The organism is Ruminococcus sp. NATIVEDY161 (assembly GCF_045819895.1).
In the GTDB taxonomy this organism is placed as follows: domain Bacteria; phylum Bacillota; class Clostridia; order Oscillospirales; family Acutalibacteraceae; genus Ruminococcoides.
This window is the reverse complement of record NZ_CP162392.1, coordinates 2,363,235-2,420,905: the sequence shown is the minus strand read 5'-3', so window position 1 is coordinate 2,420,905 and position 57,671 is coordinate 2,363,235. Positions and strand designations below refer to the sequence as shown.

The window sequence follows — 57,671 nt, the reverse complement described above, 5'->3', positions numbered from 1 at the left end:
TTAAGCACCGGAAAGCCCGACGAAGGCTATGAAAATGTTTTTCTTAACCTGCTGCTGATTAATGACGACTACGGCTTGCAGAGCTGTGATGTTTTTGTTCCGTATGAGGATCATATCACCTATATAGCGTCAACCGAGGACAAGACCTTAGGCGAATCTCTTAATAAAAATGCCGAATATTTCGGAAACGAAAAGGAATATGTTACAAGAGCATTGAAGGCTGAGACTGATACCGAGCTGAATCCCGAGAAATCAAAGAGAGAGAACATCTACACCGAAAACGAAAAGAACGGCGTTAAGACCGTGACCTACTACACTCCGGTGCTTGACAGCAAAGGAAACGCCGTTGCAGTTTTTGCGGCGAGCTACTCCACCGACAAGGTGCTCGGTACTATTTTCGGATATATCGGCGGACTTATCGGAGTAGCGCTCGGCGTTATGCTGCTGTCTGTGATTATCTTCTACTTCTCTATCCGCAGGCATATTATCAAGCCTGTTGTTAAGCTGACAAAGGCTGTGCGCACGGTTAAAGAGAGCGTTAAGAACAAAGAGGTTGTTAAAACAGATATCCGCACCGGCGACGAGATTGAGGAGCTTGCTGTTTCCTTTGAGGATATGAACAGGGATTTAATCGGTTATATTGACGAAAACACAAGAATTACCGCTGAAAAGCAGAGGCTTGATACCGAGCTGCGCCTTGCGACTAATATTCAGGCAGGTATGCTGCCCGACAAGTTCCCTGCCTTCCCCGAAAGAAATGATTTTGATATTTACGCCTCTATGACGCCCGCAAAGGAGGTCGGCGGAGACTTCTACGACTTCTTTATGATTGACGAAAACAGACTGGGTATCGTAATGGCTGACGTTTCGGGCAAGGGCGTCCCTGCCGCGCTGTTTATGATGCACTCCAAAATTTTGCTGAAAAGCTACACTATGGTGAAGCAGACTCCCAAAGCCGCGCTTGAGGAGGTTAACCGTCAGATTTGCGAGAACAACCCCGAGGAAATGTTCGTTACGGTTTGGCTGGGCGTGCTCGATTTGAGAACAGGAATGTTTACCGCCGCCAACGCGGGTCACGAAAAGCCTGCCGTTAAGCAGGCGGACGGCCACTTTGAGCTGTTGAAGGATAAGCACGGAATTATGGTAGGCTATATGGACGGCATTCGCTTTAAGGAGTATGAGTTACAGCTTACCAAAGGTGCGAAGCTGTTCCTTTATACCGACGGCGTTGCCGAGGCTACAGACTCCAACGAAAAGCTGTTCGGTACTGACAGAATGATTGAGGCGCTGCGCACCGCCGAGGACAAATCTCCCAAGGAGATTCTCGCGGCTGTGGACGCGGCTGTCGATAAATTTGTCGGCGAGGCTCCGCAGTTTGATGATTTGACTATGCTGTGCATAGAGTACAAGGGAGAAACTGAGGAATAATATATCTTAAATTACAAAGCTGCCGCAGGTGATTTACCCGCGGCAGCCTTTAATTATGCCTTAATAATTTTCAAGATGATATACATAAACCTCAGCCCAGCTGTACTGCTTGATAAATTCTCCTCTGTACAGTTTTTCCGCACCGGGCTTTCTGTCCAAATAGTCGTAGTAATCACAGCTGATTAGGTTTGTGTTGACGGAATACGCGTTGCGTCTGTGCACAAGCACGTCCTCGGCATAATATTTTGAGAGGTCTTTTTTGAGCGACTGAACGGCTTTTTTAAGATGCTCATAGCTTTTACTCTCGTTGATTTCCTCAAAAAGATTGGCGCATATCTCCCCTCTTGTTGCCGATGTTCCCCTAAGGCAGACGAGGTACGCAAACAGCTCCTTTGCCTTTTGACGGGAGAATTTTATCGCCCTGTCATTTACCAATACTTCAAAATTACCAAAGCACTGTACAAACAGCTTTTTTGTATCGTTTCGCGTGTCACCGACGGGCTTGCGGAGATTTAAGAGAGCCTCTCTGAGCTCGTTGTCGTCAACCGGCTTGAGCAGGTAGGCGCTGACATACAGCCGCAGGGCGTCAAGAGCGTATTCCCTGTACGCCGTGACCATGATGATATTGATGTCGGAATCGTAGCTTTTTATCGCCTGCGCAAGCTCCAGCCCGGTTTTGCCGGGCATATTAATATCGAGAAAGGCGATGTTTATTTTGTTGCTTTTTATCTGCTCGACGGCGCTGTCGTAGTCCTGAGCAAAAAAGAATACGTTATCATCAAACGGCGCTACCCTTTCAACCGCGAATTTCAAATCGTAGCGCATACTCATTTCGTCGTCTGCAATTAGTATGTTCATATTTATCAACTCCGCAATTTATTCGGGAATAATAATGACTGCCTTTGTGCCTTTTCCGGGCTCGCTTTCAATTTTAAGCTCGCCCCCACACATAATTTCTACCCTGTTTTGTGTATTTGTGATGCCGACAGAGCCTTTGTCCTTCTTTTTAAGCTTTTTAGTATCAAAGCCCGCGCCGTTATCCTCAACAACAACCAAGCGGTTTTTTCCGTCTTTTTTTGTGGTTATTCTGATTACGCCGTTTTTCTTTTGACCGCTCTTAAAGCCGTGCTGAACGGCGTTTTCTACCAAGGTCTGAACGGAAAACGGCGGAACGTCAAAATCGGTTTCCTGAATGTCGTACTCACAGTTTATTCCGTCGCCGAAGCGCTTTGACTGAATTTGCAAATAGTTTTTTACGATATCAAGCTCCGCCTCAACCGAAATACAGTCCTCCTCGGTCAGATAGTCGGTTATACTTCTGAGGTATCCCGAGAACTCGGACACCGTTTCTGCTGCTTTTTGGGGCTCTGTAAGGCACTGATATCTAATGAGCGTAAGCGTGTTAAAAATAAAATGCGGTTTCATCTGCTGATTGACAAGCTTTAGCTTTTCCTCGCTTAATTTCTTTTCCTTTTCAACAAGGAACTGAACGTAGCTTGCCTCATAGGATACAAACAATATGATAACCGAGATAACAATCGCGATTGTTACAAAGGGGGTCTCGGGCTTAAACAGCTTGATTACGATACCGATAAGCGGCAGTGTCAAAAACGAGACAAAGTGCCTTGTAAGCAGTATTGTCAAAGCGGCTATAAGGCTGAACAATGCGCCCCATATTTCGATTGAAAAATATATATTTTGGATATTATTCATTGCACATTACCCTTTCCGCTTAGCGTGCACGGAGTTGCCGCGGTTTTATATTTATTTCAAAAATTCCTTTGTATTCATCGCGTTTAGGCAATATTCATATATATTGTACTATATTTATCATTTTTTAACTACAGGGTGTTCCATTATGGAACAGCAAAATTTCATTGATTATACAGTTTAGCAAGTTTACAATATAGCACCATAAAAACCGCCGGCTCTTTTGAAAAAGAACCGGCGGTTTAATTATATACTATTCTTTGTATTACGGAGCAGATGAAACGGTTTACCTCAGCGCAGCCTTGATAAACGCCGAAAAAAGCGGATGGGGTTTGTTGGGGCGGCTCTTAAATTCGGGGTGATACTGCACGCCGATGTAAAAATCGCGGTCGCTCAGCTCGACCGTCTCGACAAGTCTGCCGTCCGGGGAAAGTCCCGACAGCGTTAAGCCTGCCGACTGTAACGCATCGCGGTAGTCGTTGTTAAACTCGTAGCGGTGGCGGTGACGTTCGCTTATTTTGGTCTTTCCGTAGGCGCGGTGCATTGAAGTTTTCTCCTTTATCACGCACGGATAAGCGCCTAACCTTAACGTTCCGCCCTTGTCAATTTCATCGTTTTGACCGGGCATATAGTCGATAACCTTCGGCACATTCTGGGCGAATTCGCCTGAATTTGCGTTCTCGATTTCCGCAACGTTTCTCGCGAATTCGATTACGGCAATCTGCATACCAAGACAAATTCCGAAGTACGGAACGCGGTTCTCCCTGGCGTATTTTGCCGACAAAATCATACCCTCTATTCCCCTTTGACCGAAGCCGCCCGGGACGATAATTCCGTCAAGTCCGGAAAGGGTTGAATTTACATTTTCCTCCGTGATATTTTCGGAGTCAATCCACTTGATTTCTACGCTTGAATTCAGGTAATAGCCGGCGTGGCGGAGCGCCTCGGCTACAGACAAATAAGCGTCGTGAAGCTCTACATACTTGCCGACCAAACCGATTGTAACGGTCTTTTCGCGGCACTTGATGCACTCGACCATATGCTCCCAATCGGCAAGGTCGGGCTTGCGCGATTTAAGGTTCAGCTCGCGGCATACAATGTCGGAAATATGCGCTTTTTCGAGCATAAGCGGCGCTTCATAAAGAACCGGAAGCGTAATATTTTCGATTACGCAGTCGGGCCAGACGTTGCAAAAATGCGCAATTTTTTCAAAAATCGCCCTGTCCTTAATCGGCTCGTCTGTTCGGAGAATTATGATGTCGGGCGATACTCCCAAGCCCTGAAGCTCCTTAACGCTGTGCTGAGTGGGCTTGCTTTTATGCTCGCCCGAAGCCTTTAGATATGGCACAAGCGTCACGTGGATGTACAGCCTGTTGTCCTGTCCGACCTCATGGCCGACCTGGCGGATTGCCTCGATAAACGGCTGGCTTTCGATATCGCCTATTGTGCCGCCGATTTCTGTAATTACAACGTCGGCGTCGGTCTTTTTGCCGACGGAATAGATAAAGCGCTTAATCTCATCGGTGATGTGCGGAATAACCTGAACCGTTTTTCCGAGGTATTCTCCGCGGCGTTCCTTTGCGAGAACGTTTGAATACACCTTGCCGGTGGTTAGGTTTGAGTATTTGTTCAAGTCCTCGTCGATAAAGCGCTCGTAGTGGCCGAGGTCAAGGTCGGTTTCGGCTCCGTCCTCAGTAACGTAAACCTCGCCGTGCTGGTACGGGCTCATTGTGCCCGGGTCTACGTTGATGTACGGGTCGAGCTTTTGAGCGGCAACCTTCAGTCCCCTTGCCTTCAGCAGTCTGCCGAGCGAGGCGGCGGTTATTCCCTTGCCGAGTCCCGAGACAACTCCGCCTGTTACAAAAATATACTTTGTCATTTTGTCTCCTTATAAATTCGTATAGCCCATCAGACTGAGGTCAACTTCTCTTGCGCAGTCGCGGCCGTCTCGTATTGCGCGTACTACAAGCGACTGACCGCTGCGGCAATCGCCTGCGGCGTAGACGTTTTCGGCGCTTGTGAGGTGAGAGTCATTCTTGCAGGCAATATTTGTTCTGCCGTCAACATTTGTGCCGAACGCCTTTGTAACATAGCTCTCGCTGCCGAGGAAGCCTGCCGCGATAAGCACAAGCTCAGCCTTGACCTCGTACTCTGAGCCCTTAACTTCCTTCATATTCATCCGTCCGGTCTTTTTGTCCTTTTCAAAGCTCAGCTTTACAAGCACAGCGCCCTTTAATTTGCCATTTTTATCCTTAATGAACTCCTTGACGGTTGTCTGATACACCCTCGGGTCGCTGCCGAATACCTCGGCGGCTTCCTCCTGACCGTAGTCGGTCTTGCAAACCCTCGGCCACTGCGGCCATGGGTTATTTTCGGCTCTGGTATCGGGGAGCTTGGGCATCATCTCAAGCTGCAAAATGCTCTTTGCACCGTGGCGGACGCAGGTTCCCACGCAGTCGTTGCCTGTGTCGCCGCCGCCGATTACAATTACATTTTTGCCCTTTGCCGAAATGAATGTACCGTCCTTTAAGCCGTTGTCGAGCAGAGCCTTTGTGGTGGATTTGAGAAAATCCACCGCAAAGTAAATTCCGTCCGCTTCACGTCCTTTTGCGTTTATATCGCGCGGATTTGACGCTCCGCAGCAGAGGATTATTCTGTCGAACTGTTCTTTTAGTTCTTTTACAGAAATATCCTTGCCGACGTTGACGTTTGTTTTGAACTCAACGCCTTCTTCCTTCATAATGTTTATTCTGCGCTCGATTATCTGCTTTTCGAGCTTCATATTCGGAATTCCGTACATCAGCAGTCCGCCGACACGGTCGCTGCGCTCGAACACAGTTACGTTGTGGCCGCGGCGGTTTAGCTGGTCTGCCGCGGCAAGTCCCGAAGGGCCTGAGCCGATTACGGCAATTTTTTTGCCTGTTCTCACCTTGGGCGGATTCGGCTTTGCAAAGCCCTCGGCGTATGCGGTTTCGACAATCATATACTCGTTATTTCTGACCGTAACCGCGTCGCCGTTCGCGCCGCAGGTGCAGGCTTTTTCGCACAGTGCAGGGCATACGCGAGAGGTAAACTCGGGGAAATTATTTGTAAGTCTGAGCCGCTGATACGCCTGCTCAAATGAACCGCGGAAAAGCAAATCGTTCCACTCGGGAATCAGGTTATTGAGCGGACAGCCGCTAATCATTCCGCCGATGTTAAGCCCCGACTGGCAAAACGGCACTCCGCACTCCATACACCTTGCGCCCTGCTTTTTCTGCTCATCAAGGCTCAGCGGTTCGTGAAACTCGTTGTAATTATTTATTCTCTCTTTAACGGAGAAGGCACGGGCTTCCTCGCGCTCATATTCCATAAATCCTGTAGGCTTTCCCATTAGTGCTCCTCCTTTATGATAGTGTAAAACGCTTCGATTCCGGCTTGCTCGGCGTTCATACCGCGAGCCTCGTTCTCGGCAATTTCCTGAATAATACGCTTGTAATCATACGGAATAATCTTTTTGAAAAGCGGCAGATATTCGCTGAAATTATCAAGTATTCTCTTGCCCTTCTGCGAGCCGGTCGCCTTTACGTGCTCTGCAATCAGCGCCTTTACCTTTTCAACATCGACCTCGTCGCTGAGCTCCGTACACTCGACAAGCTCCTTGTTAAGTCTGCGGTAGAGGTGGTGGTGTTCGTCAAAAACATAGGCTACGCCGCCTGACATTCCTGCGGCGAAGTTCTTGCCTGTTCTTCCCAATACGAGCACACAGCCGCCTGTCATATACTCACAGCCGTGGTCGCCTACTCCCTCGACAACAGCCGTTGCGCCTGAGTTGCGGACGCAGAAGCGCTCGCCTGCAACGCCGTTGATGTACGCATTACCGCTTGTTGCTCCGTAAAGCGCTACGTTGCCGATGATTATATTTTCCTCCGCGCTGAATTTTGAATTTTCAGGCGGATATACGACGAGCTTACCGCCCGAAAGGCCTTTACCGAAGTAGTCGTTGCTGTCGCCCGAAAGCTCAAGCGTTAAGCCCTTTGGAATGAACGCGCCGAAGCTCTGACCGCCTGAACCGCTGCACTTTACGGTGTAGGTGTCGTCTTTCAGAGCCGAGCCAAAGCGCTTTGTGAGCTCTGAGCCAAAGGCTGTTCCGAGCGAACGGTCGGTGTTCTTTATCTGAATTTCAAGCTGCTGTTTTACAGGCTTTGTAAGGTCAAATTCCTTTTCCAAAACGCTTTCGTCAAGAGTTTCGGCAAGCTTGAAGTCGTAAAGGCTTTTTGTTTTATACTCTATTTTTTCACTGCAATTCGAGCTGAAAATTGCCGATAAGTCGAGCTTGCTTTCGCTGTCGGTTAGGTTAGTCTTTTGCTTTAACAAATCGGTTCTTCCAACGAGCTCGTCGAGAGTTCGCACGCCGAGCCTTGACATATATTCCCTGAGCTCCTGAGCGATAAAGCGCATAAAGTTCACTACATATTCGGGCTTGCCTGCAAAGCGCTTTCTCAGCTCGGGATTCTGAGTTGCCACGCCAAACGGGCAGGTGTCGAGGTTGCACACACGCATCATGGCGCAGCCCATTGTTACGAGCGGAGCGGTTGCGAAGCCAAACTCCTCCGCACCGAGAATTGCGGCGATTGCGACGTCACGTCCTGTCATCAGCTTGCCGTCGGTTTCGATTACAACTTTATTTCTTAGGTTATTCATAATCAGGGTTTGATGGGCCTCGGCAAGTCCGAGCTCCCACGGCAGACCTGCATTATAAATTGAGCTTCTCGGAGCCGCGCCTGTTCCGCCGTCATAGCCCGAAATCAGAATTACCCCTGCGCCTGCCTTGGCAACGCCTGCGGCTACCGTTCCCACTCCGCATTCCGACACGAGCTTAACAGAAATACGCGCGTTTTTGTTGGCGTTTTTGAGGTCGTAAATTAGCTGTGCCAAGTCCTCAATTGAGTAAATATCGTGGTGCGGTGGCGGTGAAATAAGCGACACGCCGGGTGTGGAGTGCCTTGTCTTTGCAATCCACGGATATACCTTGCTGCCGGGCAGATGACCGCCCTCGCCGGGCTTTGCACCCTGCGCCATTTTAATCTGGATTTCATCGGCTGAGTTGAGGTATTCGCTCGTAACACCGAAACGTCCCGAGGCTACCTGCTTAATCGCGGAACAGCGGTTTTCCTTTGTTCCCTTTGTGGCAAGGCGTTCGGGGCTTTCGCCGCCCTCGCCTGAGTTTGACTTACCATGGAGCATATTCATTGCGAGTGCCAAGGTCTCGTGCGCTTCCTGAGAGATTGAGCCGTAGCTCATCGCGCCTGTCTTAAAGCGCTTTACAATCTCGTCAACGCTTTCAACCTCGTCAATCGGCACGGGATTTTCTGCAAAGTTGAAGTCGAGCAGACCGCGAAGGCTTACCGCGCTCATCTCTTCATTCAAAAGCTTTGTATACTGCTTGAATAAATCGTAGCTTCCTGTTCGCGTTGCCGCCTGCAGAGCGTGAATTGTCTGCGGATTGTAAAGGTGCTCCTCCTTGCCGCTGCGGTATTTATGAGTTCCGTTTGAGGGAAGCTCAGCACTTGTTTCCAAGTCGAGCGGATCGAAGGCGGCGGTGTGGAGCTTTTCGACATTATCCTCGATATCCTTTATCGTAATGCCGCCTACTCTGCTGACCGTGCCTGTGAAGTATTTGTCAATGACCTCGCCGCTAAGTCCGATTGCCTCGAAAATCTGCGAGCCCATATAGGACTGGATTGTGGAAATTCCCATTTTTGAGGCGATTTTGACAATGCCGTGGATAACCGCGTTGTTGTAGTCGTCAACAGCCGCGTAGTAGTCCTTGTCGAGCAAATCGTCGTGGATAAGCTCGTGGATTGTCTCCTGCGCGAGGTACGGATTTACCGCCGTAGCGCCGTAGCCGAGGAGAGTAGCAAAGTGATGAACCTCGCGCGGCTCGCCGCTTTCGAGTACAATTGAAAGCGATGTTCTGCGCTTGGTAACGACAAGGTGCTGATGAAGCGCCGAAACCGCCAAAAGTGACGGAATGGCGAGGTGGTTTTCGTCAACTCCCCTGTCGGATAGAATCAGGATATTCGCTCCCTCACGGTACGCCTTGTCGGCGTTTAAGAACATCTTTTCAACCGCTTTTTTGAGCGAGGTGTTTTTATAGTACAGTATCGGGATAACCGCGGATTTAAAGCCGCGTTCCCTGATGTTTTTTAGCTTTAAAATGTCTGTCGATGACAAAATCGGATTGTGAACCTTCAAAACCTTGCAGTTTTCGGGCTTTTCTTCAAGGATATTACCCGATTCACCGAGGTATACTGTGGTCGAGGTCACAACCTCCTCCCTGAGCGCGTCAATCGGCGGATTTGTTACCTGGGCAAAGAGCTGTTTGAAGTAGTTAAACAGCGGTTGATTTACCTTTGAAAGCGGCGGAATCGGGCTGTCTGTACCCATTGATGCAATCTGCTCAGAGCCGTCGCGTGCCATCGGCAAAATTGAGGTCATAATGTCCTCGTATGTATAGCCGAACGCCTTTTGAAGCTTTTTTCGCTCCGCGCGGCGGTGCTCGTCAACCTTTAAATTCGGGATTTTCAAGTCCTTAAGCCTTAAAAGATTGCTGTCGAGCCACTCGCCGTAGGGCTGCTTTGAAGCGTAGCGTTCCTTAATCTCGTCGTCGCTGATAAGCTCGCCCTTGGCGGTATCGACAAGGAGCATTTTTCCCGGGCGGAGTCTGTCCTTTGCGACTACCTTTTCCGCAGGAATTTCGAGCGCACCTACCTCTGAGGAAAGGATTAAATTTTCATCATCCGTGATGTAATATCTTGAAGGGCGCAAGCCGTTGCGGTCGAGCACTGCGCCCATAATATCGCCGTCCGAGAAAAGTATTGAGGCAGGGCCGTCCCACGGCTCCATCATTGTCGCGTAATACTGATAAAAATCCTTCTTTTTGCGCGAGATTGTGTTGTTTCTGTCCCACGGCTCGGGAATCGTTATCATCACCGCGAGGGGTAAATCCATACCGCTCATCACGAGGAATTCGAGCGTGTTGTCGAGCATTGCGGAGTCGGAGCCCTCGGCGTTGACCACGGGAATTACCTTATCCAAATCGCCCTTTAGGTGCTCAGAACGCATATTTTCCTCACGCGCGAGCATTTTGTCGGCGTTGCCGCGGATTGTGTTAATCTCGCCGTTGTGGACTATCATTCTGTTGGGATGCGCCCTCTCCCAGCTCGGATTTGTATTGGTTGAAAATCGCGAGTGAACAAGCGCGATTGCGCTCTCAAAATCCTTATCCTGCAAATCGGGAAAGAAATTTCGTAGGTCGCCTACAAGGAACATTCCCTTGTATACTATTGTACGCGAGGAAAGCGAAACAACGTAGGTATCCTCGCTGCTCTGTTCAAAAATTCTGCGTGCGACGTAGAGCCTGCGGTCAAAGTCAAGCCCTTTTCTCACGCCCTCGGGACGTTCGATAAAGCACTGCTGAATATTAGGCATACAGTCAACGGCACGCTGACCGATTGCGTTTGTGTTATGGGGAACCTCACGCCAGCCGAGGATATTGAGCCCTTCCTTGGCGGCGATAATTTCAAACATCTTTTTTGCCTGATTGCGCCTGAGCTCGTTTTGCGGAAAGAAAAACATACCCACAGCGTAATCGCGCTCGTTTTTCAGCTTAATGCCGAGTTTTTCTGCCGCCTTCTTAAAAAAGGTGTGGCTGATTTGGAGCAGAATTCCTACTCCGTCTCCTGTTTTGCCCTCGGCATCCTTGCCTGCGCGGTGTTCAAGAGTTTCTACAATTGTAAGGGCGTTCTCGACTGTACCGTGCGATTTTTTACCCTTGATGTTTACTACCGCTCCGATACCGCAGTTGTCGTGCTCAAAGCGCGGAGAATACAGCGCCGGTTTGAGCTGAGTGTTCTTTTGCTGAAACATATGACTTCTTCCTCTCTGCAATTTTTACGTGTTTATTATAATACCGAATTTTTTGAATTGTCAATACCATTTTGCAAGTTTTTAAATAATTTATTTCATTTTACGATGTATATTTCTGCTATTTGTTCATTATATGAAATATTTTTGCAAGTTTTTTTAAAAATGTTTCATTTTTCTCTTGACAAAATGAATTAATCGGAGTATACTTGCATCAATGACACAGCAAGGGCGCTGACGGAACATTACCGTTAGTGCCCTCTTTTTTATGTCAAATGTATATTGGGGGTAATCTTATGACAAACGTACCGCAGATTTTCGGCAGTATGGTTTTTAACGACAAAGTTATGCAGGAAAGACTGCCTAAGACCACCTATAAGGGGCTGAAAAAGACCGTTGAAAACGGCGAACAGCTCGACATCAGCGTTGCAAACGTTGTGGCGAACGCCATGAAGGACTGGGCGGTTGAGCTTGGATGTACACATTACACTCATTGGTTCCAGCCGATGACGGGCGTTACAGCCGAAAAGCACGACAGCTTTATTCAGCCGGGCGGCGACGGCGTTATTATGGAATTTTCGGGCAAGGAGCTTATTAAGGGCGAGCCCGACGCGTCGAGTTTCCCAAGCGGCGGAATCCGCGCGACCTTTGAAGCGAGAGGATATACGACATGGGATCCTACTTCTCCGGCGTTTGTAAGGGATTCAACCCTTTATATTCCGACGGCGTTTTGCTCGTACACGGGAGAAGTGCTCGATAAGAAAACTCCGCTGCTCCGCTCAATGGAAAAGCTCAGTCAAGAGGCTGTAAAGGTGTTAAAGCTATTGGGCAAGGACGTTAAGCGCGTTACCACGACAGTTGGCCCTGAGCAGGAGTACTTTTTAATTGATAAAGAGATGTACGACAAACGCCCTGACCTAATTTACACAGGCAGAACGCTTTTCGGTGCGATGGCGCCTAAAGGTCAGGAGCTTGAGGATCATTACTTCGGCTCAATCAAGACAAGGGTTGCCGCGTATATGCGAGATTTGGACGAGGAGCTTTGGAAGCTCGGCGTACTGGCTAAGACAAAGCACAACGAGGTTGCGCCGTCGCAGCACGAGCTTGCGCCGATTTTCTCGACCTCGAACATCGCGACCGACCACAACGAGCTTACAATGGAGCTTATGAAGAAGGTTGCCGAACGTCACGGACTTGTATGTTTGCTTCATGAAAAGCCATTTAAGGGCGTTAACGGCTCGGGCAAGCACAACAACTGGTCAATCTCGACCGATACAGGCGAAAACCTGCTCGATCCGGGCAAAGCTCCCGAGGATAATATTCAGTTCCAGCTGTTCCTTGCCGCGATCATCAAGGCGGTTGACGAGTATCAGGATTTGCTGAGGATTACTGTCGCTTCGGCAGGAAACGACCACCGTTTGGGCGCGAACGAAGCTCCGCCTGCGATTATCTCGATGTACCTCGGTGACGATTTGGGCGCTTTGGTTGAGAGCATTATCAACGGCACGGAGTACCGCAGCCACGCCAAGCTTAAAATGGAAACAGGCGTTGACGCTCTGCCGACCTTCCGCAAGGATAATTCGGACAGAAACCGCACCTCGCCGTTTGCGTTTACCGGCAATAAGTTTGAGTTCAGAGCGCTCGGTTCTTCGCTGAATATCGCCTGTCCCAACTATATGCTCAATACCATGGTAGCCGAGGAGCTCAGCGGTTTTTATGAAAAGCTGAACGGCGAAACCGATATTTATACAGCGGTTAAGGCGCTTGTTAAGGAAACACTTACCGCCCATCAGCGTATTATATTTAACGGTGACAACTACACCGACGAGTGGGTTGAAGAAGCCGCAAGGCGCGGACTGTGCAACTACAAGTCGCTTCCCGACGCGATGGAGCACTATATTGATAAGAAAAACATTGATTTGTTTGTAAAGCACGGCATTGTATCGGAGCAGGAGATTCACGCGAGGTATGAGATTGAGCTTGAACACTACTCAAAGCAGCTCAACATTGAGGCGCTGTCAATGCTCGAAATGGCTAAAAGGGACATCACGCCTGCGGTTATTACTTTTATTAACGAGCTGGCTCAGACCGTTTCTTTCAAAAAGCAAGCGTCGCCGTTTATGTCCTGTTACGCCGAGGAAAGCTTGTTAAAGAGCCTTTCCGAGGAGCTTGAAGCTTTTGTTAAAAAGACTGACGAGCTCGAAGCGGCGGTTAAAAACGCGGCTGATTACAGCGGAGAAAACCTTGAACACGCCAAGTATTTCAGGAACACCGTCTTTGCGCTTATGGAAGAGCTCAGAGCTGTGGGAGATGAAATGGAGACGGAAATGCCCTCAAAGTACTGGCCGTATCCGTCTTACGGCGAAATCCTTTTCGGAGTATAAACTATTTATTATTTGTCATATATGTTAGCTAAAATCAAATTATCGGAGGTAGATTAATTATGTGTGGTATTGTTGGCTATGTAGGTCCGCGCGACTGTACTGAGGTGCTTGTTTCGGCGCTGAAAAAGCTTGAATACAGGGGCTATGATTCCGCAGGAATCGCAGTATTTGAGAACGGCAAAATTGAAGTTGCCAAAACTAAGGGCAGGCTCTCAGACCTTGAAACTAAAATGGAAAAGGAAGGCAAGCCGAACGGTCACGCCGGAATCGGTCACACACGCTGGGCAACTCACGGCGAGCCGTCAGACGTGAACTCTCATCCCCATTCGGGCAGGCGCGTTACTATTGTACATAACGGCATTATCGAAAATTATAAAGAGCTTAAACAGTTTTTGATTGACAACGAGCGGACTGACTTTTTGTCGGACACCGACACCGAGGTTGTCGCTCAGCTGCTCGACTTTTACTACGACGGCAACCCTGTCCGCTGTATCCGCAAGGTGCTGCACGAAATCAGAGGCTCGTATGCTCTGGGAATTGTGTTTGCAGACCGTCCCGAGACGGTATATGCTGTCAGGTGCGAAAGTCCGCTGATTGTCGGTCAGGGCACGGGCGAAGTATTTGTCGCCTCGGACGTTCCCGCGATTATCAAGTATACAAAGGATTACTACCTTTTGGAGTACGGTGAGATTGCGGTGCTCAAAAACGGCTCGGTTCACTTTTGCAGTTTGCACGGCAGAATGATAGACAAGGAGCTTCACACCGCCGACTGGGACGAGGACAGCGCCGAAAAATGCGGTTATCCGCACTTTATGATTAAGGAGATTAACGAGCAGCCGACGGCGGTTAAGACAACAATTACTCCGCGGATTGAAAACGGCTTGCCGAACCTTGAGGAGTGCGGAATTACGCCCGAAATTTTACGGAGCTTTAACAATATATTTATCGTTGCCTGCGGTACGGCTATGCACGCAGGAATGGTCGGTAAGTATGTGATTGAAAAAATCGCGAGGGTGTCGGTTACGGTTGACATCGCTTCCGAGTTCAGATACCGCGATCCGCTTATCGGTGAAAACGATTTGGTTATTATCATCAGCCAGTCGGGCGAAACAGCCGACTCAAAGGCAGTGCTGAACCTTGTTAAGGGTACAGGCGCAAAATCGCTGGCTATTGTAAATGTTAAGGGCAGTTCGATCGCGCGTGAGGCGGATATGGTTATCTACACTCATGCAGGCCCTGAGATTGCCGTGGCTTCGACAAAGGCGTATATGGTTCAGCTTTCGGTGATGTATTTGCTGGCGTTTGAAATGGCGTTTGCAAAGGGCAAAATCAGCGAGGAACAATGCCGTCAGCTTACCTCGGAGCTTGTATCAATGCCCGCGAAGATTGAGGAGACAATCGGCAAGGTGCTCGACACCTGCCAGTATGTTTCCACAAAGCTGATTACCGCGGACAGCCTACTGTATATCGGCAGAGGACTTGACTATGCGCTGTCGATGGAAGGCTCGCTGAAGCTGAAGGAAATTTCGTATATTCATTCCGAGAGCTACGCGGCAGGTGAGCTTAAGCACGGCACAATCTCGCTTGTAGAGGACGGAATGCCCGTAATCGCCGTAGCAACGCAGAACAGTCTGCTTGAAAAGACGGTTTCTAATATTAAAGAGGTCAAGGCGCGCGGAGCGATGACGATTGTAATTTGCGACGAGCACGCCGACATTGACCGCGACGCGGCGGATTACTTAATCAGAATTCCCAAGCTTAATGAAACGCTAATGCCGATGCTTGCAACGGTTCCGATGCAGCTCTTGGCGTATTACACCTCGGTCAACAAGGGTAATGATGTTGATAAACCGAGGAATTTGGCAAAATCGGTTACTGTAGAGTAACGATTATATAATATATTTTTCGCGTAACGGCGGCAAAAACATTGTATTTTGATAAACAGTGAATACAAACGTTTAATTCAAAACAAACCTTCCCTGCGAAACAGTATTGTAACAATGCGACCGGTGATAAACAGTGATACTAACATTTAATTCACTACAAACCCTTCCCGCGAAACACCGACAAAAGCATTAACGCCGACCTAAAGTACGCGAACTAAAAGACGCTATCTTCCGATAGGCTAACATATGACAACGCAAAGGCGCGTTCTCCAAACGGAGGCGCGCCTTTGTGCTTGTACAACAAATTTTAAGGAGTGATTTAAGTGAGTGAAAGTGTAAGAGAACTTATTACTCAAATGACAAACGAACAGCTTTTTGCCGTGTGGTTTTTAATCGGCGCGGCGCTGGTGTTCTGGATGCAGGCAGGCTTTGCGATGGTTGAGGCAGGCTTTACCAGAGCGAAAAACACAGGCAACATCATTATGAAAAACCTGATGGATTTTTGTATCGGTACGGTTACATTTATCCTAATCGGCTTTAGTCTTTTGATGGGCGAGGATTTGCTCGGCTTTATCGGTCAGCCAGGATTTGACCTGTTCAGCTCGTACGCGAATTTTGATTTTTCGAGCTTTGTGTTTAACCTTGTTTTCTGCGCAACTACCGCGACGATTGTGTCCGGCGCTATGGCTGAAAGGACAAAGTTTTTGTCCTACTGCGTATACTCAGGCATTATTTCCGCTGTGATTTATCCGATTGAAGCGCACTGGATTTGGGGCGGCGGATGGCTGAGCACGCTCGGCTTCCACGACTTTGCAGGCTCCTGCGCAATTCATATGGTAGGCGGTATCTCGGCGCTTATCGGCGCGAAGATTTTGGGAGCGCGTATCGGCAAATTCAAGAGGGACGAAAACGGCAAGGTCGTAAAGGTCGGCGCTTTTCCGGGTCACAACATTGCGCTCGGTGCGCTCGGCGTATTTATCCTTTGGCTCGGCTGGTACGGCTTTAACGGCGCGGCGGCGACTTCTGTTGAACAGCTCGGTTCTATCTTTTTAACAACTACCGTCTCCCCTGCCCTGGCCACGGTTGTGTGTATGATTTTCACTTGGATTAAGTACGGCAAGCCTGACGTCAGTATGTGCCTTAACGCCTCTCTTGCAGGCTTGGTGGCGATTACCGCAGGCTGTGACGTTACCGACGCTTTCGGCGCGATTGTTATCGGCGTTGTGTCGGGACTGCTCGTTGTATTCGGCGTGTGGCTGCTCGACTACAAGCTGCATATCGACGACCCTGTAGGCGCTGTGGCTGTTCATATGTTGAACGGTATTTGGGGTACTCTGGCTGTCGGATTATTCGCAACGGATTCCGCACCCGGTTACTCGATTGCAAACGCCTCGGGCGTTAAGCTGACAGGTCTTTTCTATGGCGGCGGAGTAGAGCTGCTCGGCTTGCAGCTTTTGGGATTTCTCTCGGTTGCAGCATGGACGGCAGTCACAATGACCTGCGTGTTCTTCCTAATCAAAAAGATTTTCGGACTTCGCGTATCTCGCGAGGAAGAAACCCTCGGTCTGGACATTACCGAGCACGGTATGCCGTCGGCATACGCAGGATTTTCAATGGTTCCCGAGTATATTGAGGAAGGCTCTTCACCGGTGCTTGTCAGCGGAGATATTCCTGTTGCTGAGGCAGTTGAGGTTAAGAAGGTTCCGACATTTGACGAGGGCAAGCCTAAGATTACAAAGGTTGAAATCGTATGCAAGGAATCGCGGCTTGAGGCGCTTAAAAACGCTATGATGGCTATAGGCATTGACGGTATGACAGTCAGTCATGTTCTCGGCTGCGGAACTCAAAAGGGCAAGCCCGAATATTACCGCGGTGTTCAGATTGAAGCCAATCTTCTGCCGAAGGTTCAGGTTGACATTGTGGTCTGCACCGTTCCCGTCAGCAAGGTAATTGACGCCGCAAAGAGGACGCTTTATACAGGTCACATTGGCGACGGAAAAATCTTTGTTTATGACGTCGAGGACGTTGTGAAGGTCAGAACAGGTCAGACAGGACTTGAAGCGATGGAGCATTTTGACTATATGTAAAAATAAATATATATAAATAACCCCGGCAAGTACGAGTTTGTAACCCTCATATTTGCCGGGGATATTGTATATAACGGATTGCCGTTTGTTTTAAATAATCGCGTTCTTCATTTCACGGACATATCTTCCGATATATTCGGGCGCATCCTTGCCGTATTTCTCCAGCAGGCGGACAATCGCAGAACCGACAATCGCGCCGTCAGCAATTCCTGCCATCTTTTTTGCCTGCTCGGGTGTGGAAATGCCAAAGCCGATTGCGCAAGGAACGCTTGTATTTTCGCGGATGACCTTGACAATAGCGCCGAGGTCGGTGGTGATTTCACTGCGTACACCCGTAACGCCGAGACTCGATACCAAATAGATAAAGCCTTCCGCTTCCTTGGCAATCATTCCGATGCGGTTTTCGGACGTCGGCGCAATTAAAGAGATTAAATCCACATCATAACGGCAGCAGACCTCTGAGAATTCTTCCTTTTCCTCAAAGGGAATGTCGGGCAGAATCAAGCCGTCTATGCCGATTTCACTGCAAATGGAAATGAACTTTTCCGCGCCGTAGGAATATACAACGTTTGCGTAGGTCATAAAGACCATCGGCACGGTAACGTCTTTGCGCAAATCGCGCACAAGGTCAAAAATTTTGTCGGTATCTACTCCGCCGCTGAGGGCGCGGATATTTGCCGCCTGAATTACAGGTCCTTCGGCAGTCGGATCGGAAAAAGGTATTCCGAGTTCAATCAAATCAGCGCCGTTTTGCGCCATTTCACGGACTGCCGCCGCTGTTGTTTGCAAGTCGGGATCGCCGCAGGTGATAAACGGAATAAACGCCTTGCCGTTTTGAAAAGCCTTTGCGATATTACTCATAAATATCCTCCCCTCTGTAACGCGCGATAGCCGCGCAGTCCTTGTCTCCCCTGCCTGAAACGGTTATGACGATAATTTTATCCTTACCAAGTGTGGGCGCAAGCTTCATAGCGTAGGCGACCGCGTGCGCGGATTCAATCGCGGGAATAATGCCCTCGGTTTTTGAGAGATACTCAAAGGCGTTAACCGCTTCGTCGTCGGTAATCGCGACATATTCAGCCCTGCCTGTGTCGTGAAGATTAGCGTGCTCGGGACCTACGCCGGGATAGTCGAGCCCTGCCGAAATTGAATAAACAGGCGCGATTTGTCCGTGCTTATCCTGGCAAAAATATGATTTCATACCGTGAAAGATCCCGAGCCTTCCGGTGGAAATAGTCGCGGCGGTTTCAAAGGTATCAATTCCCCTGCCAGCCGCCTCGCATCCGATAAGCCTTACATCCTTATTCTCAATAAAGTGATAAAAGCTGCCGATTGCGTTTGAGCCGCCGCCCACGCAGGCGATTACGGCGTCGGGGAGTCTGCCCTCTTTTTTGAGCATTTGCTCCTTAATCTCTTTGGAAATTACCGCCTGAAAGTCTCGGACAATAGTCGGGAACGGATGCGGCCCCATAACCGAGCCTAAGCAATAGTGGGTGTCGGAAATACGGTTTGTCCACTCGCGCATTGCTTCACTTACCGCGTCCTTTAGTGTCCGCGTTCCGCTTTTTACTGCAACGACCTCTGCACCGAGAAGTCTCATTCTGTATACGTTGAGCGCTTGGCGGATAGTGTCCTCCTCGCCCATAAACACAACACATTCCATATCGAGCAGAGCCGCAGCAGTGGCGGTGGCAACGCCGTGCTGACCGGCGCCTGTTTCGGCAATCAGGCGTGTTTTTCCCATCTTTTTTGCGAGCAGCGCCTGACCGAGAACGTTATTGATTTTATGCGCTCCGGTGTGGTTCAAATCCTCGCGCTTCAAATAGATTTTCGCACCGCCGAGGTTTTCCGTCATCCGCTTGGCATAATAAAGCCTTGACGGGCGGTTGGCGTATTCGTTAAAAAGCTCTGCAAGCTCGCGGTTAAACTCGGGATCGTTTTTATAGTGATTATACGCTTCTTCAAGCTCAATCACGGCGTTCATCAGCGTTTCGGGAATATACTGACCGCCGTGAATTCCGAATCGTCCGTTTGGGTTTGTCATTCTGCTTCTTCCTTTCTTACAGCCGCGGCAAATTCCGCCATTTTCTCCTTATCCTTAAAGCCGTCCTTTTCAATTCCCGTGCTTACGTCAAGCGCGTATGGGTGAAGCTTGTGCATTGCGGCGGTTACATTTTCCGCGTTAAGACCTCCTGCGAGGAAATACGGCTTTTTGAAATTATCAATCAAATTCCAGTCAAAGGTTTTTCCCTCGCCTGTGCCGGCGTCAAGAATTATGTAGTCGGCAATTGTTTCTTCCGCCGCGGCAACGTCAGCCTCGCTGTGAATTTGGAACGCCTTAATAACCGGTTTGCCGGTTTCTTTTTGAATTCGTGTGATGTACTCGGGGCTTTCGTCGCCGTGGAGCTGAGCCGCGTCGATAATGCCGAGATTTAACAGCGAAATAACCTGACTGATGTCCTCGTTCAGAAAAACGCCGACAGCCTTGATGTCCTTGCTCAGAAGATTTTTCAAATCGACCGCCTGTTTATATCCGACTCTGCGTTTGCTGTTTGGGGCGAATACAAAGCCTATGTAATCGGGTTTTATTTCATTGGCGGCTTGTATATCGCACGGACGGGTCAGTCCGCAAAATTTTATTTTAGTCATCATAACCTCTTAATTCATTTAATTTTTGCTTTTTGTCTGCGGCTCTCATCAGCGTTTCACCGATTAACGCCGCGTCAGCGCCTATTTCACGCAGGATTTGCACGTCCCGGGGAGTTTTTACTCCGCTTTCCGAAACAAAAATCACGTCCTTCGGTATCAGCCTTCTGAGACGGCGGCTGTTCTGAGTATCAACGGTGAAATCCTTTAAATTGCGGTTGTTAACGCCGATTATTCTCGCGCCGCAGTCAAGCGCTGTTTTTACTTCATTTTCATCGTGAGCTTCTACAAGTGCAGAAAGTCCGAGAGTATCGCAAATTTCCAAATACTCATTGATTTGCTTTTTGCTCAGAATTGAGCAAATCAGCAGTACCGCCGACGCGCCGAGGCACTTTGCCTCGTAAATCATATATTCGTCCACGGTAAAATCCTTGCGAAGGCAAGGGATATTTACTGCCGCGGCAATCTCCTGCAAATAACTATCGCTGCCCAAAAACCACTTTGGCTCGGTCAGCACGGAAATACAATCTGCTCCTGCGCTTTCGTATTCCTTCGCGATTTGAAGATAAGGAAAATCCGCGGCGATTACGCCCTTTGACGGTGAGGCTTTTTTGCACTCGCAGATGAATGATATTCCGTCCTTTTTCAGCGCTTTTTCAAACTCAAAATTCCCGCGCGGCAGAGCAAAGGCGTGGCGTTTTAATTCTTCAAGAGAAATATTTTTTCTTGCACGTGCGACACGCTGTTTGGCGTATTCAGCGAGTTCGTCGAGAATCGTCATACTTCCACCTCGGGGCGGTTGCTAACTTCAATTACCATTTCGAGTGTTTTAAGCGCCGCGCCTGAGTCAATCAGCTCGGCGGCAAGCGCTATGCCGCTTTTCAGGCTGTCCGCCTTATCGTACAGGTATAGCGCCGCGCCTGCATTCATAAGCACCGCGTTGCGCATATGACCTTGCTTTCCGCTGAGAATATCGCGCGTAATTTGCGCGTTTTCTTCAGGTGTGCCGCCTTTCAAATCCGCTTTTGTGCAACGCTCAAAGCCGAACTGCTCGGGCTTGATGGTGTAGGTTTTGAACCAGCCGTTGTTGATTTCACAAATCTTTGTCGGCGCGCTCATCGAGATTTCATCGAGCTTATCCTGACCGAAAACGACCATACCTCTTTTTACGCCGAGGTTAATCAGTACCTGCGCCAACGGCTCAACAAGGTACTCGTCGTATACACCAAGCAGTTGACGCTTGGGAGATGCAGGATTTGTTAGCGGCCCGAGGATGTTAAACACCGTGCGGAAGCCAAGCTCGCGGCGGATAGCGCCGACATATTTCATAGAGGTGTGGTACTTCTGCGCGAAGAAAAAGCACATTCCTGCTTCACTTAGCATTTCAATACAGCGGTCCGGACTTTGGTTGATGTTAACTCCGAGAGCTTCAAGGCAATCGGCTGTGCCGCTGTTTGATGAAGCCGCGCGGTTGCCGTGCTTTGCAATCTTTACTCCGCCTGCCGCCGCGACTAACGCCGAGGTAGTTGAGATATTAAAGCTCTGCGCGTTGTCGCCGCCTGTGCCGACAATCTCGAGCACGTCCATACCTGTTTCTACCTTTGTCGCGTGGTCGCGCATAGCGGCGGCGCATCCGGCGATTTCGTCGGTTGTCTCAGCCTTTGCGCTTTTGGTTGACAATGCCGCCAAAAACGCCGCATTCTGCGTGGGAGAAGTTTCACCGCTCATAATTTCATTCATAACGGTATACGCTTCGTCGTAGGTTAAATCTTCCTTGTTTACAATTTTTGCAATAGCTTCTTTTATCATAAAATTACCCCCTGATAAAATTTTCTAACATAATTTTTCCGTTCGGCGTCATAATTGACTCAGGATGGAACTGCACGCCGTAAACGGGATATTCACTGTGCTGTACCGCCATAACCTCGCCGTCGTCTGTTTGCGCTGTAACCTGTAAGCAATCGGGTATTGTATCTTCATCAACAGCGAGCGAATGATACCTCGCAACAACATCCTTTTGCGGACAGTTTTGAAACAACAGCGTATCTGTCGCAAGCGTTACAGTTGATTGTTTGCCGTGCATAAGCTCCTTTGCGTAGGTTATTTTCGCGCCGAACGCCGCGCAAATAGCCTGATGACCGAGGCAAACGCCGAGTACCGGAATTTCCCTTCCCAAGCTCTTTACAACTTCAATAATATTTCCTGCGTTCTCAGGTCTGCCGGGACCGGGAGAAAGGATAATCCTGTCCGGGTTTAAGTCGCGGATTTCGTCGATTGTCATTTCATCGTTGCGGATAACCCTGATTTCGGGATCTATACTTCCGACGAGCTGATACAGGTTATACGAAAAGCTGTCGTAGTTATCAATCAATAATGTCATAGCAATTCCCCCTGAGCCTGCTCCAGCGCTTTAAGCGACGCCTTCGCCTTGTTCAAGCATTCCTCATATTCCTTTTCGGGATTGGAGTCAGCGACAATTCCCGCGCCGCTCCTTACAAACACCTTGCCGTTTTTCTTGTAGCAAAGGCGTATGGCAATGCAGGTGTCCATATTTCCGGTAAAATCTATATATCCTATCGCTCCGCCGTAGATACCGCGCTTGTTGTTCTCGAGCTCACCTATAAGCCGGCAGGCACGGATTTTCGGCGCTCCCGAAAGCGTTCCGGCAGGCAGTACGGCTTCAATGGCGTCGAGCGCGTCCTTGTCGGCGCGGATTTCTCCGCGAACGGTTGAGCCGATGTGCATTACGTGCGAGAAGCGCTCGATAGAATGAAGCTTTTCTACCTCAACGGTTCCGAATTTACAGGTTTTTCCGAGGTCGTTCCTGCCCAAATCTACGAGCATATTATGCTCGGCAAGCTCCTTTTCGTCCGCGAGGAGCTCGCGCTCCAAAGCCAAATCCTCTTCCTCTGTTTTTCCGCGCGGTCTTGTACCTGCGAGCGGAAAGGTGTGTAAAACTCCGTCCTCAAGCTTTACGAGCGTTTCGGGAGAAGCTCCTGCGACCTCTACGTCCGTGCCCGAAAAGTAGAACATATACGGCGACGGATTGATGGTTCTGAGCACGCGGTAGGTGTTGAACAGGCTGCCTTCAAACGGTGCGCTCAGGCGGTTTGAAAGCACAATCTGAAATATATCGCCCTCGCGAATATACCGCTTTGCTTTCTCAACCATATTACAGTAGGCTTCCCTGTCAAACAGCGGCGTTACCTCTCCGAGGAGTTTGCCGTTTTTCTCATCTGACTTTTTGCCGTGCTTCAAAAGGTTAACAAGGTTTTTAAGCTCTACCTCCGCGCGGTTGTACTCGGTTTCGATGCTGTCAAGCTTAATGTTGACAATTAAAATAAGCTTTTGCCTGATGTTGTCAAAGGCGATTACCTTGTCGAACAGCATAAGGTCAACATCCTTAAAGCACTCGCTGTCCTCCGCTTCAAAGCGCACGCGCGGCTCGCTGTATCCAAGATAATCATACGAAAAATAGCCGACCAAGCCGCCTGTAAAGGAAGGCAGATAGTTAAGCCGCGGACTGCGGTATTCGCTGAGAATCTGACGGAGAAGCTTTGACGGATTGTCTGTTTTCATCGACAGATTTCCTGCCTTGAGCTCGCCGTTAATGCAGGTGATTTCGAGCTTAGGATCGTAGCCGAGGAAAGTGTACCTTCCCCAACGGTCATTTGCCTGCGCGGATTCGAGCATATAGCAGTGCGTAGACACATTTTTCAAAATCCGCATAGCTTCAATCGGTGTGGTAAAATCCGAGAAAATCTCGCAGCTTACCGGAAAAACACTGTATTTTCCCGAAGCGGCGTACTGCCTGATTTCCTCAATGCTTGGAATAATCTTCATAGTAAACCCCCTATTTATAAACCCAAAATTATACCAAAATAAAAACGCCCCTGACAGAATACAGTTATTCTGTCAAGGACGAATACAATTCTATTCGCGGTGCCACCTTGATTCACGGAATGACCCGTGCGCTTAGCGGGATACCAACATATCCCCGGCAATTAACGTCTGCCTGCAACGTCGCAGAATACTAAGGAGAAGTTCTCCGTTTGACTGCGCCCTCCGCGGTCCATTTGACAACTTGTTTCTCACCTGATTCTCAGCATCGCAGGTTCTCTGTAGAGGCATAATTGCCGTTATCTCCGCTTCAACGGTTTAGTAAGTTAGATTATTAAATTGATTGAATTATAGCATTAAAAAAATTATTTGTCAATGCTTTTTTAATTAAAAAATTACGCAAATTAGCATTAAGTTCCGTTTTAAAAACAAATCCAGTTATATATCAATAGAGAAAATTAAAACACCGATTGTTTTATTATATACATCTGCTACAATTCATTGTGAAAGGAGAATAATGTGATAATCAGAGGCTATGAGGAAAAGGATATAAAAGAAATGACTACGATTTGGAATGAAGTTGTTGAGAGCAATATTCACGCCCGACACCTTTATGAGCGAATTGGTTTTACGCAGCTCGGCGTAATTCCGAATGGGTTTCGTATGAAAGACGGCCATTACGAAAATATTTGCCCGTATTATATTGAACTTTAAATAAGGCTTCGGACGATAAAATTCCGAAGCCATAAATATTCTTACATTATTTCTGAACGTTAAACGCATTCATACCGGGGTACTGCGCGGCACTGCCCAATTCTTCTTCAATTCTGAGAAGCTGGTTGTACTTTGCAACGCGCTCGGAACGGCTCGGCGCGCCGGTTTTGATTTGGCAGGTGTTCAGCGCAACCGCAAGGTCTGCGATTGTAGTGTCCTCTGTCTCGCCGGAACGGTGAGAGGAAATTGCGGTGTAGCCTGCCTTATGCGCCATCTTAATCGCCTCTAAGGTCTCGGAAACCGTGCCGATTTGGTTGAGCTTAATCAAAATAGAGTTAGCACAGCCGCCTGCAATACCCTTTTCAAGGCGCTCGGTGTTGGTAACAAACAAATCGTCACCGACAAGCTGTACCTTTTTACCGAGACGGTCTGTCAGGCGCTTCCAGCCTTCCCAATCCTCCTCGTCAAGCGCGTCCTCGATCGAGATAATCGGGTACTTGTCAACAAGCGCTTCCCAGTGGTCAATAAGCTCATCGGTGGTGAAATCTCTGCCGGACTTCGGCTGATGGTAGAAGCCCTTGCCCTTTTCGCTCTTCCACTCGGATGAGGCCGCGTCCATGGCGATCATAAAGTCCTTTTTGGGCTCGTAGCCTGCGAACTTAACGGCCTCGAGGATAGTCTCAATTGTTTCCTCATCTGATGAAAGGTTGGGAGCAAAGCCGCCTTCATCACCTACGGATGTAGCGAGACCTCTATCTTTCAAAATTTTAGCCAGCGCATGGAAAACCTCGGTGCACCAGCGGAGCGCTTCGCTGAAGGTGGGAGCGCCTACGGGCATAATCATAAATTCCTGCGTATCGACGGTGTTTGTAGCGTGAGCGCCGCCGTTGAGAATATTCATCATCGGAACAGGCAGCTTTGTGCCCTGAACTCCGCCGAGGAACTTGTACAACGGAAGTCCGAGAGAGCCTGCCGCCGCTCTTGAAGCCGCGATAGATACCGCGAGAATGGCGTTAGCGCCGAGCTTGCTCTTGTCCTTTGTACCGTCGAGGTCGAGCATAATTTTATCTACGGCGTAAATATCGGCAGCGTCAGCGCCTGCAAGCGCAGGAGCGATAATATTATTTACATTCTCAACCGCCTTCATCACGCCCTTGCCGCCGTAACGAGCCTTGTCGCCGTCACGAAGCTCGAGAGCCTCAAACTCGCCTGTTGAAGCTCCGCTGGGAGCCGCTCCGCGCGCAACAGTTCCGTCGGAGAGCGTAACCTCAGCCTCTACGGTGGGATTGCCGCGGGAATCTATAATCTGTCTTGCGTAAACCTTTTCAATCGTTGAATAGCACATTTTTGTGACCTCCTGAATTATTATAATATTAGCTTGCCTTTTGAAGCATAAAATATCCGCAAACCGCCCTCCCCTAACGCAGGCATCGCTATTGATGCCTGTTTCGGGAAAGCTATGTATTACGCAGTTAGCGGTTGCTAACCACCTATATTATACTTAGTTTTACGCTCCTTGTCAAGAAAAATATTTTGGCGCATTGTAAAATGAGGTTGCAACAATAAAAAAATAGTCCATAGGGACGATTCTGTAGTAGAATTGAGTTTACGCTCACCAATTCGAAAGGAATCATCACTATGGACAACCCTAATTGTAGCACGGAACACAAGAAATATCAACACCTGTCTTCTGAAGAACGACACATAATTGAAGTGCGCTTCAATGAGGACAAGTGGACGATCTACGCAATCGCCAAAAGTCTTGGCAGACCATACAACACGATCAAAAACGAGATCAACCGTGGTACGGTATATCTCTACAACGGAAAGATAGCCAGATATAAGGCTGACAAAGGCGAGGAAGCATATCGTGAACATCGCAAGAACAGCTGCCGCAATTACCGTTGCCTTGAAACTGCAAAGTTTCTCAGATATGTTGAAGATCAGTTTTTCGATGAAGGATGGTCTTTGGACGCCGCAGTAGGTCATGCAAAAGCCAACGGACTGTTTTCCTCTAAAGAAATGGTGTGTACCAAAACGCTGTATAACTATGTTGATTCAGGTCTGCTTAAAATCAAGAACATCGATTTGCCTGAGAAACTGTCGAGAAAGACTAAAACCAAGAAAGATCGAGAAAACAAGCGAAAACTCGGCAATAGTATTGAGCAGCGTCCCGATATTGTAGATACCAGAGAAGAGTTCGGACACTGGGAAATCGATAGTGTAATCGGCAGGAAGGTCGAAGGCGAATCTCAGGTGATGACAATAGTCGAGCGCAAGCTTAGAAAGTCCATATGGATCAAGGTGAGAAATCACTCTGCCGAAGCGATAGATGAGGCGCTATCCGCTCTGATTGATCAGTTCGGAGATAAATACAATGAAGTATTCAAAAGCATTACCGGTGATAACGGATCCGAATTCGCTAACCTCTCTCAGATTGAATCAAAAGGCATAGCCGTATATTTCACTCATCCGTATTCGTCTTACGAAAAGGGAACTAACGAGTGCCACAACAAAATGCTGCGCAGATTTATACCGAAGGGCAAAAGCATTGACGACTACAGCGCTGATGACATCATCTACTTTGCGGATAAAATCAACAACCTGCCCAGAAAGATTCTGGGCTACAGAACCCCGGAAGAGCTGTTCGAGCAGGAACTCGACCGCATATATGCTGCCGCGTGAGCCGCGTCGCCGCGAGTTTTCCTCGCTCGTCGCTACGCTCCTCCCTCGAAAAACTCGCGGCGATCTACTACAGACTCAAAAAATGTTGCAACTTGCTATTGCAATTTGCGAGAAAAATATTTTAAAATCCAGTGCCTTGCATTTATTTTGATTATGCTCTTTCAAATTCGGGCCGCCATGCCGCAAAGCTGTTGAGTTGTTCGTCGGTGCGGTGGTAGTAGCGCTTATCCTTGTCGAGCGTTGCGATTTCTGCCATTTCTTCATCTGTCAGCGTGAAATCGAGAATATCAAGATTATCCTTGATGTGCGCGACGTTCTTGCTGCCGGGGATAACAACAAAGCCCATCCCCGAAAAGCAAAAAAGAGGCTGCCGTTCGAGGGCTGCGCAAGCGAGCAGTTATTCAGCGTTATAGGAGTGCTGCCGCTGCCGGTCAGAGCAACGCTTCCGAGAGCAGACTCCTGCGTGTGGAAAACGCGCGTTTCCATTTTGTCGGTAAAATTGCGCAGAAAGACATTTTCACTCCTATTGTTTAATCTTCAAACGCTTGTCGGTGGATTTTGCAAGGCGTGTGCCGACGCTTTGGAAAAGCTGCACCAGCAGCACCAAAATCACAACGGCAATCAGCATTACCAGATATTTATAGCGGTAATAGCCGTAGTTAATTGCGATTTTTCCCAAACCGCCTCCGCCGATTATACCGCTCATTGCCGTGTAGCCGAGTACAGTTGTGACGGCTATTGTGACGTTTGAAATCAGCGACGGCACGCTTTCGGGTATCATAACCTTGGCAATAATCTGAAAAGGCGACGCGCCCATGCTCTGCGCAGCTTCAATGATGTTGGGATTTACCTCGCGCAGGCTGCTTTCAACCAATCTTGCTACAAACGGAAACGCAGCGATTACAAGCGGCACAACGGACGCGGTTGTACCGACAATAGTGCCGACTATTAGGCGCGTCAAAGGGAATACCAAAATCATCAATATCAAAAACGGCACCGAGCGAAGCACGTTAATCAGCACGTTCAAAAATCCCATAAGAGGTTTCGGCAAAGGCAAAATGCCGTCCTTTTCACCGACAACAAGCAAAACACCGAGCGGCAGACCGATAACGACCGCAAAAAGGGTGGCGAGAACGGTAACGTAAAAGGTCTCCCACAACGCGAGCGGCATATCGTTCACCACAATATCCCATGTTTCCTGCAACACCTCTTGTGAAAATAAATCTCCCATTACCTTACCTCCTCTACTGTAATACCGTTTAATGTACGCAAATAATCTGCCGCTCTCGCCGCGGTAACGCCGTCATTCGGAAAGCTGAGCAGCATACTGCCGAACGCCCTGTCACCGACGCTCTTTGTAGAGGCGTACAATATGTTTGCGCAAACGCCGATTTCAACCGCCATCTTGGCAATCAGCGGAGTATCGGTGGACGCTGAGCCGTTGAATATCACGCGCAGAACGTCCTGCGAATCCTTGCGGTTTGAAAGCGTTTCCTCGACGCCGGGAAATACCAAATGCTTTGCCGCCTGCGACCTCGGGGCGCTGAAAATACGGCTGACCTCGCCTTGCTCCACCACCTCGCCGTTCTCTAAAATTGCCACATTGCGGCAAATTTCCTCTATGACGCTCATTTGGTGCGTTATAACAACAACCGTGATACCCAGCCTTTCGTTAATCTCCTTAATCAGCGAGAGGATAGATTGCGTTGTTTTCGGATCGAGCGCAGAGGTCGCTTCGTCGCACAACAGTACCTTGGGATTGGTCGCAAGCGCTCTTGCAATGGCGACGCGCTGCTGCTGACCGCCCGAAAGCTGCGAAGGATAGGAATTTGCCTTGTCGCGCAAGCCGACGATCTCAAGCAGCTCCAACGCGCGCTCTTTGGCTTCCTTGGCGTGTTTGCCCTCCAACTCCAGCGGAAAGCATACGTTTTTCAGGCAAGTGCGCTGCATAAGCAGATTAAAGCCCTGAAATATCATGGTTATGTCACGGCGGATGTTTCTGAGTTCCCTGTTGCCGAGTGTTCCCAAATCTACGCCGTCCACCAAAACACTGCCTGAGCTTGGGCGTTCAAGCAAATTGATACACCGCACAAGCGTGCTCTTCCCTGCTCCGCTCATACCTATGATTCCGAAAATATCGCCGTCCTGTATTGTAATGTTGATATTCTTCAGCGCGTCGAGCGTTCCGTCGGTTGTGAAGAAGGTTTTTGAGAGGTTTTTTAATTCTATCATAATAACCGCCTTTCTGTCAGCGTTGTCTGTAACGCTTCTTTGAAAACGCGCCGACCGTAGCAAAACAGTCGGCGCGAAAGAAAAGGGATGTAATACTAATACCTAATAAAAAGTAGCCAATCTTTGCGGTCTATTTTCCGCAATACTGCGTTGTCGTCCTTGCAAGGCGCCTCCGTTGTATGGGTGCGGTGCCCAAAATCAAAGATTTTGACCGCACCTCAAGCCTTGCCGCGTCCTTCGCCTTGTCTTGCGAAAAATATCCTCGCAAAATATAAGTCTACTTTCTATCAGGAATTAATATAAAACTTATTTGAGTGCGTCAACGGTTGTCTGCTTGCCGCCGTAAAGACCGAGGGGTTCCACGTGGATCGTCGCTATGGAAACAAGCTTTGTACCGTTTTCGGCGTTGAAGTCCTCGAGATAAGGGAGATGCTGGAAGTAGTTTGCGTCGAGCTCGCCGCTGTTTACAACGTTGTTCGGCTGAACGTAGTCGGTATATTCCTTGATGTCAAGCGTAATATCCTTCTCCTTGAGTATATCCTTTACAACTGCCAGAATTTCGGCGTGAGGTGTGGGAGAAGCCGCGATAGTGATTTTTTCTCCCTTTATCGCGTTATAGTCGATTGAGGAATTGTAGCCGTCTGTGGGGTTGGCAACAACGCTTACAACAGAGCCGTCGTATTTTTTATTGATGAAATCTACAACCTTCTGACTTTCGAGCGCTGCCTTTAACGCGAGCAGCTTGGGCTCTTTTTCCCTGCCTTCCTTGACGACAAGGATGTTGCCGTAGGCTGACGCCGAGCCCTCAATGCCGAGCGAATCCTTAACGGGGTTTAAGCCTGCCTCGATTGCATAGTTTGAATTGATGACAGCGTAGTCCACATCCTGCTTTGCGTTGGGAACCTGAGCCGCCTCTACCTCCTTGAACTCAATGTTTTTCGGGTTTTCGGCAATATCCTTCGGCGTAGCGGCAATACCGGCGCCGTCCTTGAGCTTGATGTAACCGAGCTGATCTAAAAGCAGAAGTGCTCTTGCTTCGTTTGTGGTATCGTTGGGAATTGCGATTGTGAGTGTTTTTGAGGTTGACGAGCAGCCTGCAAAAGCGATTGCAGAGGTGAGTATCAGTACTGCTGCCAATATAATTGCTGTGATTTTTTTCATGATGATTACTCCTATATAATTATTTATGTTAGTTCACCTTACCGCCTTCGACTACAAGCTTTTCCTCGTAATCAGAGCCGTAAGTGCCTGTGAGGGTTGCTTCATAGTCGGCGTGGAAGAAGTTTTCCTTGCCGAGTGCTTCGATTTCGCTGTTAATCCAATCAAGCAGCGTTTTGTTGCCCTTTGAAACAGCAGGAGCGATGGTGTCCTTGCTGCCGAGCTCGGGAATACCGACGGTGTAGCCCTTATTTTGAAGCGCGTATGCGATAACCTCGGTGTTATCGTTTGCCCACGCGGCAGCCTGACCGTTTTCAAGCGCGGTTTTCGCGTTGGCATAAGTATCGTACTTCTGGAGCTTGATGTTGGGATATTTTTCGGTGAGATAAGTCTCGGCGGTTGTGCCTGTGATAACAATAACCTCGTCGCCGGCTTTGAGCTCGTCGAGGCTCTTGATAACTCTGCTGTCGGGGGAAACAACGCCGAGCGCTACGTTCATATAAGGCAGAGCGAAGTCAACCTTTTCGGCTCTTTCATCGGTTACGGTAAAGTTCGCCAAAACAATATCAACCTTGCCGGTCTCTAAAAACTCCACGCGGCTTGCCGCTTCGGTGGACACAAATTCCACATCAACGCCCAAATCCTTTACAAGGCGGTTTGCAAAGTAAACGTCATAGCCCTGATATTCGCCGTTTTCATCCACATAACCAAAGGGATTTTTGTCGGAGAATACACCGATTTTAATTTTTCCGCTGCTCTTGATTTCGTCGAGTGTGCGGTAAACAACGTCTGCGGATTTGCTTCCCTCTTTATCAGCGGCGCTTGACGAGCTTTTGTCCGAAGCGCTGCTTTCATTACCTGCGCAGCCGGCAAAGGACGCGATTAGCAGGACAGCCGCCGTGAGAATAGCCAATGCCTTTACAAAAATAGATTTTTTCATATAAATCTTCCTTTCAATTGCTTTAGGCAATACCGGATAATTCAGGTGTGCGGTGTTGCCTTTATTTAATATGTTCAAACTCGAACGTATGCAGGAATTTTTGCGCTCGTTCGGTTTTCGGATGGTTAAAGAATGATTGCGGCGCGCCTTCCTCGATAATTTCGCCGTTATCAAGGAATATTACGCGGTCGCTGACAGCCTTCGCAAATTCCATTTCGTGGGTGACAATCAGCATGGTGCTGCCCTGTCGGGCAAGCTCAAGCATTGTGTCGAGCACCTCGCGCACCATTTCGGGATCAAGCGCGGCAGTCACCTCGTCAAAGAGCATTACCTCCGGGTGCATACACAACGCCCGGACAATTGCAACACGCTGTTTTTGTCCGCCTGAAAGCTGTCGCGGATAGCTGTCTATTTTATCTGAAAGTCCGACCTTGTCAAGAAGCTGTTCGGCTTCGGCGGCAGCCTCTTTTTTGTCACGCTTTTGAACAAGCGTCGGAGCGAGAATAATATTCTGTAAAACGGTCTTGTGCGGAAACAGGTCGTAGCTTTGGAACACCATTCCAATACGCTGCCTCAGCTTTGTGATTGTCTTTGACCTGCTGTCGATTATTTCATCATCCAGCTTTATCACACCGCCCTGAACCGGCTCTAAGCCGTTAATACAGCGCAGCAGCGTACTCTTGCCGCAGCCTGACGGTCCGATAATCACGATAACCTCGCCCTTTCGGACGCTGAGGTTAAAGTCCTTTAAAATCACATTGCCGTCATAGCTTTTTGTCAGATGTTCAATTTTCAGAAGTGTGTTCGCCATTAGCTGCTCCACTTCCTTTCCAAGTGCTTTGCCAGTATGCTGAACGGCCAGCAGGCGATAAAATACAAAACAAAAACCGTTAAATAAATTCCAAACGCGGCATTGGGAGAGGTCATTCGGTTGGCTTCAATGATCTGCTGGCTGACCTTAAGCACCTCCACAACGCCGATCATCATGACGAGGCTGGTGGTTTTTATCATTCGGGTAATCAAATTGATTGAGAGCGGAACAAGCTGACGTATCGCCTGTGGAATGATGATAGTAAAATAGGTTTGAGATTTTGTCATACCAAGCGCGAACGCGCTTTCATACTGATGCTTAGGCACGCTGATAACCGCACCGCGCACCAAATCGCCCATTTCTGCCGTGCCCCAAAAGGCAAACACAATGATTGAAGCTGCTTCGGCGTTAAGGTCCCAGCCGAACACCCTTGTCGTACCGAAAAAGACTAAAAACAACAGCACCATCTGCGGCATAATGCGGACAATTTCAAGATAAATCCGCGACAATGCTCTGATTACGGGATTACGGAACGTCATCAGTATTCCGAACAGCACACCGAGAATCAGGCTTAATGCGACTGCAATCAGGCTGATTTCCAGCGCCTTCAATAAGCCGCCCAAAAGCCGCAGAAGGTTGCTTCCCTTAAACAGCACGTCAAGTCCCAAAGCTTGCATAGCGCAGCCTCCTCTCCAGCACTGTGCCGAGAATAGACACCGGCAGCAGAATGATGAGATAAAAAACGACAAGCAGCGCCAAATATTCCGCCGTATTGTAATACAGACCGATTAAATCCTTTGCGCGGAACATCAAATCCATCAGGCTGATTGCGCTAAACACGCTGGTTTCCTTTAGCAAAAAAATTATATTTGCCACGAAAGCAGGTGTGCTGTACGATAAAGCCTGTGGCAATATAACGTGAATCATCACCTGAAAATCTGTCATTCCCAAGCTCAGCGCGCTCTCGCGCTGCACACTGTCAATTGCCTCAATGCCGCTGCGGAAAGCTTCGCTCATATAACTGCCGCCAAGCAATCCCAAGCCAAGCCAGCCGCAAACCTCGGCGGAGATTTTTACGCCGATTTTCGGCAGCGCAAAATACAGAAAAAACAGTTGAATTAAAAGCGGCGTGTTACGAAATATTTCAATGTAGATTTTAAAAACCACGCTCAGCACCGGAATACGAAAGTGAATGACAACCGCCGATACCAAGCCGATAAGCGTTGCAAGCGCTACGCCGATCCAACCGATTTTAAGCGTCAGCAGCATTGCGTCCCAATATAACGGAATACTTTTTGATATTACGTTCCAATCCATTCTGCCGCCCCCTAATTTGAATTAAGTCAACATCGCCGCATTCGCCCGAACCTATAGTTCAAACGAAGCAGGCGTGGAAAATGCAAGTTCATTTTACAACACCTCTTTTATTCCTACTAAGTTAGTAGGTTTGTTGGGTATTATTATATTCTCACTTTCCCCTTTTGTCTAATCTTCAAAAGCTATTGACGGCAATAGGTTTTGCCTATAAGTAAAACATCAACAAAAAACCGGCGGTTATTGAAAATTAACCGTCGGTTTTTTCTGTGTTGAGGGTGTTTTTCAACTCCTCAATATACATTCTGCCCACCTTGCTGAGCAAAAGATTTTTCTTTGTGATATATCCAACCTTCATCGTTTCACCGGGATGATTGTCATCGGGCGCGAAGGGCACAGCGGTAAAATCCGAGCCGTTCAACTCCTCGCAAATGATGCCCGAACAAAGGGTGTATCCGTTTAAGCCCACCATCAAATTAAGCATAGTCGCCCTGTCTGTTGCCCTAATCATACGCGGGTATGGATAGGACGCCAGAATTTCCTCGGCAAAGTACATTGAGCCGTTGCCGCCCTGTTCAAACGACAGGCAGGGATAGTCCTTCAACTCGTCAAAGGAAATACGCTCTTTATTTGCCAGCGGGTGTCCCTTCCATAAATACACATACGCCTCGCAGCTTATAAGCTCGTGAAATTCCAAGTGATTTTGCCTGAGCAGCTTGCCGATAACAGGCATATTAAAGCTGCTGAGGTAAAGTATCCCGATTTCACTGTTCATATTGATTACATCGTCAATAACCTTCTGCGTTTGCTCCTCGCGTATGGCAAACTCAAATTCGGAGGTATCGAGCTTTTTTACCAGCTCGACAAAGCTTTTTACCGCAAAGGTGTAATGCTGTGTTGACACGGAAAACATCTTTTTTCGGTTACCGATTTCTCCGTAGCGTTCCAACACATTTTCAAACTGACCATAGAGCTCACGGGCGTAGGCAAGAAATTCAACGCCCTCGTTCGTAAGAGTAACGCCCTTGCCGCTGCGGTAAAAAATGGTGATACCAAGCTCTTTTTCAAGCTCCTTTATGGATTCCGTCAGCGACGGCTGAGAGATATACAGCACCTCGCTTGCTTTGTTAAATGAGCCTTGACCGGCAATTGTTATTGTATATTTTAATTGTTGTATTGTCATAGTATTAAATCCCTGCTTTGATACGCCTGAACCCGTATTTTCCATTCGTATAATTATATATTTTCCGATATAAGATTGGCCTTAGGAATAAAAATTTATTGTGCGCCTTGCTCGCGCAAGGTACGTGAATAAAAACGAATTTAAAATGCGTAGATTTATAGCCTATTTAACCTATCTGTAAAATAAATTAATTATATAATATCAATGTTGAATCGTCAAGCGGCATAACTGTTTCGGCTTGAAGATACATAACTGTTTCGGCTTGAAGATACATAGCCTTATGTTCCTAAGATTTTGAAATAAATAAATTTATTTTTTAAAGAACCCCTTTACGCCGCCGAGGACGAGCTTGTTGGTGATTTCAATTACCTCGTCCATCGGAATTTTCTTGCCGTCCTGCACCCACTCGCGGTAGGCGTTCAGCACGGCGTTGTTGATAAAGCCCATCAGGACTTTCTTTTCGTAATCACTGAGCTTATGATATTTTTTTTGAATTGCTCCAAGCGGCGTCGTTTACCTTATCCGTCATCTCATCACGGATTGCGTGATAGCTGCCGCCGCAGGTGATTTTTTCATAAGCCAAGCCCTGTTCGGACGCATAGAGAAAAAACTTGCGGTTCACCTTGTCGAGGTCGTCGGGCAGTGCAAAATTCTTTACGCGCTCCAGAAAACCCGCGGACAGCTCCGCCTGCATTTCGGCAAGCAGAAAGTCGAGCGTTTCATAATAATGGTAGAAGGTCTTTTTGTTTATCTTTTCAAAATGCGCGTTGACAGGCAGCGTCCACGAGCCGGACATACCGTAAACCTTTGCGGTGAGAGTGACGTTTGCTGTAAGAGTTGCAGTGTCGCCGTTTACGGTAATCTTACAATCGGTGATTTTGTATTTATAATAATTCAGCGTGCCGTCGGCAATCTCACCGAAGTATTCTTCCTTTGTCTGGGTTTTGCCGGACACATGGGTAAAGGTTGTGCCGTCCTTGACGATACGGCCGAGCTTGTCGATGTCCTTGTCAATCATCGCCTGCTGCATGGCTTCATAGGCGGCGAGGACTTTACTATCTTCATTTACCATAACGGATTTTGCCATCTTTTTAATCAGCGCGTAGTTGTTGGTGATTAGCTCCTGCGATTCAGGATTATCATCCAGCACAATGCAGCGCCCGTTGTCGATGATGATGAAGTGCGCCGAGTCATGTAAGAACCAAACGATAATCTGTGTGTCTATCTCAGCACCATCCCCTGAAGCCTCGATATAGGCTACCATTTCCTCCATACACAAGGCAACGCGGTAGGCGATGCCGGCGGAACAGCCGTTTTCCTTCGCAAAACTCTGAATCATTTGCGACGCCTCTACAGCTTTGTCGGGCGTGACAGTCAAATAAAATGTTTTTTCATCTTTATCCTGTTCGGCAATATCTTTATTCAGCCAATAGGTGTATCTCTTCATATTAAAGGCAAGGATGATAAGCTCGGCAATCAGATTGCCGAGCCACAAAAACGGGCCGGGCAAAAACCTGGTGAGTATAAACGCAAGCAGCGGTATGGCGGCGTGCCCCACAACGGTCAGTGTACTGGAAAAGCCGGTATCCTTTCTGTTGGAATAATACAAACGGAAAATTGTGTTGAATGCCGCAAAAAGAAAGCTGACCGCGAATAATCGAAGCGAGAGCTCTCCGCCGTCCGGTATATCATTGATACCGTGAAAATGATAGAACATTCCCGGGAACAGTTCAATAATGACCACGATAATACTGACAAAAATCGTGACGAAAGATAAACCCTGCCGCAGCAGCAGCCGTGTTCCGTCGTGATCCTTTGAGCCGATCATCAAGCCCATCAGCGGCCTTAGTGAGCCTTGTACGCTCGCGATCATCGCAGAAATTACGCCGATTAACAGCGTTGCCGGAGAAAAGATATTGACAGCCGACAGCGCCTTGCCGCCAACCAAATTACCTACAACAAGACCGTCGACGGATATCAGCAAAAGCGTGGAGAGATTCGTAATCAACATAGCGGGTATGTACTCTATCAGCTTTTTGCGTGTCAATCCTCCCGTTTGCTTGAACCTCTGTTTGATTTGAGCACGCTCATCACGCGTGATATGATACTTCGTTAACGATTCTTTCATCAGGGGTTCCTCCCTATGCTTTTTCGTTTCATATCATTTTCCGGAACTAATACTCGTTAATCATATTAAAATTTTACCAGATATTTCATCATATTTCAACATTATATCAGTTATTTCGCACATAATAATAATTTATTGATTATCTTTTAAAATGCAGGCATAGATATGCTATGCAGAATAATCAACCGCCCTTTGGCAATAATTATTTTAGAATAATTTTGTCAGGGGCGATTTTTTGCAGTATTCAAAGGTAGAGATTTGCGGAGTTAACACCTCTAAGCTAAAGGTGCTCAGCGAGAGCCGAAAGCGCGAGCTTATGGAGACGATTGTAAACGGCAGTGAAGCAGAAAAGAAAAAGGCTCGCGACGAGATGATAAACGGCAATCTGCGCCTTGTGCTGTCGGTCATTCAGCGCTTTACTAACCGCGGCGAAAATCCCGACGATTTGTTTCAGGTCGGCGTAATCGAGCTGATTAAGGCAATCGACAACTTCGACCACACGCTGAACGTCAAGTTTTCAACCTACGGCGTTCCGATGATAATCGGAGAGATACGGCGGTATCTCCGTGACAATTCCGCCGTGAGGGTTTCGCGGTCAATGCGCGACACCGCGTACAGGGCGATGCAGATTAAGGAACAGCTCACCGCGAAAAACAACCGCGAGCCTACGGTTGAGGAAATTGCAAAGCTGATGGACGTGCCCAAGGAGAATGTTGTTTTGGCACTTGAGGCGGTTGTTGAGCCGGTTTCTCTTTACGAGCCGGTGTTCTCCGACGGCAACGACACCGTTTATGTTATGGATCAAATCGGTGACAACAGCGACGATTCGTCGTGGCTTGAGGAGCTTGCGATGAAGGAAGCAATCGCGCGGCTGTCAGACCGCGAAAAGCGGATTTTAACGCTGCGGTTTTTCCGCGGCAAAACCCAGATGGAAACCGCGGCAGAAATCGGAATATCTCAGGCTCAGGTCAGCAGGATTGAAAAGGGCGCTCTCGATTCGATTAAGAAAAGCATTTAAAACAAAAAGGGATGCAAACGCATCCCTTCAGTTTGTCGAAAAACGATATTTTATAAAGAAAATGGCAAATTATTAGGTTATGCTGTAGGGGCGTTCTTAGCACAACGGCAACCCTTTTGTCACTTCGTGACATTTCCCCTGATAGGGGAATCACCCATGTGTCCGCCCGAGCTGCGTTTCCTATCTAACCATATCCGCCACGGAAACGTAGGACTTCCTGTCCCGGGCGCACACGCGGGTGCGCCCCTACGATTATGTCAAATGTTGTCCTGAACAAATCGCGTTTGGACTTTTTCTACAGTCAGAAGGGATGCAAACGCATCCCTTAAGGCAATACCGCATAATTTAGGTGTGCGGATTGCGAAGTAAGATTTTTCGTCAGGTTGGACAAAAAATCGAGGTAAGGCTGACGCCTTGCCGAGACTTTTTGGGGCAACATGACGGAACAATATTCAAGCAAGGCGTGCGCCGTAAATTGTGCGGTGTTGCCTTAAGTTTTTTATCAGAAATTGAGCAGTCCTGCTCCGTTGTTTACCGCCAAAAACGCCGCGGCAAATACGAGCGAAACAATCGTCATCAGCTTAATCAAGATGTTGATTGAAGGACCTGAGGTGTCCTTGAACGGATCGCCTACGGTGTCGCCTACGACAGCCGCCTTGTGCGCCTCGGAGTTTTTGCCGCCGGGCGAACTCTCGATATACTTTTTGGCGTTATCCCACGCGCCGCCTGAGTTAGACATAAATATCGCGAGCATTACGCCGGTAATCAGCGAGCCTGCGAGAAGTCCTCCAAGCGCTTCAACGCCGAGCAAATATCCGACCAAAAGCGGAGCGATTACCGCCATAACGCCGGGGAGAATCATCTCTCTGAGCGCAGCGTGAGTGGAGATTGAAACGCATTTTGAGTAGTCGGGTTCCTCGTCGCCCTTAAGAATTCCGGGCTTTTCTTTGAACTGGCGTCTTACCTCGGCAATCATTTTATTCGCCGCTTTTCCGACGCTGTCCATGGTGAACGCCGAGAATAAAAACGGAAGCATTCCGCCGATAAACAAGCCTGCTACTACCTTCGGTGACAAAATCGACATTCCGCTGCCGGCAATTCCCGCGGTTTGAGCGAACGAAGCGAACAGCGCAAGTGCTGTAAGCGCGGCTGAACCGATTGCAAAGCCCTTGCCGATTGCGGCAGTTGTGTTGCCTACGCTGTCGAGCTTGTCGGTAATTTCTCTTACCTGCGGATCAAGCTCGCTCATCTCGGCAATACCGCCGGCGTTGTCGGCAATAGGACCGTAGGCGTCAACCGCGATTGTCATTCCGGTTGTGGAAAGCATACCTACCGCGGCAAGCGCGATTCCGTAAAGGCCTGCGCCTTCCTGAGCCATAATAAAGTACGATACCAAAATACCCAAAACAATAAAGATAATCGGGATAGCCGTGGATTTCATTCCGACGCCGAGACCGCTGATAATATTGGTTGCAGAGCCGGTTTTTGAGCTCTCGGCAATCTTTTTAACCGAACGGTAACGGTCGGAAGTATACATCTCGGTAAGCTTGCCGATTGCCGTTCCCACAACAAGCCCGGCGAGTACGCAAATAAACGGATTAAACGAGTTAAACATAACCTTGCTGAGAACTCCGCCGCAGACAATTACAAGTCCTGTGGCGATATATTCACCGAGGTTAAGCGCCTTTTGGGGATTGGAGTTTTTGCCGCCCCTGACAAAGAACACTGCGATTATCGAGCCGATAATACCGATTGCGCACAAAATCATCGGGAAAATCGCGGCGCTCATTCTGCTCTCGCCGCTGAAGCACGCAAAAGCAAGTGTGATGGCGGATACAATAGAGCCGACATAGCTTTCAAAAAGGTCAGCTCCCATTCCTGCAACGTCACCGACGTTATCGCCTACGTTGTCGGCAATTGTCGCCGGGTTGCGCGGATCGTCCTCGGGAATACCGGCTTCAACCTTGCCTACGAGGTCGGCGCCTACATCCGCCGCCTTGGTGTAAATTCCTCCGCCTACGCGCGCAAACAGCGCGATTGACGAAGCTCCGAGGCTAAAGCCCGTGAATACATTAAGCATTTCGCTGTTATTTACCAAGTTGAACATAGAATTAAGTACAAGGAAAATCGCGCCGAGACCTAAAACGCCGAGTCCGACAACGGAAAGTCCCATAACCGCTCCTCCTCTGAACGCAATTCTCAGAGCTTTGTTCATTCCGCTCTCTTTAGCGGCATTTGCGGTGCGGACGTTTGCCATTGTCGCAACCGTCATACCGAAATATCCGGCAAGGGTCGAGAACAACGCGCCTAAGATAAAGCACAGCGCTGTTCCCCAGTTAATCACAAAACCGATTGTGACAAACAGCACAGCGGCAAAAATCACGAGGATTTTATATTCGGAAAACAAAAACGCCCTCGCTCCGGTGGAAATTGCGGAAGAAATCTTCCTCATCCTCTCGGTACCCTGATTCTGTTTTCTGATGTAAAGCGACAAATAAAGTGCAAAGCAAAGCGCAATTGCACCTGCGGCGATTGGAACAATTAACATCCAATTCATTAAACCGACTCCTTTCAAACGGCTAAAAATCTAACATTTTGCCCGATTTTTAATTATATCTGCTTTATTATACCATAACTCCAACGGAGTTATGGTATAATCAGCCATCGCCCGTTGTCGCGAAGCGACAAACTGGACGGGCAATACAAATTTAGTATAATAACTGTATTTGACAGTTATTATACCATAAATATTATCAACAATCAAATATTTTTGTTAAAAATATTCATTGATTTGAATACAAAATCAAGAAAAAATACATTTAAAATAAAAAAAATTTTCCTTTACTTTTACACTTTTGTATGTTAAAATTTTAGAGTATGAAAATCTTTTGCCAAATAACGGAGGAGCAAATTATGAACTCTAAGCTCAAAAACGACCAGACTGACTTTCTTTTTGACGCAATCCTGTCCCTTAAAAACAAAGAGGACTGCTACCGCTTTTTTGAGGATTTGTGCACAAGCGCTGAGCTTAAGGCGATGTCGCAGAGACTTGTCGTGGCAAAAATGCTGACCGAGAAAAAGGTGTATACCGAAATCGTCAAGGAAACCGGCGCTTCAACCGCCACAATCAGCCGCGTTAAGCGCGCTCTGTTTGACAACGACACCTACGGCTACACCCTTGTGCTCGACAGAATTCCAAAGGAAGATAAATAATGCAGGGCTACCAAAGCCTGTCGCGATATTACGACCTGCTGATGGAGGATGCGCGTTATCCCGAACGCGCAAGGTATATCCTCGAAATTTGCAGGCGCTTCGGTCACGAGCCGGGGCAAATCTGCGATTTGTGTTGCGGAACAGGCAGCCTTACGCGCGAGCTTAAAAAACTCGGCGCGGATGTGTTCGGCGTTGACGGAAGCGTTGAAATGCTCTCGGAAGCGGCGCAGAGGGGTTATAAGGAAGATATAAACATTTTGTATGTAAATCAGCTTATGCAAAAGCTCAGTCTCCCCTGCCCTGCCGGTACCGTCGTTTGCACGCTCGACAGCCTTAACCATCTCACCGATGAAGCAGAGCTAAAGCAGACCTTCAAAGCGGTGTGCGAAAACCTGAACAGCGGAGGGCTGTTTATTTTTGATATGAACACACTTTACAAGCACAGGGAAATCCTCGGAAATAACGATTTTGTTTTAGAGGCGGATAATGTGCTCTGCGCGTGGCAGAACGTGCTGTGCGAGGATGATATCGTCGAGATTACTCTCGACTTTTTTGAGGAAGAAAAAAACGGACTGTACAGCCGCTGCTCGGACTATATTACCGAGCGCGCCTACAGCCTTGATGTAATAAAAAATCTGCTTACGGAATCGGGCTTTGAAGTGCTCGGCTGCTTCGGGGACTTGACCTTTGAAGCTCCTAAAGACGACGAGCAGAGGGTGGTTTTTACTGCCGCAAAGAAATGATAAAGAGGAAGATTTATGGATAAAATTATACGCTGTATCACAAGCGACGGCGCGATTATGGCTTCGGCAATCGACGCGTCGGACATAGTATTTACCGCCAAAAAGCTGCACAACCTAAGCCGCAGCTCTACCGCGGCGCTGGGCAGGCTTTTATGCGCCGCCTCAATTATGGGCAATATGCTGAAGCAGAAGGATGCGTTCATTAACCTGCGTGTGCTCGGTGACGGCGAGATGGGTGCGGTTGTCGCGGTTGCCGACAGCAGCGGCAACGTTCGCGGTTATGTTGAGAACCCGGACTGCAAAACCGAATATTATCCCAACGGCAAAATCAACGTCGCTCAGGCGGTCGGCAAAAACGGAAACCTCAGCGTTATGCGCGACTACGGAACGGGTGATCCGTACATCGGTCAGGTTGAGCTTGTCAGCGGTGAAATCGCCGAGGACATCACAAACTACTTTGCGACTTCCGAGCAAATCCCGAGCGTATGCGCCTTGGGAGTGCTTGTTGACAAAGAGGACGGCGAGGTTCTGCTCGCAGGCGGACTGTTAATTCAGCTCCTCCCCGGCGCCTATGACGAGGCGATTGACAAGCTCGAGCAAAACGTTCAGAAGCTTGAACCCGTCACCACAATGCTCGCAAAGGGTATGAGTATTCTCGACATTTGCAAGACGGCTCTTGACGGCTTTGAGGTTGAGGTGCTCGACGAAAATCCTGTAAATTATGTTTGCTCCTGCTCGCGCGAAAAGCTCGAGAGGTACTTTATGACTATGAGCGACGACGACATCCGCTCAATGGCGACCGAAAAGGGCTACGCCGAGGCGGTCTGCCAGTTCTGCAACAAGCGTTATGAGTTCTCTAAGGACGATTTGGAAAAGCTGATTGAAGAAAAAAATTCATAAAATTTGGGACTTGGAAATTGCTTCCAAGTCCCTTGTTGTTTTACTTCTTTTTAAATTCCGTGATTTTGCCTGCGGCAAACTTTTGAATCATTGCCGCGTCGAGCGTATCGACATTTCCGTCGCCGTTGACGTCGCACAAAGCTTTCTGTTCAGCGGTGAGCGTAACTTTGTCAACCGCCGCCTTTTGAACAATGCTTGCGTCGAGGATATCAACATTTCCGTCGCCGTTGGCGTCTCCGGTTACTCCCTGATCGTCCTTAATCTCCTCAAACACCGCGCAAACATATCTAAGCGGCTCGCTGTCGCCGGGAACAACCGTCACGCCGGGCTTGTAGGTATAGCTGATGCCGGTCGAAATAACGTCTCCCTCGTACTTCGGAAGCTCATCCCCCGGTCCCCATTCAATGCGGACGTGATACCAACCCTTGAATTTATAACCCTCGTCGGGCTTAGCCTTAACGGTAATTTCGTCGCCCTTCCAGAACGCGACAACTTCTCCGATAGAAACATAGTTATTGCCGTCCTTTGGCTTGATATATCCATCGTCGTTCCAACTCGGGGTGTATTCAACGGAAGCCTTGCCGCCGTCAGCAACCCAAACCTGAATTTGGTCGCCTTGGCGCTGAACTCCGGTGTACTCAAACTTGGCGCAGATATACGGATAATTATATGAGTTGAAAACATAGGGATTTTCCGTTGTAATCAGCTCGTCGGTGAACATTTCATCATATGAAGAAGCGTTCACGTCGCCCTTGTACCAGCCCTTGAAAATATATCCCGATTCAGAAATTGCTGTCAGCGTTACCTCAGCGCCTTGGGGAACACCGTAAGGCTGAGTCCAGTCGCCATCGTATTCATCGCTCCAAAAATCAACTTGTCCGCCCTCGGTGCTGAGCACGTGAATATAGCTCATATCGTCAAAGGTAGTTTTCGGAACGACAACGCTGATTTTCAGCCTGAGGTAATCTACGCCGTCAACGGTCTTTGAACCGGCAAAAAGAGCACCGCCGTAATTTACAATACAGCCGTCAAAGTGGTCAAAGCCCTCGTCGATTCCATCGTACGGCTTACCTGTCTTTTCAAAGGTATAGCCATCGTCAGCCCTGATTGTAACCAGCATATAATAGCCCTTGTTTTCCTCAAAGTCAACGTCGTATACCTCAGTTGTGTATTCATTTGGACTCTTAATCCAAACCGCGTTTTCAAGCGAGCAGTTCTCGCTGTCAATTTCAACCTGAGGCGGCGAGGTTTTGCTGTTTGTACCTGCCGTGGGAACGGTGACGGTAAGCTCAACCTCGTCAATAACTCCGCCTACGGGAGCGCTCTCGTCAACCGTGACGAGCTTGTAGTTGACAACATAATTTGTAACTCTGGCTATCCAGCCCGAAACAACATATAGGTTTTCCCAGTTGTCCAAGTCGCCTATGACAATCGCGTCGTCACTCTGCTCATAGTAAACATTGCCAAAGCTAACCTTATCGACAACGGCGTAGGTGTTGGCGCTGAAGTACTGCGAATAATCCGCGATATCGCCGTTTGCTCCCGCGATAGTCCTTACCCTATCCTCAAACTCGGCTTTTTTCTGAGCTATGTACTCGGAAAGCTCCGCGCCTTCGGGCAGCTCTTCGGTCTCGCTCGAGCTGTAGTTGAACGTAACGCTGTTCTTTTTAATTTTTCCGTCCTCGGCGGCGGATACCGAAACCATACCTACAGACAGCACGCTGATAATCATAGCCGCGGCGAGCACGATACTAAAAATTTTCTTTTTCACATTGACACATCCTTTGCATAAAATTTGCAACTATATTATACAATAAATGCGTCTGTCTGTGGTGAAAAAGCAGGGGTAGTTTTGGGATAGGCAGGGATAAAAATATGTTTATATTTCTAATAAATAACAAAAGCCGGCTCAATTCCATCGGAAAAGAGCCGGTTTGATTTTGTATGTATTTCAGTGAGCGGAACGGTAAACCGTCTTAAGCTCAACTCTGCTTTTGCAGCCTGTCTTTTTCAGCAGGTTACGCACGTGGAATTTAATTGTGTTTTCCGAAACGCAAATCTCCTCTGAAATCTCCTTGTTCGTCTTGTCGTCAAGCAAAAGTCTGAGCACATCGCGTTCCCTTGCCGAGAGGTTGTAATTGATTGAAAAGTCGTCAAAAATTTCTCTCTCGTTTTTGCTATGCGCTGCCGGAACATACATAATTTGGAACAGCCTGATAAACAGGAAAACCGAGCCGATAAACAGCACCGCGGCACATACCACAAGCGCAAGCTCGCTGCCGGACATAAGCGCGTTAACCTCCGAGCCGAGCGAATCGCCTACCTTTCCGATTAACAGCCCGAAGCCTGAAAGGTAAATTACACTTTTGTCCCTTACGATGTCCGAAAACAAAATCACGCGGTAAACCGAGTAAAAGCCGAACGCAAAATATCCAATCGCCCAAAACACCGCCGTAGAAATAAGCTCTCCCCTGAGCGCCAAGACGATGAACGGAATCACCAGCGCCGCCAACGCGCAGACCGCGCCGTATTTGCGGCTTTTGTCCGTTACAAAGCCTGCGGCGATTAAACCCACAGCGTAAAACAGCCGTGAAAACTCAACCCTCAAGCCGCCCTGAACCGCAGAAGCCGAAAACGCGAAGCCGATGTTATTTACAAGGCTGAACAGCAAAACAACTCCGCCGCAAAGCAACAGCAAACGGCTGAGCTTGATTTTTGGTTTACTGTCCGCCGTAATTTGCTCACTCTCGGAAGGCTGTGCTTTTATGAACGCCGCGCCGACGGACAACGCCGCCAAAACGGAACATATAACCAAAACGCCGTTCCCGTAGTACAGCGAACCGCCGCCGATAACCGACAACAGCCACGAGCCGATTGTCGCCGCGCCGTAGCCGAATCCGAACAAAGCCGCGCGGTGTTCTCCGCCGTTCTCCGCAAGTTCATAAAGATAATACCCTGCAATCACTCCGCACAAAAGGCTGAGCAGCAATCCGAAAACCGCCGAAAAAGCAAAGCTTCCCGACAGTATCGCAGGAAACAGACAGGCGGTATATCCCAATGTAGAGATTATAAAAATCAGCCTCGGACTTTTCCGCTTAAGCTTCAACAATAAAGCAAAAATACCGATTCCAACCGCCTGCAAGGCATATCCTGCAACGGTTGACAGCTGATAAGAAACGTCCGCGGAGGTCAGCTCCATAAGGCGGTACATCCAAGCCAAATGCCCCGTTGACGTGAGCAAAAAGCCTAAAAAAATAAACGCCGTAGTTTTGAAAACAGAAAGGCGAAATCCTTTCATAAATCTCACTCCAAAAACTTTGTAGTTTCATTATAGCCCAACGGCGGTGTATTTTCAATATCTTTTTAAAACAGCAAGGACTTGGCATTAACCAAGCCCTTGAAATTTCTGTTTTAGCAGCTTTCCTGCTTCGGCATAAAGCTTTGGCAGTCGGTGCAGGGAACGACGGTCGGGTCGCTCTCGTGAGTACCGACGGTGATTTTATCGAGCGAGCAGTAATCTCTTGTCTGATGATGGTTTTTACAGCTTGTTACGGTGCACGCAATGCACTGGTTAGCATAAGTGTTCTCCATAATTTTCACCTCTGAATTTGGAATTTTTCCGTTTTGGTAAGCACCGTTTAGGTGGTTACGTTATTAGTATTTGCGCAAACATTAAATTTATCACAAATTTATTTTGAAAAAATAAAATGTACCGAGGTGCTTTTTATGTATGTATTTTCTTCGGTAATTATGGTAGTTTTCGCGGTTATTGGTATTGTTGCGCTGGTTCGGGAGATTTGCCTGCGACTTTTTTCTTCAAAAGAAAAAAGCACGGTAATCATCGTAACCCCCGTAAGCAAAACCGACGAGCCTGAGTTTGTGCTCAGAGGAGCGCTGTCGCGCCTGCGCTGGGGCGGAAAGTGCAGGGATGTTTCCGTCTGCCTTAACATGCCGCTAAATTCCGCTTCAAAGAAAATCTGCCGCAGCGTGTGCGAGGAATACGGCTTTGGCGGACTGATCACGCGCGACGAAACGATGAAAATTATCGAACAAAGCAGCAATAAGACTTGTTAAAATCGGCATATGGGTTTATAATATATTTGATAAATAAACTTTTAATTCTATTAAGGAAATATTATGGACAATCAGGAATTGCTCCGTTTGCAGGGAACGGTAGAAAATATTGTATACAGAAACGAGGAAAACGGCTACACCGTGCTCGAAATTATCGGCGGCGACGATTACATAACCGCGGTCGGCTCAATGCCGCAGGTTAACGCCGGCGACAACGTGAATTTGCTCGGTTATTTTACCAATCACCGCAGCTACGGCAGGCAGTTTTCCGTAAAAACCTGCGAGGTCGAGCGGCCTTCTCAGGCGGCGGATATTCTGCGTTATCTCTCCTCGGGAGCAATCAAGGGTATCGGACCTTCAACCGCGAAAAGGCTGGTTGAGGAGTTCGGAGACGCCGCGCTCGATGTAATGGAAAACGAGCCGGAAAGGGTGGCAAGGCTGAGGGGAATTACTCCGAAAAAGGCGGTTGAATTTTCCGAACAGCTAAAGGCAAATGCCGGAATAAGAGCGCTTATGCTGTTTTTGGGCGAGTACGGAATTTCGAACACCTCGGCGGTAAAAATCTTCAACGTATACGGCGGACGGAGCGTTGAGCAGATTAAGCAAAACCCGTACATACTCTGCGATCCCGAGTTCGGCGTTAGCTTTGAAAGCGCCGATTTCATCGCGAAAAAGGAGTCGTTTGAGCCCGACAGCGAGCTGAGAATCCGCGCGGGACTTGTCTATGTGCTAAAGCACAATCAGGGCAACGGTCACACCTGCCTGCCGAGGGAAAAGCTGGTTCAGACGACCTCAGGATTTTTGAAAATCGAAGCGGAGCCGCTCGAAGAAATCCTTGACAAAATGGTGTTTGACCGCAGCTTGATTAAAGAAAGCATCGACGGCAAGGAGTTTATATTCACGCCGAAAATGTATGACACCGAGCTCAACAGCGCTTCGAGGATCAAGCTGCTTTTGGGCTTTCCTGCCGATAAAATAACGCAGCTTGACGACGCGATTTCCGTTTGCGAAAGCGAGCTTGAAATTGAATACGCCGACTTGCAAAAGCAGGCAATAACCACCGCGCTGACCTGCGGAATAACCGTGCTCACCGGCGGCCCCGGAACAGGTAAAACAACCACGCTCAACGCGATTATCAGGATTTTGCACAGCCGCGGCCACAAGGTACTTTTGGCTGCTCCTACAGGCAGGGCGGCTCAGCGTATGAGCGAGGTGACGGGCTTTGAGGCAAAGACCTTGCACAGACTGCTCGAAGTAAGCTGGGACAAGCGCGACAACCCGATTTTCGGCAAAAACGAGCGCAATCAGCTTAAATGTGACGCGCTGATTGTTGATGAGGTGTCGATGGTGGACTCCGCGATTTTCGACAGCCTGACAAGGGCGCTTCCGCTCGGATGCAGGCTGATACTTGTAGGCGACAGCGACCAGCTTCCGTCGGTAGGCGCAGGCAATGTGCTCGGCGATTTGATTGACAGCAAGGCTGTGCCGGTCATCAGGCTTAACGAGATTTTCCGTCAGGCGCAGCAGAGCCTAATAGTCACCAACGCGCACCGCATTGTAAAGGGCGAAATGCCTTTGCTTAACGCGACGGATAAGGATTTCTTTTTTCTAAAAAGGAATATTAAATCCGAGGTTACGGACGTTATTACCGACCTTTGCGTTAACCGCCTGCCCAAGGCGTACGGCTACTCGGCGTTTGAAAACATACAGGTGCTCTGCCCCTCGAAGAAGGGCGAATTGGGCACGGCGGAGCTCAACCACAAGCTTCAATCCAAGCTCAACCCGAAAGCCGACGGCAAGGCTGAGGTAACAATCGGCTCGCGCGTGTTCAGAGTCGGCGACAAGGTTATGCAGATTAAAAACAACTACGACATCCGCTGGGAGAAGGACAACGGCGAGATTGGCGACGGAATATTTAACGGTGACATCGGCATTATCCGGAGCATTGACCGCAGGACAAAGTCGCTTGTAATCGCGTTTTACGACAAAACCGCGAAGCTTAGCTTTGAGGCGGCTTCCGACCTCGACTTTGCCTACGCCGTGACGGTTCATAAAAGTCAGGGCAACGAGTTTGACGCGGTGATTATCCCGATGTTCCCCGGCCCTCCGCAGCTTTATTACCGCAACCTGCTCTACACGGCGGTAACAAGGGCGAAAAAGACCTTAATTCTCGTCGGAAATCCGCAGACGGTTGAGCTGATGGTAAACAACAACCGCCAGACAAAGCGCTACAGCGCGTTGAAGGAATTTTTGTGCAGAGTTTAGTGTTTAGAGTTTAGAGTTTAATTACTTATAACAAAAAATTTGAATAAAATTTTCGGCTCCTCCGCTGCTTACGCAACGGGGGAGCCTCAGTTTGTCGAAAAACGATATTTTATAAAGAAAATGGCAAATTATTAGGTTATGCTGTAGGGGCGGACCCATGTGTCCGCCCGAGCTGCTTTTTCCTATCTAACCATATCCGCCATGGAAACGTAGAACTTCCTGTCCCGGGCGCACACGCGGGTGCGCCCCTACGATTATGTCAAATATTGACGTGAATTAATCGCGTTTGGACTTTTTCTACAGTCAGAGGCTCCTCCACTGCTTACGCGACGGGGGAGCCTTCCTTATTCCTTATTACTTATTCCTTCCCCAGCAGTGGTTTCAGGTATTCGCCCGTAAAGGACGTTTTTGACCTTGCCACCTGCTCGGGAGTGCCCTTGGCGATTACCTTTCCGCCCATATCTCCTCCCTCCGGTCCGAGGTCGATAATATGGTCGGCGGTCTTGATTAAGTCGAGGTTGTGCTCGATTACAACAACCGTGTTTCCGCCGTCAACAAGCAGCTGCAATACGTCAACAAGCCTGTGAACGTCCGCGATATGCAGACCTGTGGTCGGCTCGTCGAGAATATAAATCGTCTTGCCGGTACTGCGCTTTGAGAGCTCTGTCGCGAGCTTAACGCGCTGAGCCTCGCCGCCCGAAAGCGTTGTGGCAGGCTGACCGAGCTTGATATAGCCCAGCCCTACGTCAAAGAAGGTTTTGAGCTTGCGGTAAAGCTTCGGGATGTTCGAGAAGAAGTCCATAGCTTCCTCAACGGTCATCTCGAGCACGTCGTTTATGTTCTTGCCCTTGTACTTAACCTCGAGAGTTTCGCGGTTATAGCGCTTGCCCTTGCAGACCTCGCACGGCACGTAAACGTCGGAGAGGAAGTGCATTTCAATCTTGATAATGCCGTCGCCCTGACAAGCCTCGCACCTGCCGCCCTTTACGTTGAATGAAAATCTGCTCTGGGTAAAGCCGCGCATTTTTGCGTCGTTGGTTGTCGCGAAAAGCGCGCGAATATCGGTAAACAGACCTGTGTAGGTCGCAGGATTTGAACGCGGAGTTCTGCCGATTGGGCTTTGGTCAATCTCGATAACCTTGTCGAGGTTTTCAATGCCCTTTATCTCCTTGTGAGCGCCCGAGGTGGTCTTTGCGCGGTTAAGCTCGCGTGCGAGGGTTTTGTATAGCACCTCGTTGATAAGTGAGCTTTTGCCCGAGCCCGAAACGCCGGTTACGCAGACAAGCTCTCCGAGCGGAATTTTAACGTTTATATTCTTAAGATTATTTTGAGAAGCGCCGATAATTTCAAGATATTTTCCGTTGCCCTTGCGTCGCTTTTCGGGCACGGGAACGCTCCGCTTGCCCGATAAATACTGACCTGTAACGCTCTGCTCACACGCCTTGATGTCGTCAACCGTGCCGGTGCAGACAATCTCGCCGCCGTGAATTCCGGCGCCCGGTCCTACGTCAACAATGCAGTCGGCGGCGTACATAGTTTCCTCGTCGTGCTCAACCACGATAACCGTGTTGCCGAGGTCGCGCAGGCGCTTTAGGGTATTGAGCAGCTTTTCATTGTCGCGCTGGTGAAGTCCGATACTCGGCTCGTCGAGAATATAAAGCACGCCCATCAGTGAGCTTCCGATTTGCGTTGCAAGGCGGATTCGCTGGCTTTCTCCGCCCGAAAGCGTGCCCGAGCTTCGTGACAGCGTGAGGTAGCTAAGTCCTACGCTTTTGAGGAAGTTCAGGCGCTCGATAATCTCCTTGATAATCTCGGCGCCGATGATTTTTTCCTTTTCGCTCAGTTCAAGATTTTGGATGAACTCGAGCGCGTCAACAACGCTCTTTTTGCAGAGGTCGGATATATTAATTCCGCCGACGGTAACGGCAAGGCTTTCCTTGCTGAGCCTCTCGCCCATACACTCGTCGCAGGGGATTTCGGTCATATATGTGCGGATTTCGTCCTTAATCCAGTTGCTTGACGTCTCGCGGTAACGGCGGTCGAGGTTGTTGATAATGCCCTCAAACGGCTGCTTGTAGGTGCCGCTTCCATAGGCGGATTTGCGCTCGATAGTCAGCTCCTCGTCGCCTGTGCCGTAGAGGATTTTGTCCACCGTTTCCTTGGGGATGTCCTTAATCGGCTGGTCGAGCCCGAACTTGTATCTGCGCGCAAGCGCTTCCATATACATAGCCGCGATTGAGCTGCCCTCAAGCGCCCAGCCGCTGCCCTTAATTCCGCCGCCGCGGATACTTTTATTCCTGTCAGGAATTATTTTGTCCTCGCTGATTTTCAAAAAAACGCCCAAGCCCGTGCACTTTGGGCACGCACCGAAGGGGTTGTTGAACGAGAACATACGCGGTGTGAGGTCGTCAATGCTGATGCCGTGCTCGGGGCAGGCGTACTTTTGCGAGAAGGTGACGTCCTCGCCGCCGTCAAAGTTGACCATAACAAGTCCGCCGCTCAGCTTTGAAGCGGTCTCAATGCTGTCGGAAAGGCGCGAGCCAATCTCGGGCTTGATGACAAGGCGGTCGATTACGACCTCGATATTATGCTTTTTATTTTTCTCTATAGGAATTTTCTCCTGCAAATCGTAGACAATTCCGTCAACGCGAACGCGCACAAAGCCCGACTTTCGAGCGCTGTCGAGCACCTTTGCATGCTCGCCCTTACGCCCGCGGACTACCGGCGACATAACCTGAATTTTAGTGCCGTCGGGGTACTCGGTGATTTTGTCCACAATCTGATCGACGGTCTGCTGGCGGATTTCCCTGCCGCAGACGGTGCAGTGAGGCACGCCGATACGCGCGTAGAGCAGACGCAGATAGTCGTAAATCTCGGTAACCGTGCCGACGGTAGAGCGCGGATTTTTCGAGGTGGTCTTTTGGTCGATTGAGATTGCCGGCGACAAGCCCTCGATGCTCTCGACATTCGGCTTGTCCATCTGTCCGAGAAACATTCTGGCGTAGCTCGACAGGCTCTCAACATACCTGCGCTGACCTTCGGCATAAATTGTATCGAACGCGAGCGAGCTTTTGCCCGAGCCGGACAGTCCGGTGATAACGACAAGCTCGTTGCGCGGAATTTCAACATTAATATTTTTAAGGTTGTGCTCCTTTGCACCCTTAACGATTATTTTTTCATGTGCCATAAGCCATTCCCCACAAAAATTTACTAAGGTTATTTTACCACATATATTTTTAAAAATCAACAGAATTTTCGAAAGTGCGTTCGATTATTTTTAATTTAAAAAAAGAAACCTCAAACCCCGCCGCCTGCTTATAGAAGGCCTTTGTTCAAGGCGGCGTGGTTTGAGCTCTTAAGGTATTGACTACCTCAAAATTATAATATCATATAAATATGTTTTTGGCAATACGAAAATTAAAAATTGGTATTTATTATACGTTTCTGTTGATATTAAAAACGTGGCGTTAAAGGGTAATCCGCCCCCTCCGTCATTTCGCAAAGCGAAATGCCACCTTTTTCTGGCGAAAACGGCAACCCTTTTGTCACTTCGTGACATTTCCCCTAACAGGGGAATTTCCCGTAGCTTTGCGACGGGGGAGGCTTTAAATCTTTAATCAAACGTTTCCTCTTAATAATTAAACTCTAAACTCTCAACTCTAAACTCTATCCCAAGTGCAGCATATTTATCAGCAAAATCCAGCTAAGTCCGTAGTAGGTTACAACCGCCACAAGGTCGTTTACGGTTGTAATCAACGGGCCCGAAGCCACCGCAGGGTCGACCTTAATCTTTTTAAAGAGCAGCGGAATGAGCGTTCCGACCGCGCTTGACACTGCCATTGCAACGAGCAGCGCAAAGCCGATACAGCCCGACACGGCAAATGAAAATCCGGCGTCGTGGTGCTTGATAAACATAATATAAAGCCCTACGAACAAAACGGAAATTACGCCGAGGATAAGTCCGTTAAAAATACCTACTCTCGTTTCCTTTATAACGAGCCTGAACTTCTGCGAGAAGCTCAAATTTTCATCGGTCAGCACACGGATCGTCACCGCGAGCGACTGAGTTCCGACGTTACCTGCCATATCCAAAATCAGCGACTGGAACGCCATAATCAGCGTGAGCTGAGCCACTACCTTCTCGAATGAGCCGACAACCGCCGAGACTATAATGCCGAGACCGAGCAACGCAATCAGCCACGGCAGGCGCTTGCGGATACTCATAAGCAGAGGTTCTTTTAAATCCTCCTCCGCGGTAAGACCTGCCAGCCTTGCATAGTCCTCGCCCATCTCGTCGTCAACAACCTCAATCAGGCTTTGGGCGGTGATTACGCCAAGCAGCGAATTTGAGTTGTCAAGCACGGGGATTGAAGCCTCGGAGTAGTCCTTCAGCTTTTCGATACAGTCGTCAATGCTCTCGTGCGCGTAAACGTACGGGAACGACGTCACGATTAAATCCTCCAAAGGAACACCGCTGTCGGCAGTGATTAAGTCTTTAAGGTCAATCGCGCCGTAGTATTCCTCGTTTTCGTCGGTGACGAAAAGGGTTGAGATATTGTCGTTCTTCTTTGCCTGGGCGACAAGCTCCCTCATCGCCTCTTTAACGCTCAAATTCTCGCGGATAACAATGCAGTTGGTGGTCATCTTGCTGCCGATTTCGTCGTCGTCGAACGACGCGATAAGTCTGATGTCCTTCTTGACCTCGGGGTTGAGCTCCTCGATAATCAGCAGCCGCTTTTCCTTGCCGATTTCCATTAATATATCCGCCGCGGCGTCGGTTTCAAGGTTCGACACAACCTTTGCCGCCTTTTTCAAGTCCATCTCGTTTAGATACGCGCCGGCTTCGCTTTCGTCGAGCCTTTCGAGCGCGTCGGACAGCATATCCGCGCCTAAAATTCGGTACAGCTTTTTGCGCTCCTGGAGCGTAAGGCTGTCCATCGCCTGAGCGATGTCGCTTCCGTGGTAGTCCCCCAACTTTTCAAGAGCCGCCTTTGGCGAATAATTGCCCTTGATTACGCGGATAATCTCGCTCTCATAGTCGGGTTTTTCGGTCTGAACAAGAGTGTTGTCGTTAATATTTTTTTCCTTTGCCATAACTTCCCTCCGTTATCGAAATTATGATAGAAACGGTTCGGACACAAAAAATCCCCCTGAAATTCAGAGGGATAAACGGCAATACAAATAAGCGGTTACGCGGCGCACAGCCGAACGTTCCGCGGTATTTTGCACTGTCGAATTCGCCCTCCGGGACCGTAACTGTCGCTGCTGGTCACGCAACTCACCTCGCTTGTTGTTTGATGGTGACATTATAGCATAAACCGGACTGAAAGTCAATTTTATGATTAAACTATTAACTTGATTATCCCCCTAAAGTATGGTAAAATTAGCCTGAACTAATATTTGAGGAAGATAGGACATGACGACGTTAAAAAATATAAAAATCGGGCAGACCGCGCGCGTTGTAAAGCTAAACGGCGAGGGCGCTTTAAGACAGCATTTTTTGGATATGGGCGTTATCCCCGGCGCGGAGATCACCGTGGTAAAGTACGCTCCCTTGGGAGACCCTGTGGAGCTGTTAATTCACGGCTACAAGCTCACGCTCAGAATTGACGACGCGGATAAAATCGAGGTTGAGCCTGTCGATAAAAAGGCGGAGGCTCCAAAGCCTAAAAAGAAGCATAAAAAAGCCGCTCACCCGGGACTTGGCGAAGGCGGAAGGTTCCACGAAAAAGGCAGCGAAAATCCTCTCCCCGACGGCACTCAGCTCACCTTTGCGCTTGTCGGCAACCAAAACTGCGGAAAGACAACTTTGTTCAACCAGCTGACCGGAGCTAACCAGCACGTCGGCAACTTCCCGGGAGTTACCGTAGACCGCAAGGACGGCGTAATTAAAGGTCATCCCGATACGCTTGTTACCGACCTGCCGGGAATTTACTCGATGTCGCCGTATTCGAGCGAGGAAATCGTATCGCGCAACTTTGTGCTTGAAGAAAAGCCAAAGGCGATTATAAATATTGTGGACTCAACAAACATCGAGCGCAACCTGTACCTGACGATGCAGCTGCTCGAGATGGACGTGCCGATGGTAGTAGCGCTCAATATGATGGACGAGCTGACCTCAAACGGCGGTTCAATCGACGTAAACGAGATGGAGCTGCGGCTCGGCGTGCCTGTAGTGCCGATTTCCGCAGCAAAGAACGAGGGCGTTGACGAGCTTGTGCGCCACGCCGTGCACATCGCTCATTATCAGGAAAAGCCCGTACCGCAGGACTACTGCGACTCATCCCATAACGGCGGCGCGGTTCACCGCTGCCTGCACGGAATAAGCCACCTGATTGAGGACCACGCGAAGAAGGCAGGTATCCCCCAGCGCTTTGCCGCGAGCAAGGTGATTGAAGGCGACGAGCTGATTATTAAGGCGCTTAAGCTCGAGCAAAACGAGCTTGAAATGATAGAGCACATTGTTTTGCAGATGGAAAAGGAACGCGGACTTGACCGCTCGGCGGCGATTGCGGATATGCGCTTCGGGTTTATCGAGAGGGTATGCTCCGCGGCTGTGACCAAGCCGAGCGTGAGCAGGGAAAGCCTGCGTTCGGAGAAAATCGACAAAATCCTGACCGGCAAATACACCGCCGTGCCGATGTTCATTTTGATTATGGGCTTGGTGTTTTTCCTGACGTTCAGCGTAATCGGCGGAAATTTGCAAAAGCTGCTCGGCTTGGGCGTTGACAATCTGACAAGCGTTGTTGACTCCGCGCTGACAAGCGCAGGCGTAAACGACGTAATCCACGGGCTTGTAATCGAAGGAATTTTCAAGGGCGTGGGAAGCGTGCTGAGCTTTTTGCCGATAATCGTGACGCTGTTTTTGTTCCTGTCACTGCTCGAGGACAGCGGATATATCGCGCGTGTGGCTTTTTTTATGGACAAGGCTCTGCGAAAAATCGGACTATCGGGCAGGAGCATTGTGCCGATGTTAATCGGCTTCGGCTGTACCGTTCCTGCGGTTATGTCAACCCGAACCCTGCCGAGTGAGCGCGACAGAAAAATGACGATTTTGCTCACGCCGTTTATGAGCTGTTCGGCAAAAATGCCGATATATGCGTTTTTTGTAGACGCATTTTTTCCGAAATACAAGTGGCTGATTATGCTCGGCTTGTACATTCTCGGAATTTTAATCGGAATCGGAATGGCGCTGATTTTCAAAAGCACGCTGTTCAAGGGCGGCGCGGTGCCGTTCGTAATGGAGCTGCCAAACTACCGACTGCCCGGTGTACGCAACGTATCGCAGCTTTTGTGGGAAAAGGCTAAGGACTTCCTTTCAAGGGCGTTCACGGTAATTTTAATCGCGACAATTGTAATTTGGCTGTTGCAGAGCTTTGATTTGCGGTTCAGGCTCGTGAGCGACCCGGGCGAGAGCATACTGGCGAAATTTTCGGGACTTCTCGTGCCCGTGATGAACCCCCTCGGCTTGGGAGACTGGCGGATTTGCACCTCGCTGATAAGCGGATTTATGGCGAAGGAGAGCGTTGTTTCTACCTTCAACGTGCTGTTCGGCAGCAACGTCGGTACAGTGCTCAATTCCGCCTCGGCGGTTTCAATGCTCGTTTTCTCGCTCCTGTACACCCCCTGTGTGGCTTCAATCGCCGCAATCAAGCGCGAGCTCGGAGTGCGCTGGTCGCTGGGAGTAGTGGTGTGGCAGTGCTTTATCGCGTGGATTGCCGCGAGCATTGCTCACCTGATTATGATATTGATTACAGGCGGTTAAATGAATATTTTTGACATTTTGATTATCGCGGCAATTGCCGTTGTTGTGATTATCGCGGTGATTGTGATTATAAAAAGAAAAGGCAAAGGCTGCAGCGGCTGCTGTGACGGCTGTTCGGCAAACTGTAAATACAGAGATAAACAATGAAGAAAAAGATAACTCTCGGAATTCTCGCGCACGTGGATTCCGGCAAAACCACCCTGTCCGAGGCTATGCTCTACTGCTCGGGCAGTATTCAGCGGCTCGGCAGGGTTGACCACAAAAATTCATTCCTCGACACGTTCGCGCTCGAACGCTCGCGCGGAATTACAATATTCTCAAAGCAGGCGGTGTTCCCCTTCGGCAACACCGAATTTTACCTGCTCGATACCCCGGGACACGTAGATTTTTCCGCCGAGACGGAACGCGCACTCAGGGTGCTCGACTATGCGGTGCTTGTCATCAGCGGAACAGACGGCGTTCAAAGCCACACTCAAACGCTCTGGAAGCTGCTGAAAAAGTACAATGTGCCGTGCTTTATCTTCGTCAACAAAATGGACTTGGACGGCGCGGATAAGGACGAGGTTTTAAAGCAATTAAAGCAAAAGCTCAGCGACAACTGCGTCGATTTTGAAAGCCCCGACACCGAGCAGTTTTATG

At 48.8% G+C, this 57,671-nt stretch carries 45 protein-coding genes (2 of these 45 cut by a window edge); 15 read left to right on the top strand and 30 right to left on the bottom strand.

Annotated features, from left to right (window positions below; all coding sequences use genetic code 11):
- Positions 1–1,428, top strand: the 3' portion of a protein-coding gene (locus AB1I50_RS11485) for a SpoIIE family protein phosphatase (RefSeq protein WP_407724137.1). Its footprint begins 90 nt before the window's first position; only the last 1,428 of its 1,518 coding nucleotides appear in the window; its start codon lies beyond the left edge, outside the window; the stop codon is at positions 1,426–1,428.
- Positions 1,429–1,488: 60 nt separating this feature from the next.
- Here the strand turns inward: AB1I50_RS11485 and AB1I50_RS11480 are convergent, their stop codons facing one another.
- From AB1I50_RS11480 to gltB, 5 genes are all read right to left on the bottom strand, one after another.
- A complete protein-coding gene (locus AB1I50_RS11480; RefSeq protein WP_407724136.1) occupies positions 1,489–2,286 on the bottom strand; it encodes a LytR/AlgR family response regulator transcription factor in 798 nt (265 codons plus the stop codon).
- Positions 2,287–2,304: 18 nt separating this feature from the next.
- Positions 2,305–3,141, bottom strand: a complete 837-nt coding sequence (locus AB1I50_RS11475) for a sensor histidine kinase (RefSeq protein ID WP_407724135.1) — start codon at positions 3,139–3,141, stop codon at positions 2,305–2,307.
- 283 nt (positions 3,142–3,424) lie between these two features.
- The gene (locus AB1I50_RS11470) at positions 3,425–5,017 is read right to left on the bottom strand and encodes a CTP synthase (protein ID WP_407724134.1); all 1,593 of its coding nucleotides are present in this window, start codon (positions 5,015–5,017) and stop codon (positions 3,425–3,427) included.
- A 9-nt stretch (positions 5,018–5,026) separates the two neighbouring features.
- A complete protein-coding gene (locus AB1I50_RS11465; protein WP_407724133.1) occupies positions 5,027–6,511 on the bottom strand; it encodes a glutamate synthase subunit beta in 1,485 nt (494 codons plus the stop codon).
- On the bottom strand, positions 6,511–11,049 hold the full coding sequence (gene gltB / locus AB1I50_RS11460; RefSeq protein ID WP_407724132.1) for a glutamate synthase large subunit: 4,539 nt from the start codon (positions 11,047–11,049) through the stop codon (positions 6,511–6,513). The genes AB1I50_RS11465 and gltB overlap by 1 nt, the downstream gene beginning before the upstream one ends.
- Before the next feature lie 293 nt (positions 11,050–11,342).
- On the opposite strand from gltB, the gene AB1I50_RS11455 reads away from it, so the two are divergent.
- The 3 genes from AB1I50_RS11455 to AB1I50_RS11445 all read left to right on the top strand — a co-directional run bounded on the left by AB1I50_RS11455 (position 11,343) and on the right by AB1I50_RS11445 (position 17,403).
- A complete protein-coding gene (locus AB1I50_RS11455) occupies positions 11,343–13,430 on the top strand; it encodes a glutamine synthetase III family protein (RefSeq protein WP_407724131.1) in 2,088 nt (695 codons plus the stop codon).
- A 59-nt stretch (positions 13,431–13,489) separates the two neighbouring features.
- The gene (glmS, locus tag AB1I50_RS11450; RefSeq protein ID WP_407724130.1) at positions 13,490–15,316 is read left to right on the top strand and encodes a glutamine--fructose-6-phosphate transaminase (isomerizing); all 1,827 of its coding nucleotides are present in this window, start codon (positions 13,490–13,492) and stop codon (positions 15,314–15,316) included.
- 356 nt (positions 15,317–15,672) lie between these two features.
- Entirely contained in the window at positions 15,673–17,403 is a 1,731-nt protein-coding gene (locus AB1I50_RS11445) for an ammonium transporter (RefSeq protein WP_407725346.1), read from the top strand.
- A gap of 90 nt (positions 17,404–17,493) precedes the next feature.
- Here the strand turns inward: AB1I50_RS11445 and trpA are convergent, their stop codons facing one another.
- The 7 genes from trpA to trpE are packed head-to-tail and all read right to left on the bottom strand — an operon-like array spanning position 17,494 to position 23,892.
- On the bottom strand, positions 17,494–18,264 hold the full coding sequence (gene trpA / locus AB1I50_RS11440; protein ID WP_407724129.1) for a tryptophan synthase subunit alpha: 771 nt from the start codon (positions 18,262–18,264) through the stop codon (positions 17,494–17,496).
- The gene (trpB, locus tag AB1I50_RS11435) at positions 18,257–19,447 is read right to left on the bottom strand and encodes a tryptophan synthase subunit beta (RefSeq protein ID WP_407724128.1); all 1,191 of its coding nucleotides are present in this window, start codon (positions 19,445–19,447) and stop codon (positions 18,257–18,259) included. Before trpB ends, trpA begins: the two co-directional genes overlap by 8 nt.
- Positions 19,444–20,052: a phosphoribosylanthranilate isomerase gene (locus tag AB1I50_RS11430; RefSeq protein ID WP_407724127.1), complete on the bottom strand. Its 609-nt coding sequence runs from the start codon at positions 20,050–20,052 to the stop codon at positions 19,444–19,446. The genes trpB and AB1I50_RS11430 overlap by 4 nt, the downstream gene beginning before the upstream one ends.
- A complete protein-coding gene (trpC, locus tag AB1I50_RS11425) occupies positions 20,045–20,830 on the bottom strand; it encodes an indole-3-glycerol phosphate synthase TrpC (protein WP_407724126.1) in 786 nt (261 codons plus the stop codon). The genes AB1I50_RS11430 and trpC overlap by 8 nt, the downstream gene beginning before the upstream one ends.
- A complete protein-coding gene (trpD, locus tag AB1I50_RS11420; protein WP_407724124.1) occupies positions 20,827–21,858 on the bottom strand; it encodes an anthranilate phosphoribosyltransferase in 1,032 nt (343 codons plus the stop codon). Before trpD ends, trpC begins: the two co-directional genes overlap by 4 nt.
- A gap of 4 nt (positions 21,859–21,862) precedes the next feature.
- Complete coding sequence (locus tag AB1I50_RS11415; RefSeq protein ID WP_407724123.1) at positions 21,863–22,429, bottom strand: anthranilate synthase component II; 567 nt, start codon at positions 22,427–22,429, stop codon at positions 21,863–21,865.
- Positions 22,426–23,892 carry an anthranilate synthase component I gene (trpE, locus tag AB1I50_RS11410; RefSeq protein WP_407724122.1) on the bottom strand — a complete coding sequence of 489 codons (1,467 nt, stop codon included), beginning with the start codon at positions 23,890–23,892 and terminating at the stop codon, positions 22,426–22,428. The genes AB1I50_RS11415 and trpE overlap by 4 nt, the downstream gene beginning before the upstream one ends.
- Before the next feature lie 516 nt (positions 23,893–24,408).
- On the opposite strand from trpE, the gene AB1I50_RS11405 reads away from it, so the two are divergent.
- Positions 24,409–24,603: a GNAT family protein gene (locus AB1I50_RS11405; protein ID WP_407724121.1), complete on the top strand. Its 195-nt coding sequence runs from the start codon at positions 24,409–24,411 to the stop codon at positions 24,601–24,603.
- 46 nt (positions 24,604–24,649) lie between these two features.
- Here the strand turns inward: AB1I50_RS11405 and eno are convergent, their stop codons facing one another.
- Positions 24,650–25,948, bottom strand: coding sequence for a phosphopyruvate hydratase (eno, locus tag AB1I50_RS11400; RefSeq protein ID WP_407724120.1), 1,299 nt, complete (start codon positions 25,946–25,948; stop codon positions 24,650–24,652).
- Between the two features lie 293 nt (positions 25,949–26,241).
- Between eno and AB1I50_RS11395 the strand changes: the two genes are divergently transcribed.
- Entirely contained in the window at positions 26,242–27,288 is a 1,047-nt protein-coding gene (locus tag AB1I50_RS11395) for an IS30 family transposase (RefSeq protein WP_407723748.1), read from the top strand.
- A gap of 151 nt (positions 27,289–27,439) precedes the next feature.
- Here AB1I50_RS11395 and AB1I50_RS11390 read toward each other — a convergent pair whose 3' ends face one another.
- The 11 genes from AB1I50_RS11390 to AB1I50_RS11340 all read right to left on the bottom strand — a co-directional run bounded on the left by AB1I50_RS11390 (position 27,440) and on the right by AB1I50_RS11340 (position 37,054).
- Positions 27,440–27,634 carry an aldo/keto reductase gene (locus tag AB1I50_RS11390; RefSeq protein WP_407724119.1) on the bottom strand — a complete coding sequence of 65 codons (195 nt, stop codon included), beginning with the start codon at positions 27,632–27,634 and terminating at the stop codon, positions 27,440–27,442.
- Between the two features lie 177 nt (positions 27,635–27,811).
- A complete protein-coding gene (locus tag AB1I50_RS11385; protein WP_407725345.1) occupies positions 27,812–28,459 on the bottom strand; it encodes a methionine ABC transporter permease in 648 nt (215 codons plus the stop codon).
- Positions 28,460–28,518: 59 nt separating this feature from the next.
- A complete protein-coding gene (locus tag AB1I50_RS11380) occupies positions 28,519–29,520 on the bottom strand; it encodes a methionine ABC transporter ATP-binding protein (RefSeq protein ID WP_407724118.1) in 1,002 nt (333 codons plus the stop codon).
- Between the two features lie 306 nt (positions 29,521–29,826).
- Complete coding sequence (locus tag AB1I50_RS11375) at positions 29,827–30,681, bottom strand: MetQ/NlpA family ABC transporter substrate-binding protein (protein ID WP_407724117.1); 855 nt, start codon at positions 30,679–30,681, stop codon at positions 29,827–29,829.
- 28 nt (positions 30,682–30,709) lie between these two features.
- Complete coding sequence (locus tag AB1I50_RS11370) at positions 30,710–31,618, bottom strand: transporter substrate-binding domain-containing protein (protein WP_407724116.1); 909 nt, start codon at positions 31,616–31,618, stop codon at positions 30,710–30,712.
- A 61-nt stretch (positions 31,619–31,679) separates the two neighbouring features.
- Positions 31,680–32,429 carry an amino acid ABC transporter ATP-binding protein gene (locus tag AB1I50_RS11365; RefSeq protein ID WP_407724115.1) on the bottom strand — a complete coding sequence of 250 codons (750 nt, stop codon included), beginning with the start codon at positions 32,427–32,429 and terminating at the stop codon, positions 31,680–31,682.
- The gene (locus AB1I50_RS11360) at positions 32,429–33,106 is read right to left on the bottom strand and encodes an amino acid ABC transporter permease (protein ID WP_407724114.1); all 678 of its coding nucleotides are present in this window, start codon (positions 33,104–33,106) and stop codon (positions 32,429–32,431) included. Before AB1I50_RS11360 ends, AB1I50_RS11365 begins: the two co-directional genes overlap by 1 nt.
- Positions 33,087–33,746, bottom strand: coding sequence for an amino acid ABC transporter permease (locus AB1I50_RS11355; RefSeq protein WP_407724113.1), 660 nt, complete (start codon positions 33,744–33,746; stop codon positions 33,087–33,089). The genes AB1I50_RS11360 and AB1I50_RS11355 overlap by 20 nt, the downstream gene beginning before the upstream one ends.
- A gap of 247 nt (positions 33,747–33,993) precedes the next feature.
- A complete protein-coding gene (locus tag AB1I50_RS11350) occupies positions 33,994–34,926 on the bottom strand; it encodes a LysR family transcriptional regulator (RefSeq protein WP_407724112.1) in 933 nt (310 codons plus the stop codon).
- A 309-nt stretch (positions 34,927–35,235) separates the two neighbouring features.
- Positions 35,236–35,373 (bottom strand): hypothetical protein, encoded by a 138-nt coding sequence (locus AB1I50_RS11345; RefSeq protein WP_407724111.1) that lies wholly within the window; start codon positions 35,371–35,373, stop codon positions 35,236–35,238.
- Between the two features lie 28 nt (positions 35,374–35,401).
- Positions 35,402–37,054: a DUF4440 domain-containing protein gene (locus AB1I50_RS11340; RefSeq protein WP_407724110.1), complete on the bottom strand. Its 1,653-nt coding sequence runs from the start codon at positions 37,052–37,054 to the stop codon at positions 35,402–35,404.
- Between the two features lie 235 nt (positions 37,055–37,289).
- Between AB1I50_RS11340 and sigG the strand changes: the two genes are divergently transcribed.
- Positions 37,290–38,072: an RNA polymerase sporulation sigma factor SigG gene (sigG, locus tag AB1I50_RS11335; protein WP_407724109.1), complete on the top strand. Its 783-nt coding sequence runs from the start codon at positions 37,290–37,292 to the stop codon at positions 38,070–38,072.
- Between the two features lie 502 nt (positions 38,073–38,574).
- Here sigG and AB1I50_RS11330 read toward each other — a convergent pair.
- Entirely contained in the window at positions 38,575–40,629 is a 2,055-nt protein-coding gene (locus AB1I50_RS11330; RefSeq protein ID WP_407724108.1) for a sodium-translocating pyrophosphatase, read from the bottom strand.
- 356 nt (positions 40,630–40,985) lie between these two features.
- On the opposite strand from AB1I50_RS11330, the gene AB1I50_RS11325 reads away from it, so the two are divergent.
- From AB1I50_RS11325 to hslO, 3 genes are read left to right on the top strand one after another with little or no spacing between them, the layout of a single operon-like run.
- On the top strand, positions 40,986–41,285 hold the full coding sequence (locus tag AB1I50_RS11325) for a YerC/YecD family TrpR-related protein (RefSeq protein ID WP_407724107.1): 300 nt from the start codon (positions 40,986–40,988) through the stop codon (positions 41,283–41,285).
- Positions 41,285–42,028 carry a class I SAM-dependent DNA methyltransferase gene (locus AB1I50_RS11320; RefSeq protein ID WP_407724106.1) on the top strand — a complete coding sequence of 248 codons (744 nt, stop codon included), beginning with the start codon at positions 41,285–41,287 and terminating at the stop codon, positions 42,026–42,028. Before AB1I50_RS11325 ends, AB1I50_RS11320 begins: the two co-directional genes overlap by 1 nt.
- 15 nt (positions 42,029–42,043) lie before the next feature.
- Positions 42,044–42,928 (top strand): Hsp33 family molecular chaperone HslO, encoded by an 885-nt coding sequence (gene hslO, locus AB1I50_RS11315; protein ID WP_407724105.1) that lies wholly within the window; start codon positions 42,044–42,046, stop codon positions 42,926–42,928.
- A gap of 40 nt (positions 42,929–42,968) precedes the next feature.
- On the opposite strand, the gene AB1I50_RS11310 is transcribed toward hslO, so the two are convergent.
- The 3 genes from AB1I50_RS11310 to AB1I50_RS11300 form a co-directional block, all read right to left on the bottom strand.
- Positions 42,969–44,699 (bottom strand): dockerin type I repeat-containing protein, encoded by a 1,731-nt coding sequence (locus tag AB1I50_RS11310; protein ID WP_407724104.1) that lies wholly within the window; start codon positions 44,697–44,699, stop codon positions 42,969–42,971.
- A 180-nt stretch (positions 44,700–44,879) separates the two neighbouring features.
- Positions 44,880–46,226 carry a LuxR family transcriptional regulator gene (locus AB1I50_RS11305; protein ID WP_407724103.1) on the bottom strand — a complete coding sequence of 449 codons (1,347 nt, stop codon included), beginning with the start codon at positions 46,224–46,226 and terminating at the stop codon, positions 44,880–44,882.
- Between the two features lie 113 nt (positions 46,227–46,339).
- Positions 46,340–46,519, bottom strand: a complete 180-nt coding sequence (locus tag AB1I50_RS11300) for a DUF1540 domain-containing protein (protein ID WP_407724102.1) — start codon at positions 46,517–46,519, stop codon at positions 46,340–46,342.
- Between the two features lie 135 nt (positions 46,520–46,654).
- Here AB1I50_RS11300 and AB1I50_RS11295 point away from each other — a divergent pair, with 135 nt between their 5' ends.
- Positions 46,655–47,002, top strand: coding sequence for a hypothetical protein (locus tag AB1I50_RS11295; RefSeq protein WP_407724101.1), 348 nt, complete (start codon positions 46,655–46,657; stop codon positions 47,000–47,002).
- 63 nt (positions 47,003–47,065) lie between these two features.
- Positions 47,066–49,267, top strand: coding sequence for an SF1B family DNA helicase RecD2 (locus tag AB1I50_RS11290; RefSeq protein ID WP_407724100.1), 2,202 nt, complete (start codon positions 47,066–47,068; stop codon positions 49,265–49,267).
- A 358-nt stretch (positions 49,268–49,625) separates the two neighbouring features.
- Here the strand turns inward: AB1I50_RS11290 and uvrA are convergent, their stop codons facing one another.
- Both uvrA and mgtE read right to left on the bottom strand, forming a co-directional pair.
- A complete protein-coding gene (gene uvrA, locus AB1I50_RS11285; protein WP_407724099.1) occupies positions 49,626–52,454 on the bottom strand; it encodes an excinuclease ABC subunit UvrA in 2,829 nt (942 codons plus the stop codon).
- A gap of 479 nt (positions 52,455–52,933) precedes the next feature.
- Positions 52,934–54,361: a magnesium transporter gene (gene mgtE, locus AB1I50_RS11280; RefSeq protein WP_407724098.1), complete on the bottom strand. Its 1,428-nt coding sequence runs from the start codon at positions 54,359–54,361 to the stop codon at positions 52,934–52,936.
- A 322-nt stretch (positions 54,362–54,683) separates the two neighbouring features.
- On the opposite strand from mgtE, the gene feoB reads away from it, so the two are divergent.
- The 3 genes in view from feoB to AB1I50_RS11265 are tightly spaced (each overlapping or abutting the next) and all read left to right on the top strand, a layout consistent with a single transcriptional unit that may run on beyond the window.
- Positions 54,684–57,032, top strand: coding sequence for a ferrous iron transport protein B (feoB, locus tag AB1I50_RS11275; protein ID WP_407724097.1), 2,349 nt, complete (start codon positions 54,684–54,686; stop codon positions 57,030–57,032).
- Positions 57,033–57,179, top strand: a complete 147-nt coding sequence (locus tag AB1I50_RS11270; protein ID WP_407724096.1) for a FeoB-associated Cys-rich membrane protein — start codon at positions 57,033–57,035, stop codon at positions 57,177–57,179.
- On the top strand, positions 57,176–57,671 hold the 5' portion of the coding sequence (locus AB1I50_RS11265; RefSeq protein WP_407724095.1) for an NYN domain-containing protein. Its footprint extends 2,093 nt past the window's final position; the window shows 496 of its 2,589 coding nt (coding positions 1–496); it begins with the start codon at positions 57,176–57,178; the stop codon falls past the right edge of the window. Before AB1I50_RS11270 ends, AB1I50_RS11265 begins: the two co-directional genes overlap by 4 nt.

Coding starts and splice junctions, on each gene's coding strand:
- AB1I50_RS11480 (WP_407724136.1), bottom strand. CDS start 2,286: ATGAACATACTAATTGCAGACGACGAAATGAGTATGCGCTACGATTTG.
- AB1I50_RS11475 (WP_407724135.1), bottom strand. CDS start 3,141: ATGAATAATATCCAAAATATATATTTTTCAATCGAAATATGGGGCGCA.
- AB1I50_RS11470 (WP_407724134.1), bottom strand. CDS start 5,017: ATGACAAAGTATATTTTTGTAACAGGCGGAGTTGTCTCGGGACTCGGC.
- AB1I50_RS11465 (WP_407724133.1), bottom strand. CDS start 6,511: ATGGGAAAGCCTACAGGATTTATGGAATATGAGCGCGAGGAAGCCCGT.
- gltB (WP_407724132.1), bottom strand. CDS start 11,049: ATGTTTCAGCAAAAGAACACTCAGCTCAAACCGGCGCTGTATTCTCCG.
- AB1I50_RS11455 (WP_407724131.1), top strand. CDS start 11,343: ATGACAAACGTACCGCAGATTTTCGGCAGTATGGTTTTTAACGACAAA.
- glmS (WP_407724130.1), top strand. CDS start 13,490: ATGTGTGGTATTGTTGGCTATGTAGGTCCGCGCGACTGTACTGAGGTG.
- AB1I50_RS11445 (WP_407725346.1), top strand. CDS start 15,673: ATGACAAACGAACAGCTTTTTGCCGTGTGGTTTTTAATCGGCGCGGCG.
- trpA (WP_407724129.1), bottom strand. CDS start 18,264: ATGAGTAATATCGCAAAGGCTTTTCAAAACGGCAAGGCGTTTATTCCG.
- trpB (WP_407724128.1), bottom strand. CDS start 19,447: ATGACAAACCCAAACGGACGATTCGGAATTCACGGCGGTCAGTATATT.
- AB1I50_RS11430 (WP_407724127.1), bottom strand. CDS start 20,052: ATGACTAAAATAAAATTTTGCGGACTGACCCGTCCGTGCGATATACAA.
- trpC (WP_407724126.1), bottom strand. CDS start 20,830: ATGACGATTCTCGACGAACTCGCTGAATACGCCAAACAGCGTGTCGCA.
- trpD (WP_407724124.1), bottom strand. CDS start 21,858: ATGATAAAAGAAGCTATTGCAAAAATTGTAAACAAGGAAGATTTAACC.
- AB1I50_RS11415 (WP_407724123.1), bottom strand. CDS start 22,429: ATGACATTATTGATTGATAACTACGACAGCTTTTCGTATAACCTGTAT.
- trpE (WP_407724122.1), bottom strand. CDS start 23,892: ATGAAGATTATTCCAAGCATTGAGGAAATCAGGCAGTACGCCGCTTCG.
- eno (WP_407724120.1), bottom strand. CDS start 25,948: ATGTGCTATTCAACGATTGAAAAGGTTTACGCAAGACAGATTATAGAT.
- AB1I50_RS11395 (WP_407723748.1), top strand. CDS start 26,242: ATGGACAACCCTAATTGTAGCACGGAACACAAGAAATATCAACACCTG.
- AB1I50_RS11390 (WP_407724119.1), bottom strand. CDS start 27,634: ATGGGCTTTGTTGTTATCCCCGGCAGCAAGAACGTCGCGCACATCAAG.
- AB1I50_RS11385 (WP_407725345.1), bottom strand. CDS start 28,459: ATGCCGCTCGCGTTGTGGGAGACCTTTTACGTTACCGTTCTCGCCACC.
- AB1I50_RS11380 (WP_407724118.1), bottom strand. CDS start 29,520: ATGATAGAATTAAAAAACCTCTCAAAAACCTTCTTCACAACCGACGGA.
- AB1I50_RS11375 (WP_407724117.1), bottom strand. CDS start 30,681: ATGAAAAAAATCACAGCAATTATATTGGCAGCAGTACTGATACTCACC.
- AB1I50_RS11370 (WP_407724116.1), bottom strand. CDS start 31,618: ATGAAAAAATCTATTTTTGTAAAGGCATTGGCTATTCTCACGGCGGCT.
- AB1I50_RS11365 (WP_407724115.1), bottom strand. CDS start 32,429: ATGGCGAACACACTTCTGAAAATTGAACATCTGACAAAAAGCTATGAC.
- AB1I50_RS11360 (WP_407724114.1), bottom strand. CDS start 33,106: ATGCAAGCTTTGGGACTTGACGTGCTGTTTAAGGGAAGCAACCTTCTG.
- AB1I50_RS11355 (WP_407724113.1), bottom strand. CDS start 33,746: ATGGATTGGAACGTAATATCAAAAAGTATTCCGTTATATTGGGACGCA.
- AB1I50_RS11350 (WP_407724112.1), bottom strand. CDS start 34,926: ATGACAATACAACAATTAAAATATACAATAACAATTGCCGGTCAAGGC.
- AB1I50_RS11345 (WP_407724111.1), bottom strand. CDS start 35,373: ATGGGCTTTATCAACAACGCCGTGCTGAACGCCTACCGCGAGTGGGTG.
- AB1I50_RS11340 (WP_407724110.1), bottom strand. CDS start 37,054: ATGAAAGAATCGTTAACGAAGTATCATATCACGCGTGATGAGCGTGCT.
- AB1I50_RS11330 (WP_407724108.1), bottom strand. CDS start 40,629: ATGAATTGGATGTTAATTGTTCCAATCGCCGCAGGTGCAATTGCGCTT.
- AB1I50_RS11325 (WP_407724107.1), top strand. CDS start 40,986: ATGAACTCTAAGCTCAAAAACGACCAGACTGACTTTCTTTTTGACGCA.
- AB1I50_RS11320 (WP_407724106.1), top strand. CDS start 41,285: ATGCAGGGCTACCAAAGCCTGTCGCGATATTACGACCTGCTGATGGAG.
- hslO (WP_407724105.1), top strand. CDS start 42,044: ATGGATAAAATTATACGCTGTATCACAAGCGACGGCGCGATTATGGCT.
- AB1I50_RS11305 (WP_407724103.1), bottom strand. CDS start 46,226: ATGAAAGGATTTCGCCTTTCTGTTTTCAAAACTACGGCGTTTATTTTT.
- AB1I50_RS11300 (WP_407724102.1), bottom strand. CDS start 46,519: ATGGAGAACACTTATGCTAACCAGTGCATTGCGTGCACCGTAACAAGC.
- AB1I50_RS11295 (WP_407724101.1), top strand. CDS start 46,655: ATGTATGTATTTTCTTCGGTAATTATGGTAGTTTTCGCGGTTATTGGT.
- AB1I50_RS11290 (WP_407724100.1), top strand. CDS start 47,066: ATGGACAATCAGGAATTGCTCCGTTTGCAGGGAACGGTAGAAAATATT.
- uvrA (WP_407724099.1), bottom strand. CDS start 52,454: ATGGCACATGAAAAAATAATCGTTAAGGGTGCAAAGGAGCACAACCTT.
- mgtE (WP_407724098.1), bottom strand. CDS start 54,361: ATGGCAAAGGAAAAAAATATTAACGACAACACTCTTGTTCAGACCGAA.
- feoB (WP_407724097.1), top strand. CDS start 54,684: ATGACGACGTTAAAAAATATAAAAATCGGGCAGACCGCGCGCGTTGTA.
- AB1I50_RS11270 (WP_407724096.1), top strand. CDS start 57,033: ATGAATATTTTTGACATTTTGATTATCGCGGCAATTGCCGTTGTTGTG.